Here is a 41,794-nt window from a genome sequence, read left to right on the forward strand (position 1 = left end):
AGCTTCTGTACATCGGCTCGCGAAACATCGCTCGTGATCCAGCGGCTCGCGCCGTTATGCAGCGCGACCCGTCCATCCAGACTTGCGCCGAGCTTCACCGTGACACGGGGCAATCCCGTGGCCATGCGTTTCTCGAAGCCGGCATTCAATTCGCGCGCTGCAGTTTCGAGCAGTCCGGTCTGCGCGATGACGCCGGCATCCCGCAGCTGACGTACGCCATGGCCGTGGACCCGTGGATTCGGGTCCAGCGCCGCCGACACCACTCGCTTCACACCTGCCTTGATCAGCGCCTGCGTGCACGGCGGCGTCCGACTCTGATGAGAGTGCGGCTCGAGCGTCACGTAGACGGTCGCTCCGCGCGCCGCATCGCCGGCTGCCTGCAGCGCAATCGGTTCGGCATGCGCTTCACCGGATTTCCGATGCCACCCTTCGCCGACGATCCGCTCTCCCTGCACGATGACGCAGCCTACCCGCGGATTCGGTTGCGTCGAATAGCGACCCAGCGCTGCCAGCTCCAACGCGCGCTGCATCATGCGACGATCGAAGTCGGTGAACTGAACCGACATCAGCGCTTCTTCCGCTTGTCGTTGTTCGCCCACAGCGCCAGTTGATTTTCGGTTTCCTGACGCGTGCGCCGATGACGCATGCGCTCGATCTCTTCGCGAAACGCATCGACGTCCTGGAAGCTGCGGTAGACGGATGCAAAGCGCACATACGCAACTTCATCGAGATCGTGCAGCTCCTCCATCACCAGCTCGCCTACTTGCCGCGACGCAACCTCGCGCTCGCCAAGCGCGCGCAGCTTGTTGCAGACGTGCACGACAGCAGCGTCGATGGCTTCGCTGGCAACCGGACGCTTTTCCAGCGCCTTGAGCATGCTGCCGCGCAGCTTCTGCTCGTCGAATGGCTCACGAGTCTCGTCGCTCTTGATGATGCGGGGCATGACGAGTTCGGCGCTTTCGAAGGTCGTAAAGCGCTCGCCGCACTTCAGGCACTCACGGCGCCGGCGAATCTGCTGCCCCTCGCTCGCCAGCCGCGAGTCGATGACCTTGGTTTCTTCGAAATTGCAGAAGGGGCAGTGCATCTATTTCATGTGACGTGGGTGTCAGAAGTGACGAAAGTGACAAGGGTCCGACCCCTCGTCACTCCCGTCACCCTCGTGACTTTCGTCACTTTGCCTTGCCGTACACCGGGAATTTCCTGCAGAGCGCCTCGACTTTGCCGCGTGCCTGCGTCACCGCTTCCTCGCTGCCATTGGCGTCGAGGATGTCGGCGATCCAGCCCGCGAGTTCGATGACCTCGGGTTCCTTGAAGCCGCGCGTCGTGGCGGCCGGCGTGCCGATGCGCAGACCGCTCGTGACGAACGGCGGACGTGGATCGTTCGGGACCGCGTTCTTGTTGACGGTGATGTGCGCACGGCCGAGCGCGGCATCTGCCTCCTTGCCGGTGATGTCGCGACCGATCAGGTCCACCAGGAACAGATGGTTGTCGGTACCGCCGGAAACGATCTTGTAGCCGCGCTTGATCAGCGTATCGGCCATGGCGCGCGCATTCGCGACCACCTGCTGCTGGTAAGCCTTGAACTCCGGCTGCAGCGCTTCGAGCAGCGCCACGGCCTTCGCCGCGATGACATGCATGAGCGGGCCGCCTTGCGTGCCAGGGAACACCAGCGAATTGAGCTTCTTTTCGATCTCCGGATTGGAGCGCGCCAGGATCAGGCCGCCACGCGGACCGCGCAGCGTCTTGTGAGTCGTGGTGGTGACGACGTCGGCATGGGGAATCGGGTTCGGATACACGCCAGCGGCCACCAGGCCGGCAACGTGCGCCATATCCACCACGAACAATGCACCCACTGCGTCGGCAATCTGGCGGAAGCGCGCCCAGTCCACGACGCGCGAGTACGCAGAGAATCCCGCGATGATCAGGCGCGGGCGATGTTCCTGCGCCAGCCGCTCGACCTGCACGTGGTCGATTTCGCCCGACACCGGGTCGATGCCGTACTGCACGGCCTTGAAAATCTTGCCCGAGAAATTCACCTTGGCGCCGTGCGTGAGATGGCCGCCATGATCGAGACTCATGCCCAGGATCGTGTCGCCCGGATTGATCAGCGCGAGATACGCCGCCGCATTGGCCTGCGAACCCGAATGGGGCTGCACGTTCGCATAGTCCGCGCCGAAGAGTTTCCTGGCACGGTCGATGGCGAGCTGTTCTGCGATGTCGACGAATTCGCAACCGCCGTAGTAGCGCTTGCCCGGATACCCTTCCGCGTACTTGTTGGTGAGCACGGAGCCTTGAGCTTCGAGCACGCGCGGGCTGGCGTAGTTTTCCGACGCGATCAGTTCGATGTGGTCTTCCTGGCGCTGGATCTCGCCATCGATGGCCGCTTTGAGTTCAGGATCGAAATCGGCGATTTTCTGATCGGCTGGGAACATGGAGGGGGAACTCGCACCACAAGGGAAAGGGGGGCCGGGATTGTAAGGGGTTAGCCCCCTGGCCGGTAGCCGCAGACCGGGAAGTCGGGTTTCACACGGAGTTCACGGGGATCACGGAGGGTAGATCCAGGGAACCTCTGATTAATCCGTCACTCCCGCGCAGGCGGAGTCCATCTGATTGATGCAGATAGATTCCCGCCTACGCGGGAATGACGAATCTGGAATTAATCAGACCTTTTCCTCGATATTTGGATCTCCGTGTCCTCCGTGAACTCCGTGTGAACCTCTTGTCCGGCTCAGGAGTCGATAAGCGCCTGGACCACACCGGACCAGGCCCTGGCGAGGTTGCGACGGTTGTATCCCCCGCCTCCCATGGCGACGACCCGGCCGTGCCCGAGGCGGTCGGCGACGGCGCATAGGCGAGCGGCTGCATGTCCATGCGTGTGTTCGCTGAAGGCCATGTGGGTCAATGGATCACCCTCGACGCTGTCGGCGCCGCACTGGAGCAGGATGAATTCCGGGCGACCGGCTTCGATGAACTCCTCGACCCGCGACCAGGCTGCATGGAACTCCGGATCGGCCGCTCCCGGCGGCAGAGGAATGTTGAGTTTGGTTCCCCGGGCTGGACCCGAACCGGCTTCCTCCACCGAGCCGGTTCCTGGATACAAGTGGCGACCGTCTTCGTGGAGGTCGGCGAACAGCAGATCCGGGTCCGATTCGAATGCGTAGAAGACCCCGTCGCCGTGATGCGCATCGATGTCGACGTAGGCGATCCGCCGCAGTCCGTGCTTGCGCCGCAGCTGCTCGATGGCGACGCCGCAATCATTGAATACACAGAATCCCGCGGCGCCGCCCCGCGACGCGTGGTGCAGGCCCGCAATGGGGATGAACGCACGCCGCGCATGACCTTCCATCACTGCATCGACCGCATTCAGCGTGGCGCCGACGACGGCGCTCGCTGCCTCGAAAACACCCCGCCAGGCAGGCGTATCGCCGGCATCCAGATAGCCGAGCCCGCTGAGAGACCGGCTCTGCACCAGGTCGATGTACTGCGGCGTGTGGAACGACTCGAGTTCCTCCCGGCTCGCCTCGCGCGGCGTGCCGCGGATCACCTGTTGATCCAGACCGCGGGACTGCAGTTCGCGCATGAAAGCCTCATGCCGATCGGGCCCGAAGGGATGCCCGTTGGGAAATCCGTAGCGGGCAATCTGTTCGCCCACGACCAGCAGGACGGTGGATGGCTTGCTCACGGCGCGAGCATGGGCGGAAGCCCGGGAGATTGAAAGAGCCGGGGAATCCATTCCGGCCGGCGCCTCCGCTATCATCCGCCCCCTTCCTTTCACTGCCCTGCCCGAGAAGTTCATGGCCCAGTTCATTTACACGATGAATCGCGTCTCCAAGGTCGTCCCGCCGAAGCGGGTGATCCTGCGGGACATTTCCCTGTCGTTCTTTCCGGGGGCCAAGATCGGCGTGCTGGGTCTGAACGGCTCCGGCAAATCCTCGCTGCTGCGAATCATGGCCGGCATCGACAAGGAGCACGATGGCGAGGCGCGACCGCAGCCGGGCACCAGGATCGGCCTGCTGTCCCAGGAACCGGAACTCGATCCGTCCAAGGACGTCCGCGGCAACGTCGTCGAAGGCGTCGCCGAGGTGCAGTCGCTGATCGACCGCTTCAATGCGGTCAGCGACCGATTCGCCGATCCCGACCTGGGCGAAGAGGAGATGAACAAGCTGCTGGAAGAACAGGCCAAGCTGCAGGACGCCATCGATGCCAAGAACGGCTGGGAACTGGAGCGCAAGCTCGAAGTTGCCGCCGATGCGCTGCGTCTGCCGCCGTGGGATGCGGATGTCACGAAGATTTCGGGCGGTGAACGTCGTCGCGTCGCGCTGTGCCGCCTGTTGCTGTCGCAGCCCGACATGCTGCTGCTCGACGAACCGACCAACCATCTCGATGCGGAATCCGTCGCATGGCTGGAACGCTTTCTCGAAGCCTATCCGGGCACCGTGATCGCCGTGACGCACGATCGCTACTTCCTCGACAACGTCGCCGGCTGGATTCTCGAACTCGACCGCGGCCATGGCATTCCCTGGCAGGGCAACTATTCGTCCTGGCTCGAACAGAAGGAAAAGCGCCTCGCGACCGAAGAGAAGCAGCAGGAAGCACTGCGCAAGGCACTGGCACGCGAACTCGAGTGGGTGCGGCAGAACCCCAAGGCGCGTCAGGCCAAGAGCAAGGCCCGTCTGCAGCGCTTCGAGGAACTGTCGTCGCAGGAATTCCAGAAGCGCAACGAAACCAATGAAATCTACATTCCGCCCGGTCCGCGCCTCGGCGACCTGGTGATCGAAGCCGAGGGACTCAAGAAAGGATTCGGCGACCGCCTGCTGTTCGACAACCTGAGCTTCAATCTGCCGGCGGGTGGCATCGTCGGCGTCATCGGCCCGAACGGCGCCGGCAAGACGACCCTGTTCCGCATGATGACGGGACAGGAAAAGCCAGATGCCGGCGAATTGCGCGTCGGGCCATCGGTGCAGCTGGCCTATGTCGATCAATCGCGCCAGTCGCTCGATGACTCCAAGACCGTGTGGCAGGAGATTTCCGGCGGCCTGGACATGATCACCGTGGGAACGTACGAAACCTCGTCGCGCGGCTACGTCGGCCGTTTCAACTTCCGCGGCGCGCAGCAGCAGCAGTTGATCGGCGAACTCTCGGGTGGTGAACGCAATCGCGTGCACCTCGCCAAGGTACTGAAGTCCGGCGGCAACGTACTGATGCTCGACGAACCCACCAACGACCTGGACATCGAAACCCTGCGTGCACTCGAAGAAGCACTGCTCAGCTTCCCCGGCTGCGCCATCGTGATCTCGCACGATCGCTGGTTCCTCGATCGCATCGCGACCCACATCCTCGCCTTCGAAGGCAACAGCGAAGTGGTCTGGTTCGAGGGCAACTACGCCGAATACGTAGAAGACCTGCGTCGTCGCAAGGGCGATGATGCGGATTCGCCGCATCGCATTCGTTACAAGAAACTGGACGCTTAAGAGCCGGATTTCACACGGAGCTCACGGAGGTCACGGAGATTCAGAAGACAGCGGATTCGGATTCGCACTTCACCACTCCGTGTACTCCGTCCCGCGGGATTTCCTTTGGCCATGACCGCTGTGTGAAATTCCTCGCTTGGGGCTGCAGCCGTGCACAACACCGATCCGCCTGTGCTGGAACTCGATGGCGCGTCGTTGACGCTGCCGCAGCTGCGCACGTTCGAGGCGCAGCGTGTGCGCGTCGTGCTCGCCGCGTCAGCGCGTACAAAGATGCAGCGAAGCATCGATGTCGTGCGCGAGGCGGTACGCACGGACCGGTTGAGTTACGGCATCACGACCGGCTTCGGCGCCTTTGCCAACAAGCGCATTTCGAGCGATCAGTTGCGGCAGTTGCAGCTCAACCTGCTGCGCAGCCACACCACTGGCATCGGTTCGCCACTGGCCGCGCCGCTCGTGCGCCGCATGTTGCTGCTGAAGGCGAACAGCCTCGCCGCAGGCTATTCCGGCATCCGCCACGAGGTCGTCGAGGGACTGTTGTCGCTGCTGAACAGCGACGTGCTCCCCATCATTCCGGAGCGCGGATCCGTCGGCGCATCGGGCGATCTGGCTCCCCTCGCCCACCTGTCCCTGTGCCTGATCGGCGAAGGCGAGGCAACGCTCGACGGCAGAACGCTCGAAGGCACGGCGGTGTGCGAGGCTGCAGGCTTCGCTCCGCTGACGCTGGAAGCGAAGGAAGGCCTCGCACTGATCAACGGCACGCAGTTGAGTCTGGCACTCGCACTCGACGGCCTGTTCCGCGCGGAATCGCTCCTGGATGCGGCCGTGGTCGTCGGCGCGCTCACCGTCGATGGACTGGCCGGCAGCTACACGCCCTTCGACAAACGCATTCACGAAGCGAGTCGCCTGCCGCATCAAGTGGAAATCGCGCGGCGCTTCGGCATCCTGCTGACGGAAAGCGCGATCCACAGCGGTCACGAGAATTGCGATCGTGTGCAGGACCCGTACGCCGTGCGCTGCATGCCGCAGGTTCTCGGCGCCGTCGAGGCGGCGCTCGATCACGGCCGCAGCGTATTGGCCGCTGCCATCAACGGCGTCTCGGACAATCCGCTGATCTTCGACAACGACATCCTGTCCGGCGGCAATTTCCACGCCGAGCCGCTGGCGATGCTCAGCGACTACCTGGCCATCGGCGTCTGCGAAATCGCCAGCATGTCCGAGCGGCGCACCGACCTGCTGGATCGTCGGGTCAACCCGGCACTGAACATGTTCCTGACGACCGAACCAGGGCTCGAATCGGGATTCATGATTGCGCACGTTGCCGCGGCAGCACTCACTTCTGAAAACCGCACCCTTGCGCATCCCGCCTCGGTCGATAACGTGACCACCTCAGCAGGCCAGGAGGATCACGTCAGTATGGCGCCGTGGGCCGGCTACAAGCTGCGGCGCATCTGTACGAATACTGCCCATGTGCTTGCGATCGAATTGCTGGCGGCGGCCCATGCGATCGATATGCTGAAGCCGCTGCAGACCACTCAACCATTGCAACAAGTGCATGGCTTCGTGCGTCGTTTCGTGGAGCATCGGCCGTACGACCACCGGCTGGACAGGGACATCGCGGCACTCGCGCAGCTGATCGAGAGCGCAGAGCTGGGAAGATTTCTGGAAGGCGATAGGCCCCTGGGCCCCAGGCTCTAGGCTCTAGCCAGATCAAGACGACTACGGAGCACTGCATGGTTTGCCCAGAGAACGTTCAATCGCATCCTCGGCATCGTTCCGGCCTAGCGCCCAAGGCCTAGCACCTGGAGCCTTCTTCATGAACTCCGACGCCATTGCCATCGTCATCGCCGTCTTCGGCGGACTGTTGCTGCTCCTGGCTTGCCAGCGCCTGTATCGCGCGCGCTTCCTCGCCGCGGGCGGCAGTGCGCTGATGGGCTTCCTGCTGCTGGCTTGTGCCGCACTCTTCTTCGTCGTCTCGTTGAACCTGCATACCTACGCGCGCCTGACCTACGAACAGCCGATCGCCGAGATCGTCTTCGAAGGCCGCGGACCGCAACGCTATCGCGCCACGCTGACGCGGATGCCGGGCGGCGAAATGCAGATATTCATGCTGGCCGGCGATGAATGGCAGCTCGATGCGCGCGTTCTCAAATGGAAGGGCTGGGCCAACCTGCTGGGACTGGACGCCCAGTACCGTCTCGAGCGCGTGGGCGGACGCTACCGCGACATCGAGCAGGAACGTCACGCCCAGCGCACGGTGTACGCGCTCAGCGAAAATCCCGGCATCGATCTGTGGGAAATGTCGACGAACTATCCGCGCTGGCTGCCGTTCGTGGACGCCATCTATGGCAGCGCCACGTACATGCCCATGGCGGAAGGCGCGCGTTACCAGGTCTCGCTCACGCAATCGGGACTGATTGCGCGGCCGTTGAATTCACAGGCAGAACTGGTGGCGACGAAGGTAGCGGTCGGAAATTAACAATTATCAGTTCACAATTAACAATTCAGAGTGGAATCGTTTTCCCAATGATTCATTGTCAATTGTGAATTGTTGATTTCTCATCCAACCCATACGCGTGCATTTCTGAAAATGCGCATCCACGGACTGTCGTCGCCCCACTCGTCGGGGTGCCACGAATTCTGCAACGTGCGGAACACCCGCTCCGGATGCGGCATGAACAATGTCACGCGACCGTCCGGCGTGGTGATGCCGGTCACACCCTGCGGCGAACCGTTCGGATTGGCCGGATAGCGCTCCGTCGCCTTGCCGGCGTTATCCACGAAGCGTAACGACAACAGCTGCTGCGCGGCGCAGGCGGCGAGATCCGCAGGACTGCGGAATTCTGCCAGGCCTTCGCCATGCGCAACGGCAATCGGCATGCGTGAACCCGCCATGCCCGACAGGAACACGGAGGGAGACGGCAGCACTTCGACCAGGCTCAGGCGGCCTTCGAACTGCTCGGAACGATTGCGCACGAATCGTGGCCAATGCTCGGTACCGGGAATCAGCTCCCGCAGCGCCGACATCATCTGGCAACCATTGCACACGCCCAGCGAGAACGTATCAGGACGTGCGAAGAACGCTGTGAACTCATCGCGCAGACGCGAATGGAACAGGATCGACTTCGCCCAACCCTCGCCGGCACCAAGCACGTCGCCATACGAGAATCCGCCACAGATCACGAGGCCCTGGTAGTCCGCGAGCTGCGTGCGCTGCGCGAACAGGTCCGTCATGTGGACATCGAAGGGCGTGAAGCCGGCGCGATCGAATGCTGCCGCCATTTCGACATGGCTGTTCACGCCCTGCTCGCGCAGGACCGCAACTCTCGGCCGCGCACCTCTGGCAATGAACGGGGCTGCGACGTCCTCCTGGATATCGAAACCGAGCCTGGTATGCAGGCCCGGGTCGCGCGGGTCGATCGCTGTCTCGAACTGCTCCGTGGCGCACTGTGGATTGTCACGCAGCTGCACCATGCGGTAGCTCGTCTCGGACCACGCACGACGCAGGTCCGTACGCGATTCTTCGAGCACAGGCTTTGCACCGGCATGAATGCGAATGCGATCTTCGCCGTTCACCGTACCGATCACTTGCGTGATCACACCGAGCAGATGCCGGTCGAGGATTTCCGCCACTGTGGCGACATCGTCGCTGCGGACCTGGATCACCGCGCCGAGTTCCTCGCTGAAGAGCCGTGCCGTCGCGTCACGCGGCGTGCCACCGAGATCGACTTCGATACCGCAACGACCGGCGAACGCCATTTCCACCAGCGTCACGAACAGCCCGCCGTCGGAACGATCGTGATAGGCCAGCAGCAAGCGCCTGGCGCGCAATTCGGCCATCGCGGCGAAGAATGCACCGAGCGTTTTCGGATCGTCGCAATCCGGCGCGACACGACCGAGCTGGCCATAGACCTGCGCCAGGCACGACCCACCCAGACGATTGCGTCCACCGCCAAGATCGATCAGCAACAACTGCGATGCGCCACAGTCGGTGCGCAACTGTGGCGTCACCGTCTTGCGTGCATCCTGCACAGGTGCGAATGCGGAAACGATCAGCGACAACGGCGCGACCATCTTGCGTGCCTCGCCCTGCTGACTCCAGCTGGTTTTCATGGAGAGCGAATCCTTGCCCACCGGAATCGCAATGCCGAGCGCAGGACAGAATTCCTCGCCTACCGTTTTCACGGTCGCGTAGAGATCCGCGTCTTCACCCGGTTCGCCGCAGGCCGCCATCCAGTTGGCCGACAGCCGCACATCGGAAATCCTGGCGATGTCCGCTGCCGCAATGTTCGTTATGGCCTCGGCCACTGCCATGCGTCCTGACGCAGGCGCATTCAGCAATGCCAGCGGCGTGCGCTCGCCCATGGCCATCGCCTCGCCCGCATTCGAGCTGTAGTCGCTCAGCGTCACCGCGACATCGCTGACCGGCACCTGCCACGGTCCGACGAAAGGATCGCGGCTGATCATGCCGCCGACGCTGCGATCGCCGATCGTGATCAGGAAGGTCTTGTCGGCGATCGCGGGATAACGCAGCAATCGATACGCGGCGTCGCGAATGTCGACGGATGCGGCGTCGAAGTCGTCGCTGATACCCGGCAGCGTCGTCACGTCGCGCGTCATCCGCGGCGGCTTGCCGAAAATGACGTTCATCGGCACATCGACCGGCGCGTCGTGCAGCTGTGGATCGTCGACCTTGAGCCAGCCGTCGTCGGTGATGTCGCCGACGACCGCGTACGGGCAGCGTTCGCGGTCGCACATCGCAGCAAAGCGTTCGATCTGGTCCGCGGCGACGATGAGCACGTAACGCTCCTGCGCTTCGTTGCACCAGATTTCGAGCGGCGACATGCCGGGCTCGTCGGAAAGAATCCTGCGCAGATCGATGCGCCCACCGCGCTTGCTGTGATCGATCGATTCCGGGATCGCATTCGACAGCCCACCCGCGCCGACGTCGTGCACGAGCAGGATCGGATTGTTCTCGCCCATGGCCCAGCACTGATCGATGACTTCCTGGGCGCGACGCTGAATCTCGGGATTGCCGCGTTGCACGGAGGCGAAGTCGAGGTCTTCTGCGCTCGTACCGCTGCCCACCGAGGATGCCGCACCACCGCCGAGGCCGATCAACATCGAAGGTCCGCCCAGCACGATGATCTTGCCGCCTACCGGCACTTCGGATTTTTCGACATGCATGCGGCGGACGTTGCCGACGCCGCCGGCGATCATGATGGGCTTGTGATAGCCGCGCAGCGACGCGCGTTCCTGCGTGCGCGCCTGCAGTTCGAACGTGCGGAAGTAGCCGAGGATATTGGGCCGGCCGAATTCATTATTGAACGCGGCGGCGCCGAGCGGACCCTCGATCATGATGTCGAGCGCGGAGGCAATGCGGCCAGGCCGCCCGAAGTCCTTCTCCCACGGCTGCTCGAAACCGGGAATGCGCAGATTCGACACTGAAAATCCTGCGAGGCCCGCTTTCGGCTTGCCACCACGACCGGTCGCACCTTCATCCCGGATTTCGCCGCCCGAACCGGTGGACGCACCAGGAAACGGTGAGATGGCCGTCGGATGATTGTGCGTCTCCACCTTCATCAGGATGTCGATGGATTCGACAGCCGACTGGTACTGATGCGTGTCGACATCCGGGAACCAGCGCTTGCCGATCGGCCCTTCGATCACTGCCGCGTTGTCGCGGTACGCCGAGAGGACGCCGTCCGGATTGCGCTCATGCGTGTTGCGAATCATCGCGAACAGCGACTTGGGCTGGCGCTCGCCGTCGATGATCCAGTCGGCGTTGAAAATCTTGTGACGGCAATGCTCGGAGTTCGCCTGCGCGAACATCATGAGCTCGACATCGGTGGGATCGCGACCCAGAGCGCCGAAGCTCGTCACGAGGTAGTCGATCTCATCGTCGGACAGTGCGAGTCCCAGCGACGTGTTGGCTGCTTCAAGTGCCTTACGCCCCTGCGCAAGCACGGGAACGGTATTGAGTGATCGGGGTTGGTCGTGCGCGAACAGCTGCTCCGCTTCGCCAAAAGACGCGACCGCGGCCTCGGTCATGCGATCGTGCAGCAGCGGCGCGATGTCCTGCAGTTGCTGCGAAGACAACGCAGCGTCCGACGTTACCCAGAACGCCACGCCGCGTTCGATGCGTTCGATCGCATCGAGTCCGCAGACATGCGCGATGTCGGTCGACTTGCTCGACCACGGCGAGATCGTGCCGGGGCGGGGAATAACGACGACCGTCGGCGCCGACGCAGGCGTGTCCGCTTCGACGCGGGGGCCGTAGGTCAGCAGAGCTTCGAGAATACGCCGCTCCTCGGCCGTCAGCTCACGACGCGTCTGCACGAAGTGCACGAAGCGCGACGTCAGCGATTCAATGGCGGGATTGCGCGCGCGGGCGGCGGCAAGGAGTTTGCTAATGCGGAAATCGGAGAGAGCGGGTGCGCCGGTCAGTGTCAGCATCTTGAAGCCAGTCGGCTCGCAGGAGGCGCGAACCGCGAGGAAAAATTACGGGAGCGGATGATACAGGAAGAGGGGCTGCTGGGCGCTGGGCTGTCGGCCAGCCGGAAAAGTCTCCTGGTCCTTCATCTGGCCAGCAGCCCAGCGCCCAGCCGCCTATTTTTTTTCCGGCGTATACATCGGCATCGGAAAGGCCGTCACATTGGAGCCACCCTCGAGGGCGCTGATCTTGCTGACCCCCTGCTTGCGGACTTCGTCGATTCGCAGAACCGAATGCATGGGCAGGTAGGTGCGTTTGACCCCCTCGAACTCGGACTTGATGCGCTCCTCGCTCGGATCCAGCACGATGGTCGTCCGCTCGCCGAAAACCAGCTCCTCGACCTCGATGAAGCCGAAGATCGAGCCGTGATTGACCTTGCGGGCATAGATCTCGTAGACCTTGCCCTGGTTGACAAAAACGACCTTGAAAATGTGACTCGCTGCCATATCTGCGCCGGGGACGGGTTGGTACGCTGCGAGCATATTACATAGCGCGGCTCCAGTGCCCTTTAGATGGACCCGGACGCCCGTTATGCGGCACTTAAGGAAATCCCTCTACCAATGGCACTGAAGCTCAGGGTCATCAGCGACCATTACAAAGCGCTCGGCAAACGCAGCTCGCAGCTCTTTGGCGTGACCGGCGGACGGATCGGCCGTGCCCAGGACAACGATTGGGTCCTGCCGGATCCTGATCGCTATGTTTCCAGCCACCACGTGAAAGTGTCCTTTCGCGCCGGCAAATGGGTACTCGAGGACACGAGCACCAATGGCACGTTCATCAACGGCTCCGACACCGCGGCATCGCTCGAGGGCCCCTATGCGCTGCAGGATGGCGACCGCCTGCGCCTGGGCGACTATGAATTGCTGGTCAGCATCGACGAACGCAATGACTTCTCGTCCGACGCCACCGGTCAGTTAGCGACACCGGCGCGAGTGCGTAACGGCGGCAAGGCGCCGGAACCTGCCGAAGACCTCGGCGAAGAACTCGATATCACCGACCTGCTGGGCGATTCCTTCCTGCCGAACAGTATTCCGCAACCCAGCAAGCTGACGCCGGAGCCATTCCTGCTGACGGACGAGATCGATCTCGATCCGCGCAAGACCCCGGCGCCCGTTCCGGCCGCGACCCAGGGCGGATTCACTTCGCTGCTCGACAGTCTCGGCGATCCGGGCGAGCGGACCGTGGCTCAAGCGAAGTCCGCCACCCAGTCCAGGTCCGACGATTGGCAGATGCAGACACGGCCCTACGATCGCAAGAGTCTCGCCGCCCTGCCCCCAGCTGCCCTTGCCACTAAAACACCACCCCCGGCAGCCGCGCCAACGGTCGTTCGGGCGCCGCGTCCCGCGCCGGCCGCAACCGCAGCAACTCATACTGCAGCGAGTGCACCGGCTGCGGCGCCCGCTCGCGAGCCTGAGCGCCTGCGTCGCGCGACTGATCACATCGACAGCGGCGTCGAAGCCTTCTGTCGTGGCGCCGGTATCGACCCGGCGGCTCTGCCGGCCGATGCGCATGCCTCGTTGCTGGCGCTGGCCGGCCAGATGCTGCGTGAATCCGTCATGGGCATCATGGAAACGCTGCACAGCCGTTCGGACATGAAGGGCAAGCTGCGGCTGTCGCAAACGTCCATTCAGCCAGCCGAAAACAATCCGTTGAAATTCTCGCCAAGCGTCGACGATGCCGTGTTGCGGCTGCTCAGTCCGCACGGCTCACGGTATCTGGGCCCGGTCGAGGCGATCCGCGACTCCTTCGCGGATCTGCAGCATCACCACACTGCGACGATGTCGGCAGTTCAGGCCGGCATGGACGAGTTGATGAACCGCATCGAGCCCGGTGAATTGCAGGACCGTTTCGATCGCGGTCTGAAGCGCGGCGCCCTGCTCGGCGCAGCGAACAAGATGAAGTACTGGGATCTCTACGCCGAGTTCTACCAGGCGCTGAATCAGCGCAACGATCAGGGACTGCCGACGGTGTTCGCCGAAGAACTGGCGAGGACCTATGCAGAGAAGTCGGTCAGAAAAAAATGATTGCGTGATCGAACGATCCGGCCAGCGGCATCACTGCACGGCCTGATCGTTCCTCGCCCGGTTGGCCGGCGGTGCTGAATCCGCCGCCACCCAATCCAGAATGTCGATGTAGCCGCGGATGTTCTCCACGAACCGCACCGGTTCCCAGCCGCGTGCATAGCCGCGTTTGACCTGCGTGTACCATTTCGATTGCGTCAGCAATGGCAGGTGCTCGCGCACATCACTCCACAGGTCCGGATTCTTGCCATGCATCTGCGTAAGGATGCGCGCGTCTTCGAGATGCCCGATACCGACGTTGTAGGCCGCCAGGGTCATCCAGGTGCGATCGGGCTCCAGAATCCGCGCGGGAATCTGACTGCGCACCAGCAGAAAATAAGAGGCGCCGCCGAAGATGCTCTGGCGAGGGTCGAGGCGATCGGTGAGCCCCAGACCGCGTGCCGTTTCCTCGGTCAGCATCATGAGCCCACGCACTCCCGTCGGCGAGGTGGCGGTCGGTACCCAATGCGATTCCTGGTAGCCAATAGCCGCCAGCAAGCGCCAGTCGACGCCGATCTGCGCCGCCGCCTCCTTGAACCAGTGTCGGTATTGCGGCAGGCGTGCCTCGATGTCCTGCATGAACACGCGCGCCTGGATGTAGTCGAAGCGATCGACGTCACCGTAGTAAGTATCGAGAATCGAAGCGAGCCGCCCCTCCGCTGTCACGGCGGCGTAATAGGCGGTTACGCGCTGCAGCAGACTCGGATCCCGCGCATCGACAGCCCACGCAAGTGCCTTGCTGCCCGACAGATCGAAGGCGACACGGATCTCCGGATGGAACGAGCGGCCGATGGCGAACTCGTTCGAATCCGCCACCGTGTAGTCGATCTCGCGCCGCGATAGCCGATACAGAAGTTCCTCGGTTTCGGTCGCAGAGTTTTCCACCCAGGACAAGTTGGGCACCGTCAGACGCGCAGCCTCGAGCGACGCCACGTGCGAACTGCCCGCTACGACTTCTATATGGGTGTTCACGGCCTGGCGCAGCGTGCGGGCGCGCCCATTTCCCTGCCGATAGATCAGGTGTTCCCTGACCTGTTGATAGGGAGGACCGAAGGCCAGCTGCGACGGCAATCGCATGCCCCGGGTCAACCCCGCCGCGCCGATGTGCGCCCGATGCAGCGCCAGCTCGCGTATGACATCGCCCGCGTTGGGAACCGAATAAATGTACAGGCGCACGCCCAATTCGGCAGCAAGCTGGCTGGCCAGTTCGAACTCAGGGCCCTGGGGGCCGGACGCACCGAGGTAATAGGTACTGGGCAAGTTGCGCGTAACGACACGCAATTCGCCGCTGTCGAGGATCTGCTGCAGAACTGTCGGCGGTTGCGAACAGGTCCCCAGAAGCAGCATCGCAATGATCGCCAGCGCGATCTTCAACGCCGGCCTCCGCGTCGCGGAAGTAGTAACGACAAGGCTCGCAACCCTTCGTAGTGAAAGAACGGCGTACAGCCTACAGTCTTGCACCTGTCCTGGTATAGAATGCGCGCCGCGCGCGGAGAGGTGGCAGAGTGGTCGAATGTACCTGACTCGAAATCAGGCGATGTCGCAAGACATCCGTGGGTTCGAATCCCACCCTCTCCGCCACTTAAAATTTCACAAGAAGGCCCTCCCCTGGAGGGCCTTTGTATTTGTGGCATCGGGCGGGATGCCCGGGTCGAGGATTCGGCAAACTCGCTTCCTTGATGAGACCGGATGGCGATAACTCGCGCCGGACGCAGGCACGCGCCATCCCTCCGCCTGGCATCAGCACATTTCGTCCACCGCATCGACGGGCGACAGCACCAGGTTTTTCCAATTGTTGGTCCGTGGATGAGGAACCCGCTCCAGACCCAATGGCCGCGCGCCTCTCGCAAGATTCGGGCATCGCGGAGGGCCCGTCCCGCACTGATCCGCCAAGAGCTACCCCTCCGAAGGCAAGTGTCCGGTCCGAACCGATTCCATTCAGCTCAGTCCAATCCCACGCGCTTTACATTCCTGGCGACACGGCACCACACTGCCGGCTCACGAGACATCCATCAATGCGAAAGATCGCCATTTTTCTGGCAGCGGCCCTGACGACCATCGGGGCGGGCGCGCAGCAGACCAATACCGGGGACGATCTGCCTGATATCGGCAGTCCCGCGCAGGCGATGCTGACGCTCGAGGACGAGCGCCAGATTGGCCGCATGGTGGTGCGTGGGTTGCGCGACCAGGACCAGATCCTCGATGACCCCGAGGTCGCCGAATACGTGCAGTCGCTCGGTTCGCGGCTGGCCATCGAAGCCCACGATGGCGCACAGCGCTTCACCTTCTTTACGGTAAAAGACCGCGGCATCAACGCCTTTGCGTTGCCGGGCGGCTTCATCGGCGTCAATGCGGGGCTGGTACTCGAGACCAGGAACGAGAGCGAACTGGCCGGCGTGGTGGCGCACGAAATCGCGCACGTCACGCAGCGCCATATCGCGCGCAGCATCGCCGCGCAGAGTCGCTCGAGCCTGGTGTCCACCGCCGCGATGCTCGCTGCCATCCTGCTGGGCGCCGCTGCCGGCGGGGGCGATGGCGCCATGGCCGGTGTCGCAGCCGCGCAGTCGCTGGCGATCCAGCAACAGATCAGCTTCACACGCGAGAACGAGACCGAAGCCGATCGCGTGGGCCTGGGAATTCTGGCGCGTTCGGGATTTGATCCCGAAGGCATGCCGAAATTCTTCGAAACCATGAGCCGTCTGGCCGGCAGCAGCGAATTCAACATTCCCGAAATGCTGCGCACGCATCCGGTCACCAGCACGCGTATCGCCGAGACCAGGGAACGCGCCGATCAGCTCAGTGTCACTCCCCTGCCTGACAGCATGAGCTATGCGCTCACCCGCGAACGCCTGCGCGTGCTCTCGACCCCTGCTGGCAAAGATCCGCAGGAGTACTACGCAGCCGTGATCAAGAACGAGCCCGATGCCAGTTCAGCCCAGGTCTACGGACAGGGACTCGCGATGGTGATGTCGGGTCATGCCGACAAGGCCATCCCGGTGTTCCGCAAATTGCGCGATACGGACCCCTCGGTCATGCAGTACCACACCGCATTGGGGCAGGCGCAATTGCGCGCCGGCCAGGGTAAGGCATCGCTCGAAACGCTGGCGAAAGCGCGCGAACTGTTCCCGCGCAATGTCGCCGTCACCGTGCGCTACGCCGAGAGCCTGATGCAGAGTGGCGATGCGAAGGCCGCGCACGAGATCTTGCTCGACCTGTTCAATGCGGTGCCGCCAACGCCCGAACAAGCCCGCCTCACCGCACTGGCGGCAAACGCCGCCGGCGACGTGGCGGACTCCTATTACTACATGTCGGAGTACCACATCATGAGTGGCGACCTGCCGCTGGCGATCAACCAGCTGCAACTGGCGCTGGCCGTGCCGAAAATAACGTCGGTGCAGCGCGCACGCTTCCAGGCGCGACTCGAAGAAGTGCAGCAGGCCATGCCAAAACGCGGTTCACGCCGGGCGTCCAGCGGACAGCCGCGCCTGCAAGGGATGAATTGATACAATGCCGGCGCCCGGGTTGCCTGAGCGCGACCCGGCATCCGTCACAGCCAAGGGATCTGTTTACCGCATGTCTTTACTGATCGGCCGCGTACCGACACCCGTGCGCGCAATCGCAATGATTGCAGTTCTCCTCATCAGCGCCGGGTGCGCCACCACTCCTGGAGCGACGCGCGCCGACGATCCGTGGGAGGGCATGAACCGCGGCATCTACAAGTTCAATGACACGGCGGATCGGATTGCGCTCAAGCCTGTCGCCAAGGGCTATCGCAAGATCACGCCACGTTGGTTCCGCGCCGGCGTCGGCAATTTCTTCTCCAACCTGACCTATCCCGCGACGATCGTGAACCAGTTCCTGCAGGGCAAGCCGGGGCTGGGGATGCGGGATTTCGGCCGCTTCGTGATGAATACGACGGTCGGCGTCGGCGGCCTGCTGGACGTCGCCACACCGGCCGGCCTGGCGGCAAACGATGAGGATTTCGGACAGACACTGGCCAAGTGGGGAGTCGGGTCGGGTCCGTATCTCACCCTGCCGTTCTTCGGACCTTCGTCGGTGCGCGATGCGCCGTCGCGTCTCTTCGATTACTTCCTGGGGCCACTCGTCTACATCGACATTCCATGGGAAGCCGAATGGGGTCTGCGCGGCCTGGATATCGTGCATTCACGCGCGGAACTGTTGCCGCTCGATGCGACATTGCAGAGCGCCTTCGATCCGTATGCCTTCATGCGCGATGCCTGGGTGCAGCAGCGCGAATTCCAGATCTATGACGGCAACCCGCCACCCGAAGTACTGGAAGAAGACTACTCCGACGAAGAGGCCGCGGAGCTGGGGCCAGCGCCGGCTCCGACACCGTAAGACTCAGGCAGTCGCGGTTGCTGCCTGATTCGCGTCTTGCGCCGGATCGGCCGTGCCATTCTCGAGCAGCAGGTCATCGATCTCGCTGATGCGCGCCAGGGCCATGATCTGCTGCGGCACGTTGTCGAAGTGAATCTTGCTGCCGGCAACGCGGGTCAGACGCAACCATTCGATCAATAGCGCAAGTCCGGCACTGTCGCTCGACGTCACGAGCGACAGATCGACGATCACGCTCGGTACACCGGCAAACTTGCGCGAACTCTGCGCCAGAATCTCCGTCACCGTGTCCGCATCGAGGACGCCGGCGACACGAAAGTGTCCGTTGCCCAACGAATCGAGCCGGGCGGTGCTGGTGCGAGCCTTACTCATGCATCGCTCAGGAGTTGGCGCCGGACGGCTTCGGCACCGTGCCCGTGGCCACCTGTTTTTCGAGACGCTGGATCACGGCTTCGAGCCCCTTCTGCTGGATCTCGGCACCGAAATCGGTGCGGAACGACTTCACGTAGGAAATTCCTTCGATCTGCACGTCGTACGCCTTCCAGCCATTGGCCGTCTTGCGCAATGAATAGTTCACCGGCACGCGCGAGCCGTTGTCGCGGCGAACTTCACTGCGCACCGTCGCCACCGTGTCCTCGGGCTTGCCCTGGTACGGCAGGATCTTCAGCCGCTCGGGCGTGAATTCCAGCAGGGCCGAACCGTAGTTCTGCAGCAGCGACTGGTAGAACGCATCGACAAAACGTTTGCGCTGCTCCGGGGTCGCCGTGCGCCAGTTCTTGGCCAGCACGAGCTGCGCCGAATACGCCGTGTCGAAGTACGGCAGCATGTTCTTGTCCACCAGCTCACGCACGCGCTCCGGATTCTTCTGATACTCGGAGCGATGGGCGTCGAGATCCTTGAGAGTGTCCTGCGACACCTTCGTGATCAGTTCGTAAGGACCGAGCTGAGTGTCCTGCGCGAGCACGCCCTGACTGCCGAACGTACCGAGGACGACTGCGAAACCGAACGCGACCAGGGTTCTGCGATTCATCATTGTTTGCTCTCCTCTGCTGCCGGCTGCTGCCCGGCGGGCTTGCCCGCGAAGCTCGCGAACAGCTGGTTGATGAGATTCTCGAGCACGAAAGCATCCTGTACGAGTTCGATGCGGTCGCCGTTTTTGAGGAACTCCTCAGCACCGCCAGCCGTGATGCCGATGTACTGCCCGCCGAGCAGGCCTGACGTCATGATGGCGGCATCGCTATCCGTTGGAATGCGGTTGTAGGCCGAATTGATGCGCAGCTTCACCACGGCCTTGTAGATCTGCTGATCGTACGTAATGGAATCCACCCGGCCGACGGTCACCCCCGACATCGACACCGCGGCGCCGGGCTTCAGGCTGCCGACGTTCTCGAATTGCGCCTGTACTTCATAACTGCCGCCCGCGATGGTCAGTTCCCGGTCGGTGATCTGGGTCACCAGGAAGAACAGGGCCGCGAAGCCGAGCAGGACGAACAGGCCGGTCGAAACTTCCACAGCGCGTGAAGAACGCATAGAAAAACCCCAGTATCGCGTCAGGTCACAGCATCAGCGCTGTGAGCATGTAATCGAGGATCAAGGTCAGCACCGCGGATGTCACCACGGTTCGGGTCGTCGCCCGTCCCACCCCTTCCGCCGTCGGAATGGCCGTATAACCTTCGTAGACCGCCACCAGGCTGCAGGCGAAGCCGAACACGCATCCCTTGACGATGCCTTCGGTCACATCGTCGACGCCGACGCTCGCACGCATTTGCGACCAGAACGACGCCGAATCAACGCCGAACATCTGCACGCCGACCACCTGCACACCGAAGATACCGACGGCGATGAATATGACGGTCAGCAATGGCATGGCGATCACACCGCCGAGGAATCGCGGCGCGACGACACGACGGATCGGATCGACGGCCATCATCTCCATCGCCGTCAATTGATCCGTGGCGCGCATGAGCCCGATTTCCGATGCGAGTGCCGTGCCGGCGCGACCGGCGAACAGCAACGCAGTCACTACGGGGCCCAGCTCCTTCACCAGCGCCAGAGCGGCTGCCGTGCCAAGTGCATCCTCCGAGCCGAAACGCTGCAGCAGGTCGTAGCCTTGCAGCCCGAGCACCGCACCCACGAACAGGCCGCACGTCATGATGATCACCAGCGACAACGCGCCGGCATTGTGAATCTGATCGATGATCAGGCCGGGACGCAGCAATGCCTGCGGGACCTGCCCGAGCACGCGCCCCAGAAACAGCGTCGTTGCACCGATCGTGGCAACGAACTGTCGCAGATTCTCCAGCAGCTCACGCAGCAGGTTCATTCCTTGTCCGTGAGCAACTGCTCGTAGTAATCAGGGGCCGGGTAATGAAACGCCACCGGGCCGTCAGCCAGACCATGCATGAACTGATTGACGATTTCCGAGTTGTGATCCTTGAGCTCGACGAATGTCCCTGCCGCTGCCACCTTGCCCCCCGCAATGATGTAGCTGGTATCCGCGAGGATGGAGAGCTCTTCGACGTCGTGCGAGACGACGATGCTGGTGATGCCCAGCGCGTAGTTCATCTGACGCACCAGCCGCACGATCATGCCCATCGAAATGGGGTCGAGGCCCGTAAACGGCTCATCGTAGATCAGTATTTCCGGATCGGTCGCCATCGCGCGGGCCAGCGCGACGCGACGCGCCATGCCACCCGACAACTCGGATGGCATCAATTCCGCGGCTCCGCGCAGGCCTACGGCCTGCAGCTTCGTCAGCACGATATTGCGAATCAGATTGTCGGGAAGATCGGTGTGTTCGCGCAGCGGGAAGGCCACGTTCTCGAACACATCCGTATCGGTCAGCAGTGCGCCGTTCTGGAACAGCATCCCCATGCGCAAGCGCAGTTCGTACAGTTCCTTGCGCGACAGGGTCGCCACATCCAGGCCATCGAACAGGATCTGACCGCGGTCCGGCCGGATCTGTCCCGTCATGAGACGCAGCAACGTGGTTTTGCCGGTGCCGCTCGGTCCCATCACGGCCGTGATACGGCCGCGCGGGATCGAGAGGGTGAGACCGGAAAAAATCGGCCGGTTGCCGACCGAATAGTGAACGTCGCGGATTTCGACGAGATTATCGGTGGCAGGAGTGCCGGGAATTTCTGGTTGCGTCGGAGCCAATTTCAGCCCTTTTCAGCCGGCAAGAGACGGCTTACGCCGCCTCCTGTTCCAGCTTCGAGGTGTAGGTGCCCGTTTGCGCGAGGCTGGTGAGGCGTGCACGACGTGCGAACGCCTTCTGACCAGCCGCGTAGTTCTCGGCCTTGCCGGCCCAGGCCTTCAGCGCCTCGTCCTGCAATGCACGGCCATAAGAGAACGTCAGCGGCCAGGGCAGCGGACCCATCTGGTTCATGAGGCTCAGGTGTTCGGTAGCGTCCGCCGCACTCTGGCCGCCCGACAGGAAGGCGATGCCAGGCACTGCGCCTGGAACGTAACGCTTCAACGTACGCACCGTCGCTTCAGCGACCTGCTGAGCATTGGCGCGGGACGCATTCTTCTTGCCTGAGATGACCATGTTGGGCTTCAGGATCATGCCTTCGAGGTGAATACGGTGTGAATGCAGCGCCGCAAACACCTGCGACAGTGTTTCCGATGTAACGGCTTCACAACGCTCGATGCTGTGATCGCCATCCATCAGCACTTCAGGCTCGACGATCGGCACGATGTTCGCTTCCTGACAGAGCGCCGCATAGCGGGCGAGTGCATGCGCGTTCGCTTCGATGGCGAAGGCCGACGGAATGTCCTTGCCGATGTCGATCACGCCACGCCACTTCGCAAAACGCGCGCCGAGCTTGTAGTACTCCGCGAGGCGTTCACGCAGGCCGTCCAGACCCTCGGTGATGGTTTCGCCGGGATAGTTGGTCAGAGGCTTGGCGCCGGTATCGACCTTGATGCCGGGAACGATCCCGAGCTTTGCGAGGTATTCAGGAAACGGCACGCCGTCCTTCGTCTTCTGACGCAGGGTCTCGTCGTAGCAGATCACGCCACTGATGTAGTCGGCCGCCTTCGGCGCGGTGAACAGCAGTTCGCGGTAGGTGCGACGGGCCTCTTCGGTCGATTCCAGCTTGATGCCATCGAAGCGCTTCTTGATCGTGCCACTCGATTCGTCAGCCGCCAGGATGCCCTTACCTTTCGCGACCATCGCCTTCGCGGTGGTCTCGAGTTCGCTGCGATTCATACGTCCTGCACCTCTTGTGATATCGCGCCGGCTACAACAAACGACTGGTTGCTACCAGGTCGGCCGGCAATCGGGGGGGCGTAGGATAGCAAAATCACCTCGCATCTCCGCCTTTAGCGAGGGCCTTTCGCGCGCTGTCGGACCTGTTGCCCCAGTCAGACATCGCCAAACTGAAGAGTTGCCATCGCAATTTAGGGTGGCCCTCGAACGGCATTGGGACTAAAATAGTCCCATATTCTGTTGCCGCCGCCAGATCATGCTTCGCATCAGCAAACTCACCGACTACGGGACGGTCATCCTCGCCCTGCTTGCCTCGCAGCCGGACTGTCAGCTCGCTGCGGCCGAGGTTGCGGAGCGGACGCGGATCGCCCTGCCGACCGTGAGCAAGGTGTTGAAATCGTTGCAGCGCAGCGGCCTGGTCATGTCGACCCGCGGCAGCCACGGTGGTTACCAGCTGGCCAAGCCGGCATCGGAAATCACGGCAGTCCACATCCTCGATGCACTCGAAGGCCCCTTCGCGATCACCGAATGCAGCGGCGAACACAGCAGCTGCGGTATCGAGTCCAACTGTCGCGTTGGGCAAGCCTGGCAGCGAGTCAACAGCGCAATCCGTCGCGCCCTCGCCGATGTGACATTGGCACAACTCGCGGGCGTCGAGCGCAGCATTACTACCGTTCCACTCAGCCGTATTACGCGCGTCACTCACGAGTGAGGCGAGCCCAACCATGTCCAGCAATCCCCAGAACGATCCGGCACTCGAGGCACTGATTGGCCAGAAGTACCGTCACGGATTCATCACCGACATCGAATCCGACACGGTGCCTCCCGGCCTGGATGAAGACGTCGTCCGCCTGATCTCACGCAAGAAGCGTGAGCCCGGGTTCATGCTCGAGTGGCGCCTGAAGGCGTTCCGCCACTGGCTCACTATGCGCGAGCCGCATTGGGCGCAGCTGCGCGTTGCACCGATCGACTACCAGTCCATCTCTTATTACTCCGCACCGAAGTCGAACGCCAATGCGCCCAAGAGCCTCGAGGAAGTCGACCCGAAGCTGCTGGAGACTTACGACAAACTGGGCATTCCGCTGCACGAACGAGCGCGATTAGCCGGCGTCGCCGTGGATGCGGTCTTCGACAGCGTCTCGGTCGCGACCACCTTCAAGGAGCGCCTGGGCAAGGCCGGTGTGATTTTCTGCTCCTTCTCCGATGCGGTGCTCAATCACCCGGAACTCATCGAGCGGTATCTCGGCAGCGTCGTGCCCTACACGGACAACTACTTCGCCACCCTGAATTCAGCCGTGTTCTCGGACGGTTCGTTCGTGTACGTCCCGAAGGGCGTGCGTTGTCCGATGGAGCTGTCGACCTACTTCCGTATCAACGCGGCCAACACCGGCCAGTTCGAGCGCACGCTCATCGTCGCGGACGAAGGCTCCCACGTGAGCTATCTCGAAGGCTGCACGGCGCCGATGCGCGACGAAAACCAGCTGCACGCCGCCGTCGTCGAACTGGTTGCGCTCGACAATGCACAGATCAAGTACTCGACGGTGCAGAACTGGTATCCCGGCGACGAAAACGGCCGCGGCGGCATCTACAACTTCGTCACCAAGCGTGGCGAATGCCGCGGCGCCAACTCGAAGATCAGCTGGACCCAGGTGGAAACCGGTTCCGCCATCACCTGGAAATATCCGAGCTGCGTGCTGACGGGCGAAAACTCCGTCGGCGAGTTCTATTCGGTCGCGGTGACCAACAACTACCAGCAGGCCGACACCGGCACGAAGATGATCCATATCGGCCGCAATACGCGCAGCACGATCGTGTCGAAGGGCATTTCGGCCGGCCACGCCCAGAACAGCTATCGCGGACTGGTGAAGATCCTTCCCAGCGCCATCAATGCACGCAATTTCACGCAATGCGACTCGCTGCTGATGGGCGACAAGTGCGGCGCGCACACCTTCCCTTACATGGAAGTGCGCACACCGTCGGCGAGCGTGGAACACGAAGCGACCACGTCCAAGATCGGCGATGACCAGCTCTTCTACTGCCTGAGCCGCGGCATCTCCGAGGAAGACGCGGTCAACATGATCGTCAACGGTTTCTGTAAAGCCGTCTTCAAGGAACTGCCGATGGAGTTCGCCGTGGAAGCGCAGAACCTCCTCGCGGTCAGCCTCGAAGGCGCGGTGGGATAGGAGTTACGGAGTTCACTCCGTGTGAAACGTCTTAAGTCTTGAGATCGAAGCAATGTTGAAGATTGAAAACCTGCAGGTGAAAGCCGGCGAGAAGCTGATTCTCAAGGGCCTGAACCTCGAAGTGAAAGCCGGCGAAGTGCACGCCATCATGGGCCCCAATGGGTCGGGCAAGAGCACGCTCGTGCAGGTGCTCGCCGGCCGTGAAGGCTATGAAGTGATCGGCGGCAGTGCCACGTACAACGGCAAGGACCTGCTCGCCCTGGCGCCGGAAGAACGCGCACGCGAAGGCGTATTCCTCGCGTTCCAGTACCCCGTCGAAATTCCCGGGGTCAACAACGTCTACCTGCTCAAGGCCGGTCTGAACGCCATCCGCAAGCATCGCGGTGAGCAGGAAGTCGACGCCTTTGAATTCCTCGGCCTGGTGCGCGAGAAGATGAAGCTCATGCAGATGGATGAGAGCTTCCTCAATCGCGGCGTCAACGAAGGCTTTTCGGGTGGCGAGAAGAAGCGCAACGAGATCCTGCAGATGGCCGTACTCGAACCCGCCCTCGCCCTGCTCGACGAGACCGATTCGGGTCTCGACATCGACGCATTGCGAATCGTCGCGAGTGGCGTGAACAGCCTGCGCCGCGCGGACCGGGCGATTCTGATGGTTACGCACTATCAGCGCCTGCTGGATTACATCGAGCCCGACCGCGTGCATGTGCTCTCGGGCGGCGAGATCCTGAAAAGCGGCGACAAATCGCTCGCGCTCGAACTCGAGAAGCGCGGCTACGACTGGATCAAGCAAGGGGCCGCGGCAGCATGAGCGCGGTAGCCGCCAGAAACACCGCCAGCGCCACGGAGCGCTATCGCGCCGTCTTCGACGCGCGCGTACGCAAGGATGACGCGTTGACGGCATGGCGTCGCGATGCCCTGCAACGCTTCGTTGCGCAGGGATTCCCCACGCTGCGCGATGAAGACTGGAAGTACACGAACCTGCGCCGGCTGGAATCGCGCAGCTTCGCACCAGCTGACCCGGCACCTGGAGCCATCGACGAGAGCCTGTGGATCGCGAACGTCGGGATGCGGATCGTGCTCGTCAACGGCCGCGCGCACCCGGGCCTGTCCACGACATCTCCCCAACCGCCAGGCGTCACGCTGCTGACGTTGGGACAGTGGATGGAGAATTCGCCAAACGATGTGGCCGCGTTCCTGGCGAGCAATTCGCCCGCGGTTTCGGCGTTCCATTCGATGAACGACGCCTTCTCCGACGATGGCATCGTCATCGACATCGGCGAGTCCGTCCAACTCGATCAGCCCATCTATGTGGTTCACCAGTGGACGGGCGGCATCACGTCCGCCATGAGTCATCCGCGTATTTTCCTGCGGGCAGCACCGAACAGTCGGTGCGTACTCATCGAACACTACGTGGGCGCCGCCGATTCCGAGACGCTGACCAACAGCGTCGTCACGCTGAACATCGGTGCCGGCGCGAGCGTCACGCACTATCGAGTACAGCAGGAATCGACGCGCAGCTTCCACATTGGCCACGTGACGGCACGCCTCGAACGTGACAGCCGGTATGTCTGCCAGGACGTTGCCCTGGGCGCGAGCCTGGCGCGAACCGGCATCGTCGCAACGCTGGACGGTCCGAACGCTGACGCCAATCTGCGTGGATTGTTCCTGCCCAATGGCAGTCAGCACCTCGATACTTACACGCTGGTCGACCACGCGGCTCCGCACACGCAGAGCAACGAGGAATACCGCGGCGTCGCCGACGGACGCGGACGCGGCGTGTATCGCGGCAAAGTGATCGTGCGCAAGGATGCGCAGAAAATCGATTCGCGCCAGTCGAGCCGCAATCTGCTGCTGTCGCCGACTGCCGAGATCGATACGCGGCCGGAACTCGAGATCTACGCCCACGACGTCAAGTGCAGTCATGGCGCGACCACGGGACAGCTCGATGCAACCGCCCTCTTCTATCTGCGATCACGGGGACTGTCCGAGTCGCAGGCGCGGTCCCTGCTGATTCGTGCGTTCGCGGAGTCCATTCTGTCGACAATCGAACTGCCCTCGCTGCGCAGCCACCTGGAACGTCAGCTGCACGATCGTTTTGCCGTCCAAGAGATCTCCCCATGAGCGCCCAACCTGCCCTGCGCACCAGCGCCGTCGACGTGACTGCGATTCGCGCGGACTTTCCGATCCTGGAGCAGCGGATCAACGGCAAGCCGCTGGTCTATCTCGACAATGCCGCCTCGAGCCAGCGCCCGCGTCAGGTCATCGACGCCATCAGCGGCTACTACGAACGCGATCACGCGAACGTCCATCGCGGTGTTCATACGCTCAGCCAGCGCGCGACGGACGCCTATGAAGGCGCCCGCGACGTCGTTCGGGAGTTCATCAACGCCGCCGACACCAAAGAGATCGTGTTCGTGCGCGGCACGACGGAAGCCGTCAACCTCGTGGCGCAGAGCTTCGTCCGACCCAAAGTCGGTCCCGGTGATGAAATTCTGATCTCCGGTCTCGAGCACCACGCGAACATCGTGCCGTGGCAACTCGTCTGCGAACAGACGGGCGCCACACTCAAGGTCATTCCGATCACGCAGGCGGGCGAAGTCGACTTCGCCGCCTTCGAGCAGCTGATCGGCCCGCGCACCAGGATCCTGGCGATGGCGCACGTATCGAACGCGCTGGGCACGATCGTGCCGGTCGAGAAGTTCATTGCCGTGGCACGCAAGCATGGCGTGCCCGTGCTGCTCGACGGCGCCCAGGCCGTGCCGCACGGCAAGGTGGATGTCCGCGCGCTGGATTGTGATTTCTACTGCTTCTCCGGACACAAGATGCTCGGGCCGACGGGTATCGGCGTTCTTTATGGACGCAAGAAGCTCCTGGAGGCCATGCCGCCGTGGCAGGGCGGCGGCGACATGATCCTGTCGGTGTCGTTCGAGAAGACGACCTACAACCAGTTGCCCTGGAAGTTCGAAGCCGGCACGCCGAACATCAGCGGCACCATCGGCCTGGCGGCGGCGATCCGTTACCTGCAGTCCGTCGGCATCGAGCGCATTGCCGCGTACGAGCACCAGCTGCTCACTTACGCCACGCAGCGCCTGCAGGAAATTCCGGGACTGCGGATCGTCGGCACGTCAGCGCACAAGGCCGCGGTGGTTTCCTTCGTGATGGATGGCATCCATCCTCACGACATCGGCACCATCCTCGATACCGAAGGGGTGGCGATCCGCACCGGCCATCACTGCGCGATGCCGGTCATGGATTATTTCAAGGTTCCGGCTACCGCACGCGCATCGATGTCGTTCTACAACACGTATGACGAGATCGATGCCCTGGTTGCGGCGCTCGAACACACGCGCAAGGTTCTCGGCTGATGGATCTCAAAGACCTCTATCGCGACGTCATCGTCGATCACAACCGCAACCCGCGGAATTTCGGCAAGCTCGAACCCGCGGATGCGCATGCCGACGGTCACAACCCGCTCTGCGGCGATCGGCTGTCGCTCTACGTGAACCTCGATGGCGATCGTATTCGCGAAGTGAAGTTCGACGGCAGCGGCTGCGCGATTTCCGTCGCCTCCGCGTCCCTGCTGACGGAGGCCGTCAAAGGCAAGTCGCGCAGCGACGTGAAAGCGCTTTTCGACGACATGCATGCCTTGCTGACCCAGCACGATGCGACCGTCGATCCAGGCAAGCTCGGCAAGCTCGCCGCACTGTCCGGCGTGCGAGAATTTCCGGCACGCGTGAAATGCGCCAGCCTCTGCTGGCACACGCTCAACGCGGCACTCGACAGTCAATCCGCTCCTGTGAGCACGGAATGAAACCATGAAGAACAGGACCTCCACGGGGGACACGGGGAACACAGGGGTAGGAGGAAGAGCATTCCTTGATGCCTCCGTCCCCCGTGCTCCCCGTGCCCCCCGTGGAGATTCCTCTCCTCTCTTCTCTTAATCATGCAAAGACACGAACAGATACCGTTTACCCTGGAGCGCGACGTCGAAGCCATCATGGTTCCGGCCGGCGTGCCCGTGACACTGCGCGCGGACAAGAGCGGGTTCATTACCCAGGCGCTCGGCGGCAGTTTTACCGTCTACGTCGAAGGCAACCTGTTCCGTGTTGCCGGCAAGGATGCGGACGCGCTCGGCCAGGAAATTGCCGTGGGTCCGGAGCTGCCGCCTGACGCCACAGACGAAGACGTGAAGAATCTCGTCTGGGAGCAGATGCGCAGCTGCTATGACCCCGAGATTCCTGTGAACATCGTCGATCTCGGCCTCATCTATGAATGCGAGATCACGCACGACGACGCTGGCGAGCGTACTGCCACGATCAAGATGACCCTCACGGCTCCTGGCTGTGGCATGGGTGAAGTGCTGGTGGCGGACGTGAAGGACAAGGTCGAGGCGATTCCGACCATCAAGCAGGCGGACGTCGAACTGGTGTTCGATCCGCCGTGGAATCAGACCATGATGTCCGAAGCGGCGCGGTTACAGACGGGAATGATGTGAGCTGGCTTGCAGTCGGTCCTGCGGACTCCATCGCCTCCGGTGACTACGCCCAGATCGAGATCGACGGCGCGCTCGTGGCCGTGTTCAACGTCCATGGCACGTTCTACGCCATCGACGATGTGTGCACGCACGACGGCGGCGAACTGGCGGGCGGCGCCATCGACGACGACGTGGTCATCTGTCCGCGGCACGGCGCCCGCTTCTGTCTGCGGACCGGCGCGGCACTGACGCCCCCGGCCTACGAACCCGTGCGCACCTATCCCACGCGGGTGGTCGACGGTGTCGTGGAAGTACAATCGGCCTGACCCGCTTTATCGACCCACCTGCATGCTGCGTCTCACCTTAGTTCGCCACGCCAAGACCGAACCGGGCACATCGGGACAGGAAGACTGGGATCGCCTGCTGGAAGCTCGCGGACAACGCGACGCGCCAGAAATGGCACGACGGCTGAAAGACAGACACGGCAAGCCCGACAAGATCATCGCAAGCCCGGCTGTAAGGGCAATCACGACCGCCAACATCATGTCGCGTGTCCTGGGCGTACCGGCGTCGAAGATCACCCAGGATGAACGCCTGTATCTCGCCTCGCCGAAGGCGATGCTGGACGTGATCCGCGAACTCGGCAACAGCTCACAGCACCTGATGGTCGTCGGACACAATCCCGGCATCACCGAATTCGCCGACCAACTCTCCGGCGAACGCTCCATCGACAACATGCCAACCTGCGCCGTGTACTCCCTCGAGTTCGACATCGCTCACTGGAACGAACTGGTCTGGGCGACCGGCATCAACGCCGACTTCGACTATCCGAAGAAGACCTGAGGACCTCAGGAGTAACCGCATAGAACGCATAGAGCGCAAAGAAGGACGGAATCCAGACTCCGACCTTTGCGTTCTATGCGTTCTTTGCGGTTACTCCTGCCTCTATCTACTCCGCCGCAATCGTCAACAAGCTGGCGTTGCCACCAATGGCAGCCGTGTTGATCGTGATGGTCTGCTCCGTCGCGAAGCGATGCAGATAGTACGGACCGCCCGCCTTCGGACCGGTGCCTGAAAGGCCGCGGCCACCGAATGGCTGAACGCCGACGACGGCGCCGATCATGTTGCGATTCACATAGACGTTGCCCGAACGCACTCGCGACGTGATGTAGCGTGCAGAGGCATCGACACGCGTATGAATGCCCAGCGTCAGGCCGTAGCCGGTGTCGTTGATGGCATCGATGACCTTGTCCAGATCCTCGGCGCGGTAACGGATGACATGGACGATCGGTCCGAACACTTCGCGGGTGAGCTGCGCCAGCGATGCGATCTCGACAGCCTGCGGCGCGAAGAACGTGCCGCGATTCAGCTCGGGCGGCAATTCCAGCGTGTGCTGCCAGGTCGCCTCTTTCGTGATGTGGCGCGAGTGCGCGACCAGCACGTCGCATGCCGATCGATCGATCACGGGACCGATGTCGGTGGCGATGTCGGCGGGATCGCCGATCTTCAGTTCGTCCATATAGCCGGCGAGAAGTTGCAGCACGCGCGGTGCAATCTCCTCCTGCACGAACAGCGCACGCAATGCGGAGCAACGCTGGCCCGCGCTGTTGAATCCCGATTGCACGACATCCAGCACGATCTGCTCGGGCAACGCCGAGCTGTCGGCGATCAGTGCGTTCTGACCACCCGTTTCGGCAATCAGTACGGGAATCGGACCCTTGCGTGCCGCCAGCGAACGGTTGATCGCCTGGGCCGTTTCCGTCGAGCCCGTGAATGCCACACCCGCGATACGAGGATCGGCAACGGCGCGTGCGCCGACGTTCGCACCGTCACCGGTCAGGAGATGCAGAACGCCCGGCGGCACGCCGGCTTCGAGCATCAACTCGACGGCGCGCGCGGCGATCAATGGCGTCTGCTCGGCCGGCTTGGCGATGACGGCATTGCCCGCCGCCAGCGCAGCGGCAATCTGTCCGGTGAAAATCGCCAGCGGGAAATTCCACGGACTGATACAGACGAAGACGCCGCGGCCCTGCAGGCGCAGCTCGTTGCTTTCGCCGGTGGGACCGGGCAACTGCAGGCCCGTGCCGAATTCTTCGCGCGCACGCGCGGCGTAGTAACGCAGGAAGTCGACCGCTTCGCGCACTTCGGCAATGCTGTCGGGAATACAGCGCCCGCCCTCGCCGACGCAGTACGCCACCAGTTCCGGCAGATGGCGCTCGTAGAGATCGGCGGCCTGCAACAGAAGGGCAGCGCGTTCTTCGGCGGCGGTGGAATTCCAGTCCGGCTGTGCGGCGACGGCCGCCGATACGGCGGAATCGATCACCGCCTCGCTGGCCACGCTGACCGTGCCGATTACCTCGCTACGATTGGCGGGATTCGTCACCGCTTGCGCCTGCGCGGTCACTGCATTCCCCGAGACGATCGGGCTGGCGCGCCACGGCTGCGAACTCGCCTGCCGGATGCCCTGCAGCAGGACATCCAACTCCGCGGGGTCGGCGAGGTTCACGCCGCGGGAGTTCAGTCGTTCTTCGCCATACAAGTGACGGGGTAGCGGAATGCGGGGATGGGCCTTCTGCCTGAGCCCGGCGACGACGTTCACCGGATCGCGAATGATGTCGTCGACCGCGGTGTCGGCATCGACGATGCGATTCACGAAGGACGTGTTCGCACCGTTCTCCAGCAGCCGACGCACCAGGTAGGGCAGCAATTCCTCGTGCGAGCCCACGGGCGCGTAGATGCGGCAGGGCTTGTCGAGCTTGCCGGGCCCCACGATCCGGGCATACAGATCTTCGCCCATGCCATGCAATCGCTGGAATTCGAAGTCGCGACCGGCGGCCAGTTCGAGGATCGTCGCGACGGATTGCGCATTATGGGTCGCGAACTGCGGATAGAGCGCGTCGCCGGCCGCGAACATTTCGCGCGCACAGGCGACGTATGAAACATCGGTACTCACCTTGCGCGTGAATACGGGATAGCCGCTCAGTCCGCGCTCCTGCGCCCGTTTGATTTCGCTGTCCCAGTAGGCACCCTTGACCAGACGCACGTTGAGCCGTCGGCCACTCGAACGCGCCAGCTGCGTCAGAAAGCCGATCACATCGAGCGCCCGCTTCTGATAGGCCTGCACGGCCAGTCCGAATCCCTGCCAGCCTGCAAGTTGCGGAGCGTGGGCGACGTGTTCGATGAGTTCGAGCGAGAGTTCGAGTCGCTCCGCCTCCTCCGCATCGACGGTGAGCGCAATGCCGCCATCCCGCGCGGCAATGGCAAGTTCCAGCAGTCGCGGCGCCAGTTCCTGATGCACCCGCTTGCGTTGCGTGAATTCGTAGCGCGGGAACAGCGCCGACAGTTTCACCGAGATGCTCGGCGCCTGTTCGATCGGCGTACCGCTGGCGACGCTGGCAGCGACCTCGCGAATCGCAGCACGATAGGCAGCCAGATAGCGAACGGCATCCGGCGTGGTGAGTGCCGACTCGCCGAGCATGTCGAAGGAATGGCGGTAGAGGCGATGATCCTTCGATTGCGAACGCTCCAGCGCCTCGCCAATGGTGCGGCCCATCACGAACTGATGCCCCATGATGCGCATGGCCTGGCGGAAAGCGCCGCGCAGCATCGGCTCGCCGAGCCGACCCGCGATACGCGCAACGAAGCCGCGTGGATCGTGCAGGTCCTCATCGGGCGCCCGCACGATGCGACCCGTCAACATCAGACCCCAGGTCGACGCATTGACGAACAACGATTCCGCCTGGCCGAAATGCGAGCCCCAGTCGCCGCGCGTGATCTTGTCGGCAATGAGCTTGTCCGCGGTGGCGTCGTCCGGAATCCGCAGCAGCGCCTCCGCGAGACACATCAGAATGACGCCCTCCTGGGACGACAGATCGTACTGCCGCAGGAAGGCATCCAGTCCGCTGCGTTCCTGCTGCGATTCGCGCATTCCGTCGACCAGGCCGCGCGCCTGCCGCGCGATGCGTTGCTGCTGATCCGGCGTCAGTCGCGCGCGATCCGCCAGGGCAGTGACGATCTTTTCTTCGTCACCGAGATACAGACGATTGATCTTGGCCGCCACCGATCGCTCAGCACTCATGGACCCACCGTAATGTCGTTGCGGTTTGTCAGTAGATTCTGACTGCAGGTGATGCTTGTACCGTACTGGTTGTGCGTCGCCAATGGACGCAAACCACGGCAGCCGTCGATTGCTGCGAACTCTCGGGGGGCATCGACGTCGAAACAGGGCGCCGACTCCGACCTGACGTCCGCAATCGACGACATCGCAGTCGAAGCGGACGGCAGCACTGAAATGATCGTTTCGACATCCATGGTGACTTCTGCAACCGCCACCTGCGAGGACCCTCAGTGACGACTATCGACACAGCTACTGCTCATGTGACCACGAATTCGTTCATGACCGATGTCGTCGAGGCGTCGGCCACCGTCCCCGTTCTGGTCGATTTCTGGGCGCCCTGGTGCGGCCCGTGCAAGCAGTTGATGCCGGTGCTGGAACGCCTGGTCACAGAGTACGCCGGACGCTTCAAGCTCGCGAAGGTCAACACCGACGAACAACAGGAGCTGGCCGGGCAGCTCGGCGTGCGCAGCCTGCCGACGGTCGTGCTGTTCAAGGATCGCACGTCGGTCGATCACTTCGTCGGCGTGATACCGGAAGGACAGATTCGCGAGATGCTGGACAAGCACCTGCCCAAATCCTCAGATGCGCCGAGAACGCAGGTGCAGATACTGAAAGCCTCGGGCAAGTATGCGGAAGCCCAGAGCGCGGTTCAGCAGTTGCTGGCGCGCGATCCGGACAACATCGCCTTGCTCGCCGAATCGGCGGAACTGCGGGCCCTCGAAGGCGATATCGATGCCGCACGCGACGCTCTCAATGATCTGCAGACCCGTGAGCCGACGCTGCCTGTCGTCAAGCGCCTGGCCGCACTCATCACCTTCAGCGACGTGGTGGCCCGGTATTCGGACATCCGCAGCTTGCGTGAGAACGCGCGGCGCGAGCCGGCCAACCTGGAATTGCGCCATGCGCTGGCCGTCCACCAGCTGCTGGGCGGCGATGTCGAACCGGCCCTGCAGACGTGGCTGGCCATGATGCAGACAGATCGCAAGTTCGGGGACGACCTGGCGCGACGCAGCCTGGTGCTCGCGTTCGAACTGATCGGCGATGCCGATCCGATCGTGCCGCAGACACGGCGTGCGATGGCTCGTCTGCTGTCCTGACGGCTACGACCTTCGGGTCAGCTGCGCGCCGTTGCCTGTCGGATCACCAGCAATCTGTCCTGCGGCCGCAGCCGCGCATCCGGATCGGTCGTCACCAGTTCGCGGCCGTCGCGCACCACCGCGACCGCCAGGACATCGAGATCCGCGGGCATCTGCCCGATCTCCTGGGTCTGCACTTCTCTATCGATCAGCACGATGCGGCCGGTCGCGCTGATCAGTTCCATGACGTGGTTTGCGAGCACCGTCGTCTCCAGCGAACCAGCCATCAGGATGCCGCCGATGCGCGACGGCAGGATGGTCGCGTCTGCCCCGCTCTGACGCAGCAGCTTCTCGTTCTCGGCTTCCTCCACCCGCGCGATGATGCGCACCGTCGATGCCAGGCTACGCGCGGTGAGGACCACCAGCACGTTGGTATCGTCGCGGTGGGTGCAGACGAACAGTGCCCGGGCCGAGGGCAGCATCGCCTCCTGGAGCGTCTCTTCCTGCGTCGCGTTGCCCAGGATGCCGATGAAGCCCTGCTCCGCCGCGATCTGCAGCACATCGCGATCGACATCGACGATGAGGATCTGCCGCTTCTCCATGCCACGCACCACGAGCTCGTGCGCGACGCAGGCGCCCGAATGGCCGAAGCCACAGACGATCACATGGTTTTCGAGCTTGCTCTGCATTCTGCGCATCCGGAAATCCTCGATCAGCCGCTGCAGCACGAGTTGATAGGCGGTCCCGATGAAAATGAGCCACGCCAGCAATCGAATCGGGGTGACCAGGACACTGTCGATGATCCGCGCCCGCGGCGTCACCGGCACGATGTCGCCATAGCCGACGGTCGTCATGGTCACCGCAGAGAAGTAGACGACGTCGACGAAGGAAATCTCGTTGTCGAATTTGTCCTCCAGACCGCCGCGATCGAGCCAGAAGGCGATGATCACCACGGCGTACATGATCAACACCAGGAGCGCCCGCACGACCAGCGTACGACGCACGCTGCGCTGCCCGCCGATGAACAGACGCCGGTCCTCGGGTTGCATGGGTCGGTCGAGAGGCTGACGGAGCGGCAGCATCAGATGACCCACTCCTCGCTCCGCAACGGGGCATCAGGCCGCATTGTGACTAATACGTCTTTCACACGGCGAGTCTGCACGGCAAGGTCGCGCAAAAAAAGCACGTGGGAACAATATGCATCGATCCTGCTTATTGAAGAATGGCGCTGTCTGGCCAGAACGCAGCGACATATGGGGAGGTTTCTTTGTGAGCACTGTCCGCGCGATCGTCGTTGTGATCACGACCCTGGCCGCTTGCCTGGGCACGTCGCTGGTTCATGCCGATGACGACGAGAAGTATCCGTTCTACGGCCTGTTCCGCTCCCGCGATCTCACGACGTTCGGCTTCCTGCGGCTCGACATGCGTCCGGCCTATGCGGTGACGATCGAACCAGGTACCTGGGCCATCGAAACGGAACTCGGCTATCAGAACACCTGGGCACTGAGCCCGGAAGTCGAAAAATACCTGATTTCGCTTGAGCCCACCGGCCGGCGTAAAGTCGGCCCCGACGAGGTCGCCGCTATCCAGGCGCTGCCTGGTGAGAACTACCTACTCGATCTCGAGTCCGCCAATTTCGATCTGACTTTCCATTACAAGTTCGCCCAGAACTGGACCGGGTACGCCATCCTCAGCGCCATCAGCTACAACGGCGGCTTCCTCGACAGCAGTATCGAGAGCTTCCATGACGCGCTGGGATTCAGCACGTTCGGCCGACCGGCGCTGACGAAGGACAGCGTCCGCCTCATTTACGACCTCAAAGGTGCGCAGGTCGTCAGTCTGGGTACGCCCACTGACGGAGGAATCGCCGATCCCACGTTCGGAATTCGCTACACCGGCTTTGCCATGCCGGAGAAATGGGCGTTCTCCGTGGAGGCCGCGGTCAAGGTTCCGGTCGACGGCGAACGCACACTGCTGTCGACGGGCAAGACCGACTTCGGCCTGCAGGCATCCCTGCAGCGCTTCTGGAAGCGCAACGCGCTCTATCTCAATGTGGCCGGCGTGTACTACGCCGGCTCCGGGTATCCGATCGCGCAGAGCTCACGGGTGATTCCGACGCTGGTGCTCGGTTACGAGTATGCGTTCACCCAGAACACCAACGTCAATCTGCAGGGCTATGTCAGCCGCAGCGTCTATACGCACGAGCAGACCGACCTGGAGGAACTGTTGGGAGAGAAGTACCAGTACACGATCGGCATCCGGCATCGCTGGAACCAGTTTCTAGTCTCTTTCGGCTTCACCGAGAACGTGCAGAACATCAACAACACACCCGACATCGGTCTGCAGTTGGGTCTCGCGTGGCTGCCTGCACGCAAGCCGCGTCAGTAACGATCCTCAGACGGCGGCGCCGACGAGGGTACCGAGCAACGCCGATACGCCCATGGCGAACGCGCCCCAGAACACGACGCGCAAAGCGCCTCGCGACGCCGGGGCGCCACCCGCCCTGGCGGCCAGAGCGCCGAAAATGGCGAGTGACAGCAGCGATACCGAGCTGATCACGATTACGGCGGACCGGGCCGGTGCGACCAGGCTTACCAGTAATGGCAGCAACGCTCCTGCAGTGAATGCTGACGCAGACGCCATCGCTGCCTGCAGGGGTCGCGGTCGCGCATTGGGCGTGAACCCCAGCTCATCGCGGGCATGCGCTTGCAGCGCATCGTGACGCGTGAGCTGCTTTGCCACCTCACGGGCGAGCGCCGGTTCGAGCCCACGCTTTACGTAGATCCCGGCGAGTTCATCGCGTTCGTGGTCGGCATTCTCCACCAGTTCGCGCTCCTCGACCTCGAGGTCGGCCTTCTCGGCATCCGCTTGTGAACTGACGGAGACGTATTCACCGGCCGCCATGGACAACGCACCGGCCGCGACTGCCGCAACGCCTGCAATCCACAACTGCTCTGGGGTGGCCGCGGCAGAGGCAACACCGACCAGCAGGCCAGCGGTCGACAGAATGCCGTCGTTGGCGCCGAGCACGGCGGCCCGCAGCCAGCCGCTGCGACCCGACAGATGGTGTTCGCGGTGATGTCGCATGAAGATTCCCTCGGTCGACGTCTCGGATCAGCCGCAACGAAACGACGACGACTTGCACGGTAATGGGAACGTCTGAGTCAAGTCGTGCCCAGCACGGCCAGCGCCTTCTCCGCCGCGCTGATACCGCTGTCACGAGCACCGTGCAGCGTACCGCTTGCGTGGACTGAACATGCTTCGCCTGCGAGGAAGATGCGTCCGTGCAGCGGCTCGTTGAGTTGTTGCCGCCGGTGAGCCTCTCCCGGAAGTGCATGGGAGTACGAGCCCATGGACCATGGATCGTGCATCCAGCTCGTCGTCACGCTTCCCTGGATGGCGCCGGTGAACTGCGTTCCGAACATCTGCGTCAGCTCATCGCGAGCGTAGTGCTCGGTCTCGCCGCGCCGTTCGAGTTCTCGCGCCAGATCGCCGCCGAAGAACGCCTGCACGGCCTCCACTCCGCCGGGCCATGCCTGGTAACTCCCCACACGCGCACTGTCCTGTGCGGCCATGAAAGTAGTCGGTTCCGTGAAGGGCAGCGAGCCGGGAGCCATGCGGAAGAACACTTTGCTGTTGGCCCCCAGCGGAATCCCCGCAAAAGCTTCCAGAAAGCTTGGCGGTGGCAGCGGCAGAAAACGCAGCGTTTGTGCGGCCAGCACGCTCGTCGGCACCGTGACGATGACAGTGCGCGCATCGACGATGCCGGCATCCGTCAGGACACGGGCTCGCGGACCGCGTGCATCGATCTGGCGCACGGGCGTACTCAACCGCACGTCGAGCGCATCGGCCGCGTGCGCGACCAAAGCGCCGAGTCCACCCTGCACGGCCCAGTCGGTACCGCTGTCGGCATAGTTGGCGAAGTCGAGGCTCGACATGCGCGTGCTCTCGGCGCCGCAGAGGAAGGTGACAATGCTGTCGAAGCGCGCGCGATACGGGCCTTGCGGCAGCAGATCCGCGACGGCGACATCGATGCCCTGTCCCGCAGCATCGATCAGGATGGAGTCGTACTGCTGGATGGCCGCGCCCAGTTCCTCACGTTCGTTCTCCGACAGTCGCCTGCGTCCGACGTGCGCGCCCCACTGCGGTAGCCGCTCATCGACGATGAAGCCATTCGCACGCGCGTACTGCGTCCATGGATTGCGATCGGCCGAATGCAACCACGCGCATCCCATGTCCACTGGCATGCCCAGCGTGGCGGTCTCTGTCCATGCACGGCCACCGACACGATCGCGGGCTTCCAGCACTACTGTGCTGCGGCCAGCCTGCGCCAGGTGACGCGCCGCGGAGATTCCGGCGGACCCTGCTCCGACGATGACTGCATCGAATTCGCTCACACCGCGCGCGCCTGTTGCTGCATCTCGTGCGCCACCGACTCACCCATGTACACGTGAATCGCGCGGCGCGTGAGATAGATGAGTGGAATCAGCGCGAAGGCCATCAGCACCTTGTAAGCATAGTTCACGGTAGCGACCGCCATGAACAGTGGGATCGACCACTTCTGCGGCCCGAGCACGAACGCGATGTACAACACGATGAAGCTATCGACCAGCTGCGACACCAGAGTCGAGCCGGTCGCACGCAGCCAGATCCATCGTTCCCCGGTCAGGACGCGGATGCGATGAAAGATGCTGACGTCGATGAGCTGCCCGACCAGGAAGGCCGTGACCGATCCTGCGATCGTCCACATCCCCTGACCGAAGATGCTGCTGAAGGCGGCCTGCATGTCCGGTACGCCGTGTTCGGTGTTCACGCCGACCCAGAACCGGGCGGGGACGAGGGAGATCGTCAGATACGCAGCGATGAATCCGTAGACGATCAGGCCAACCGTGAGCCAGGAAATGAACTGCACGCCGCGACGACCGAAGTATTCGTTGATGATATCGGTCATCAGGAACACGAACGGCCACAGCAGCACACCGCTCGTGAACGACAACGAGCCGCTTTGCCCGAACAGGTTCCAGTTGAAGGGATCGAGTCCCAGCGTCGGCTCCAGGGCGAAAATCTTCACGCCGACGAATTCGGCGCAGAGTGCATTGACCGCCAGAAATGCGGACAGCACGACGAAAAGCCGGGTGGCGCGGGAGGCCAGAGGATGGGTACCCATTCGCGATGAGTATGCATGAGCCGGCGGCGTGCGCCCAAGTGGTCGCATTCCATGTCGTCGCAGGAATCACCGCATGAACCTGCCTCGCGCGTGGCCAGCAGCTACACTGCGATGCATGGCAACGATCACTGCCCTGAACATCTACCCGGTCAAATCCTGCAAAGGCATCCCGCTGCAGACAGGCCGCGTCACCACCGCCGGACTCGAACATGATCGACAATGGCTCATCGTGCGACCGGACGGCAGGTTCATTACACAGCGCGAAGCACCGCGCCTGGCACTGATCGAAACGGGAATAGCGAACGGCTCGCTGAGCCTGACATCTGCTCAGGCCGGCAGATTGGAAGTGGCGGTGGCCGCCGATGGTCCATCGGTCGACGTCACCTGCTGGCAGGACCGTTGCGCCGCCTTCGACATGGGCGAGCCTGCGGCCCAGTGGCTCGAAGCGCATCTCGGCGCGCCGCACCGCCTCGTGCGCTTCGATCCGTCGCGCAAGCGGCCGAGCAATACACAGTGGACCGGCGACGTCGAAGCGCTGAACCAGTTCTCCGACGGTTTCCCGTTCCTGGTGATTTCGCAGGCGTCGCTGAATGATCTGAACTCGCGATTGCCGCAACCCCTGCCGATGAACCGGTTCCGTCCCAACATCGTGATCGATGGCGTCTCTGCGTACGACGAGGATCTCATCGACGAATTCAGGATGGACGGCGTCGTTCTGCGCGGCGTCAAGCCCTGCACACGCTGCGTCATCACGACCACGGACCAGGTCACTGCCGAACGCGACGGAGTGGAACCGCTGCGGACGCTACGGACCTATCGAATGAGCAGGGAACTGAAGGGAGTGTTGTTCGGCCAGAACGCGATTCTGCTGACCGGCGCCAGCCGCGAGCTGCGGGTTGGCCAATCGTTCGAGGTCACGTGGCAGAGCTACATCGAGGGGACCTCAGTCACCCCCTAGCTCCTGAATTGTGGGTTGGACTTCTGTCGAACTGTCAGAGAGTGTCCGGCTCAAGCCGGAGCCACAGAAAGCACCACGATCTCCGTGGAGATTTCTCAGTCTTTGGATCTGATCAGATTCCGACCTTCCGCACTTCGTGAGCCAGCCGTCGCAGGCATTCGGCTTCCCAGCCAAAGCGGTTCTCGCCGTTCGCATCTCCGGCAACCTGACTCTGCACGGCCACGACATGCGGCGCCACGCGACGGATGACGGTGCTTTCCCAGTCCTCGCGCACCAGCGTGCTCTCGGGATCGAAGCTTTCGCCGTCGCCATCGACGTCAGGAGCGTCAGGGGATGCCGGAACGGACGGGCGAGGCATCTTCACCGTCGCATCAGAATCGGGTCCTTCGCGATGCAGAGAGACATCGAAGGAGGACTCGCGTTCGATTGTCATAATTCGTTCGCCTCGCTCAGTTCGATCTACCGTACTCAAATTGCCCTACAACCGGAAGTCGACCGCATCACAAGGCTTGCGATGCGGCGGGATTCGAAGGTGGGCGAGCTTGTGACCACGCGTGAATCACGCGCAATCGGAGTGAACAACGAGTGGCCAAAACGAATGTTCCGCGGCCCGCGTAGGACTTGGCGGACAGATGTCCGCCGCTGCCGATCAATAACCCGAGAGTTGCGCGAACCGGTCCGTGTGGAAATAAGCATCACCGAATGTTTCACCGGCCGCTCGAGCGCGCTTCATGAAAAAGCCGATGTCGAACTCGTCGGTCATGCCGATGCCCCCGTGCATCTGCACCGCCTCGTTGGTCGCGAGGCGCGCGATGTCGCTGGCTTTCGCTTTTGCGAGACCGATCAGAAGTGGCGCATTCGTCTCGCTGGCGTCCAGCGACTGCAATGCGCGCAGCACCGCAGAGCGGAGCAATTCGATCTCGCAGAACAGATGCGCGGCGCGATGCTGCAACCCCTGGAACGTGCCGATCTTGACGCCGAACTGATCACGCTCCCGCAGATAGCCGAGCGTCCGCTCGAAAGCCTCTTCGGAGAGCCCGAGCAGTTCCGCCGCAAGCACGGCCCGGCCGGCATCCAACGCAGCATCGAGAATCTGTGGGCCCCGGTCGACCGCCCCGATCACATCCTCCACCGACACACCCACGTCGCGCAGTTCAACCGTGGCTGAGTTGCGGCTATCGACGATGCTGTGACGCTCGATGGTCACGCCGGCTGCCTTGGGATCGACC

At 62.8% G+C, this 41,794-nt stretch carries 38 protein-coding genes and 1 tRNA gene (1 of these 39 running past the window's edge); 19 read left to right on the forward strand and 20 right to left on the reverse strand.

Annotated elements, in window-relative coordinates; translation table 11 throughout:
• The 4 genes from ribD to VIZ63_RS15910 all read right to left on the reverse strand — a co-directional run.
• Nucleotides 1-566 carry the 5' portion of a bifunctional diaminohydroxyphosphoribosylaminopyrimidine deaminase/5-amino-6-(5-phosphoribosylamino)uracil reductase RibD gene (gene ribD / locus VIZ63_RS15895; protein ID WP_331610652.1) on the reverse strand. The gene continues 556 nt to the left of window position 1, outside the view, so 566 of the gene's 1,122 nt are visible here — the first part of the coding sequence; its start codon is at nt 564-566; its stop codon lies off the left edge, out of view.
• Nucleotides 566-1,084 carry a transcriptional regulator NrdR gene (nrdR, locus tag VIZ63_RS15900; RefSeq protein WP_331610653.1) on the reverse strand — a complete coding sequence of 173 codons (519 nt, stop codon included), beginning with the start codon at nt 1,082-1,084 and terminating at the stop codon, nt 566-568. The genes ribD and nrdR overlap by 1 nt, the downstream gene beginning before the upstream one ends.
• An 85-nt stretch (nt 1,085-1,169) precedes the next feature.
• On the reverse strand, nt 1,170-2,432 hold the full coding sequence (glyA, locus tag VIZ63_RS15905) for a serine hydroxymethyltransferase (RefSeq protein WP_331610654.1): 1,263 nt from the start codon (nt 2,430-2,432) through the stop codon (nt 1,170-1,172).
• A gap of 296 nt (nt 2,433-2,728) precedes the next feature.
• On the reverse strand, nt 2,729-3,682 hold the full coding sequence (locus VIZ63_RS15910; RefSeq protein ID WP_331610655.1) for an acetoin utilization protein AcuC: 954 nt from the start codon (nt 3,680-3,682) through the stop codon (nt 2,729-2,731).
• A 112-nt stretch (nt 3,683-3,794) separates the two neighbouring features.
• On the opposite strand from VIZ63_RS15910, the gene ettA reads away from it, so the two are divergent.
• The 3 genes from ettA to VIZ63_RS15925 all read left to right on the forward strand — a co-directional run bounded on the left by ettA (nt 3,795) and on the right by VIZ63_RS15925 (nt 7,947).
• Nucleotides 3,795-5,471 carry an energy-dependent translational throttle protein EttA gene (gene ettA, locus VIZ63_RS15915; RefSeq protein WP_331610656.1) on the forward strand — a complete coding sequence of 559 codons (1,677 nt, stop codon included), beginning with the start codon at nt 3,795-3,797 and terminating at the stop codon, nt 5,469-5,471.
• Nucleotides 5,472-5,621: 150 nt separating this feature from the next.
• The gene (gene hutH / locus VIZ63_RS15920) at nt 5,622-7,166 is read left to right on the forward strand and encodes a histidine ammonia-lyase (RefSeq protein WP_331610657.1); all 1,545 of its coding nucleotides are present in this window, start codon (nt 5,622-5,624) and stop codon (nt 7,164-7,166) included.
• 118 nt (nt 7,167-7,284) lie between these two features.
• Nucleotides 7,285-7,947, forward strand: a complete 663-nt coding sequence (locus VIZ63_RS15925; protein WP_331610658.1) for a hypothetical protein — start codon at nt 7,285-7,287, stop codon at nt 7,945-7,947.
• 80 nt (nt 7,948-8,027) lie between these two features.
• Here the strand turns inward: VIZ63_RS15925 and purL are convergent, their stop codons facing one another.
• Together purL and VIZ63_RS15935 are read right to left on the reverse strand one after the other, a co-directional pair.
• Nucleotides 8,028-11,924 (reverse strand): phosphoribosylformylglycinamidine synthase, encoded by a 3,897-nt coding sequence (gene purL, locus VIZ63_RS15930; RefSeq protein ID WP_331610659.1) that lies wholly within the window; start codon nt 11,922-11,924, stop codon nt 8,028-8,030.
• A gap of 153 nt (nt 11,925-12,077) precedes the next feature.
• A complete protein-coding gene (locus tag VIZ63_RS15935) occupies nt 12,078-12,407 on the reverse strand; it encodes a DUF1820 family protein (RefSeq protein WP_331610660.1) in 330 nt (109 codons plus the stop codon).
• 114 nt (nt 12,408-12,521) lie between these two features.
• On the opposite strand from VIZ63_RS15935, the gene tagH reads away from it, so the two are divergent.
• Nucleotides 12,522-13,985, forward strand: a complete 1,464-nt coding sequence (gene tagH / locus VIZ63_RS15940) for a type VI secretion system-associated FHA domain protein TagH (protein ID WP_331610661.1) — start codon at nt 12,522-12,524, stop codon at nt 13,983-13,985.
• 30 nt (nt 13,986-14,015) lie between these two features.
• Here tagH and mltF read toward each other — a convergent pair whose 3' ends face one another.
• Nucleotides 14,016-15,395, reverse strand: a complete 1,380-nt coding sequence (mltF, locus tag VIZ63_RS15945; protein WP_331610662.1) for a membrane-bound lytic murein transglycosylase MltF — start codon at nt 15,393-15,395, stop codon at nt 14,016-14,018.
• Nucleotides 15,396-15,512: 117 nt separating this feature from the next.
• Here mltF and VIZ63_RS15950 point away from each other — a divergent pair.
• From VIZ63_RS15950 to VIZ63_RS15960, 3 genes are all read left to right on the forward strand, one after another.
• Nucleotides 15,513-15,602, forward strand: a tRNA-Ser gene (locus VIZ63_RS15950).
• Between the two features lie 434 nt (nt 15,603-16,036).
• Nucleotides 16,037-17,524, forward strand: a complete 1,488-nt coding sequence (locus tag VIZ63_RS15955) for a M48 family metalloprotease (RefSeq protein ID WP_331610663.1) — start codon at nt 16,037-16,039, stop codon at nt 17,522-17,524.
• A gap of 70 nt (nt 17,525-17,594) precedes the next feature.
• Nucleotides 17,595-18,380 carry a VacJ family lipoprotein gene (locus VIZ63_RS15960; RefSeq protein ID WP_331610664.1) on the forward strand — a complete coding sequence of 262 codons (786 nt, stop codon included), beginning with the start codon at nt 17,595-17,597 and terminating at the stop codon, nt 18,378-18,380.
• 3 nt (nt 18,381-18,383) lie between these two features.
• Here the strand turns inward: VIZ63_RS15960 and VIZ63_RS15965 are convergent, their stop codons facing one another.
• From VIZ63_RS15965 to VIZ63_RS15990, 6 genes are read right to left on the reverse strand one after another with little or no spacing between them, the layout of a single operon-like run.
• Nucleotides 18,384-18,749, reverse strand: coding sequence for an STAS domain-containing protein (locus VIZ63_RS15965; protein WP_331610665.1), 366 nt, complete (start codon nt 18,747-18,749; stop codon nt 18,384-18,386).
• Between the two features lie 7 nt (nt 18,750-18,756).
• A complete protein-coding gene (locus VIZ63_RS15970; protein WP_331610666.1) occupies nt 18,757-19,410 on the reverse strand; it encodes an ABC transporter substrate-binding protein in 654 nt (217 codons plus the stop codon).
• On the reverse strand, nt 19,407-19,889 hold the full coding sequence (gene mlaD, locus VIZ63_RS15975) for an outer membrane lipid asymmetry maintenance protein MlaD (RefSeq protein WP_331610667.1): 483 nt from the start codon (nt 19,887-19,889) through the stop codon (nt 19,407-19,409). Before mlaD ends, VIZ63_RS15970 begins: the two co-directional genes overlap by 4 nt.
• Before the next feature lie 43 nt (nt 19,890-19,932).
• The gene (gene mlaE / locus VIZ63_RS15980) at nt 19,933-20,700 is read right to left on the reverse strand and encodes a lipid asymmetry maintenance ABC transporter permease subunit MlaE (protein WP_331610668.1); all 768 of its coding nucleotides are present in this window, start codon (nt 20,698-20,700) and stop codon (nt 19,933-19,935) included.
• The gene (locus tag VIZ63_RS15985) at nt 20,697-21,536 is read right to left on the reverse strand and encodes an ABC transporter ATP-binding protein (protein WP_331610669.1); all 840 of its coding nucleotides are present in this window, start codon (nt 21,534-21,536) and stop codon (nt 20,697-20,699) included. The genes mlaE and VIZ63_RS15985 overlap by 4 nt, the downstream gene beginning before the upstream one ends.
• A gap of 31 nt (nt 21,537-21,567) precedes the next feature.
• A complete protein-coding gene (locus VIZ63_RS15990; protein ID WP_331610670.1) occupies nt 21,568-22,590 on the reverse strand; it encodes a class I fructose-bisphosphate aldolase in 1,023 nt (340 codons plus the stop codon).
• A 256-nt stretch (nt 22,591-22,846) separates the two neighbouring features.
• Here VIZ63_RS15990 and VIZ63_RS15995 point away from each other — a divergent pair, with 256 nt between their 5' ends.
• From VIZ63_RS15995 to VIZ63_RS16035, 9 genes are all read left to right on the forward strand, one after another.
• Nucleotides 22,847-23,302: an SUF system Fe-S cluster assembly regulator gene (locus tag VIZ63_RS15995; protein WP_331610671.1), complete on the forward strand. Its 456-nt coding sequence runs from the start codon at nt 22,847-22,849 to the stop codon at nt 23,300-23,302.
• 13 nt (nt 23,303-23,315) lie between these two features.
• Nucleotides 23,316-24,773 (forward strand): Fe-S cluster assembly protein SufB, encoded by a 1,458-nt coding sequence (gene sufB, locus VIZ63_RS16000; protein ID WP_331610672.1) that lies wholly within the window; start codon nt 23,316-23,318, stop codon nt 24,771-24,773.
• Between the two features lie 52 nt (nt 24,774-24,825).
• Nucleotides 24,826-25,581 (forward strand): Fe-S cluster assembly ATPase SufC, encoded by a 756-nt coding sequence (gene sufC / locus VIZ63_RS16005; RefSeq protein WP_331610673.1) that lies wholly within the window; start codon nt 24,826-24,828, stop codon nt 25,579-25,581.
• Nucleotides 25,578-26,894, forward strand: coding sequence for a Fe-S cluster assembly protein SufD (sufD, locus tag VIZ63_RS16010; protein ID WP_331610674.1), 1,317 nt, complete (start codon nt 25,578-25,580; stop codon nt 26,892-26,894). Before sufC ends, sufD begins: the two co-directional genes overlap by 4 nt.
• On the forward strand, nt 26,891-28,138 hold the full coding sequence (locus VIZ63_RS16015) for a cysteine desulfurase (RefSeq protein WP_349261204.1): 1,248 nt from the start codon (nt 26,891-26,893) through the stop codon (nt 28,136-28,138). Before sufD ends, VIZ63_RS16015 begins: the two co-directional genes overlap by 4 nt.
• The gene (sufU, locus tag VIZ63_RS16020; protein WP_331610675.1) at nt 28,138-28,584 is read left to right on the forward strand and encodes a Fe-S cluster assembly sulfur transfer protein SufU; all 447 of its coding nucleotides are present in this window, start codon (nt 28,138-28,140) and stop codon (nt 28,582-28,584) included. The genes VIZ63_RS16015 and sufU overlap by 1 nt, the downstream gene beginning before the upstream one ends.
• Nucleotides 28,585-28,716: 132 nt before the next feature.
• The gene (gene sufT, locus VIZ63_RS16025) at nt 28,717-29,268 is read left to right on the forward strand and encodes a putative Fe-S cluster assembly protein SufT (protein ID WP_331610676.1); all 552 of its coding nucleotides are present in this window, start codon (nt 28,717-28,719) and stop codon (nt 29,266-29,268) included.
• Entirely contained in the window at nt 29,265-29,573 is a 309-nt protein-coding gene (locus VIZ63_RS16030) for a non-heme iron oxygenase ferredoxin subunit (RefSeq protein WP_331610677.1), read from the forward strand. The genes sufT and VIZ63_RS16030 overlap by 4 nt, the downstream gene beginning before the upstream one ends.
• A 22-nt stretch (nt 29,574-29,595) precedes the next feature.
• A complete protein-coding gene (locus VIZ63_RS16035; RefSeq protein ID WP_331610678.1) occupies nt 29,596-30,090 on the forward strand; it encodes a histidine phosphatase family protein in 495 nt (164 codons plus the stop codon).
• 106 nt (nt 30,091-30,196) lie between these two features.
• Here the strand turns inward: VIZ63_RS16035 and putA are convergent, their stop codons facing one another.
• Nucleotides 30,197-33,325: a bifunctional proline dehydrogenase/L-glutamate gamma-semialdehyde dehydrogenase PutA gene (putA, locus tag VIZ63_RS16040; protein ID WP_331610679.1), complete on the reverse strand. Its 3,129-nt coding sequence runs from the start codon at nt 33,323-33,325 to the stop codon at nt 30,197-30,199.
• 269 nt (nt 33,326-33,594) lie between these two features.
• On the opposite strand from putA, the gene trxA reads away from it, so the two are divergent.
• On the forward strand, nt 33,595-34,461 hold the full coding sequence (trxA, locus tag VIZ63_RS16045; protein ID WP_331610680.1) for a thioredoxin: 867 nt from the start codon (nt 33,595-33,597) through the stop codon (nt 34,459-34,461).
• 17 nt (nt 34,462-34,478) lie between these two features.
• On the opposite strand, the gene VIZ63_RS16050 is transcribed toward trxA, so the two are convergent.
• Nucleotides 34,479-35,489 (reverse strand): potassium channel protein, encoded by a 1,011-nt coding sequence (locus tag VIZ63_RS16050; protein WP_331610681.1) that lies wholly within the window; start codon nt 35,487-35,489, stop codon nt 34,479-34,481.
• A gap of 220 nt (nt 35,490-35,709) precedes the next feature.
• Here VIZ63_RS16050 and VIZ63_RS16055 point away from each other — a divergent pair, with 220 nt between their 5' ends.
• A complete protein-coding gene (locus VIZ63_RS16055) occupies nt 35,710-36,828 on the forward strand; it encodes a DUF3187 family protein (RefSeq protein WP_331610682.1) in 1,119 nt (372 codons plus the stop codon).
• 6 nt (nt 36,829-36,834) lie between these two features.
• On the opposite strand, the gene VIZ63_RS16060 is transcribed toward VIZ63_RS16055, so the two are convergent.
• From VIZ63_RS16060 to VIZ63_RS16070, 3 genes are all read right to left on the reverse strand, one after another.
• The gene (locus VIZ63_RS16060; protein WP_331610683.1) at nt 36,835-37,527 is read right to left on the reverse strand and encodes a VIT family protein; all 693 of its coding nucleotides are present in this window, start codon (nt 37,525-37,527) and stop codon (nt 36,835-36,837) included.
• A 77-nt stretch (nt 37,528-37,604) separates the two neighbouring features.
• Entirely contained in the window at nt 37,605-38,837 is a 1,233-nt protein-coding gene (locus VIZ63_RS16065) for an NAD(P)/FAD-dependent oxidoreductase (RefSeq protein ID WP_331610684.1), read from the reverse strand.
• Nucleotides 38,834-39,607, reverse strand: coding sequence for a queuosine precursor transporter (locus VIZ63_RS16070; protein ID WP_331610685.1), 774 nt, complete (start codon nt 39,605-39,607; stop codon nt 38,834-38,836). Before VIZ63_RS16070 ends, VIZ63_RS16065 begins: the two co-directional genes overlap by 4 nt.
• Before the next feature lie 115 nt (nt 39,608-39,722).
• Here VIZ63_RS16070 and VIZ63_RS16075 point away from each other — a divergent pair, with 115 nt between their 5' ends.
• Nucleotides 39,723-40,565 (forward strand): MOSC domain-containing protein, encoded by an 843-nt coding sequence (locus VIZ63_RS16075; protein ID WP_331610686.1) that lies wholly within the window; start codon nt 39,723-39,725, stop codon nt 40,563-40,565.
• A 112-nt stretch (nt 40,566-40,677) separates the two neighbouring features.
• Here the strand turns inward: VIZ63_RS16075 and VIZ63_RS16080 are convergent, their stop codons facing one another.
• Nucleotides 40,678-40,998: a hypothetical protein gene (locus VIZ63_RS16080; protein WP_331610687.1), complete on the reverse strand. Its 321-nt coding sequence runs from the start codon at nt 40,996-40,998 to the stop codon at nt 40,678-40,680.
• A gap of 216 nt (nt 40,999-41,214) precedes the next feature.
• Nucleotides 41,215-41,794, reverse strand: a 580-nt coding sequence (locus VIZ63_RS16085; RefSeq protein WP_331610688.1) for an acyl-CoA dehydrogenase, incomplete at its 5' end; no start/stop codon positions are given.

The organism is Povalibacter sp. (assembly GCF_036520495.1).
In the GTDB taxonomy this organism is placed as follows: domain Bacteria; phylum Pseudomonadota; class Gammaproteobacteria; order Steroidobacterales; family Steroidobacteraceae; genus Steroidobacter.

What these genes read in the sequence shown, in the direction of transcription:
- glyA (WP_331610654.1), bottom strand. Translation starts at nt 2,432, where the DNA reads ATGTTCCCAGCCGATCAGAAAATCGCCGATTTCGATCCTGAACTCAAA.
- VIZ63_RS15990 (WP_331610670.1), bottom strand. Translation starts at nt 22,590, where the DNA reads ATGAATCGCAGCGAACTCGAGACCACCGCGAAGGCGATGGTCGCGAAA.
- VIZ63_RS16080 (WP_331610687.1), bottom strand. Translation starts at nt 40,998, where the DNA reads ATGACAATCGAACGCGAGTCCTCCTTCGATGTCTCTCTGCATCGCGAA.
- sufC (WP_331610673.1), top strand. Translation starts at nt 24,826, where the DNA reads ATGTTGAAGATTGAAAACCTGCAGGTGAAAGCCGGCGAGAAGCTGATT.
- VIZ63_RS16015 (WP_349261204.1), top strand. Translation starts at nt 26,891, where the DNA reads ATGAGCGCCCAACCTGCCCTGCGCACCAGCGCCGTCGACGTGACTGCG.
- VIZ63_RS16060 (WP_331610683.1), bottom strand. Translation starts at nt 37,527, where the DNA reads ATGCGACATCACCGCGAACACCATCTGTCGGGTCGCAGCGGCTGGCTG.
- VIZ63_RS15935 (WP_331610660.1), bottom strand. Translation starts at nt 12,407, where the DNA reads ATGGCAGCGAGTCACATTTTCAAGGTCGTTTTTGTCAACCAGGGCAAG.
- VIZ63_RS15995 (WP_331610671.1), top strand. Translation starts at nt 22,847, where the DNA reads ATGCTTCGCATCAGCAAACTCACCGACTACGGGACGGTCATCCTCGCC.
- VIZ63_RS16035 (WP_331610678.1), top strand. Translation starts at nt 29,596, where the DNA reads ATGCTGCGTCTCACCTTAGTTCGCCACGCCAAGACCGAACCGGGCACA.
- putA (WP_331610679.1), bottom strand. Translation starts at nt 33,325, where the DNA reads ATGAGTGCTGAGCGATCGGTGGCGGCCAAGATCAATCGTCTGTATCTC.
- sufT (WP_331610676.1), top strand. Translation starts at nt 28,717, where the DNA reads ATGCAAAGACACGAACAGATACCGTTTACCCTGGAGCGCGACGTCGAA.
- VIZ63_RS16050 (WP_331610681.1), bottom strand. Translation starts at nt 35,489, where the DNA reads ATGCAACCCGAGGACCGGCGTCTGTTCATCGGCGGGCAGCGCAGCGTG.
- sufU (WP_331610675.1), top strand. Translation starts at nt 28,138, where the DNA reads ATGGATCTCAAAGACCTCTATCGCGACGTCATCGTCGATCACAACCGC.
- VIZ63_RS15955 (WP_331610663.1), top strand. Translation starts at nt 16,037, where the DNA reads ATGCGAAAGATCGCCATTTTTCTGGCAGCGGCCCTGACGACCATCGGG.
- VIZ63_RS15970 (WP_331610666.1), bottom strand. Translation starts at nt 19,410, where the DNA reads ATGATGAATCGCAGAACCCTGGTCGCGTTCGGTTTCGCAGTCGTCCTC.
- VIZ63_RS15965 (WP_331610665.1), bottom strand. Translation starts at nt 18,749, where the DNA reads ATGAGTAAGGCTCGCACCAGCACCGCCCGGCTCGATTCGTTGGGCAAC.
- sufD (WP_331610674.1), top strand. Translation starts at nt 25,578, where the DNA reads ATGAGCGCGGTAGCCGCCAGAAACACCGCCAGCGCCACGGAGCGCTAT.
- tagH (WP_331610661.1), top strand. Translation starts at nt 12,522, where the DNA reads ATGGCACTGAAGCTCAGGGTCATCAGCGACCATTACAAAGCGCTCGGC.
- nrdR (WP_331610653.1), bottom strand. Translation starts at nt 1,084, where the DNA reads ATGCACTGCCCCTTCTGCAATTTCGAAGAAACCAAGGTCATCGACTCG.
- ettA (WP_331610656.1), top strand. Translation starts at nt 3,795, where the DNA reads ATGGCCCAGTTCATTTACACGATGAATCGCGTCTCCAAGGTCGTCCCG.
- VIZ63_RS16075 (WP_331610686.1), top strand. Translation starts at nt 39,723, where the DNA reads ATGGCAACGATCACTGCCCTGAACATCTACCCGGTCAAATCCTGCAAA.
- VIZ63_RS16070 (WP_331610685.1), bottom strand. Translation starts at nt 39,607, where the DNA reads ATGGGTACCCATCCTCTGGCCTCCCGCGCCACCCGGCTTTTCGTCGTG.
- VIZ63_RS15960 (WP_331610664.1), top strand. Translation starts at nt 17,595, where the DNA reads ATGTCTTTACTGATCGGCCGCGTACCGACACCCGTGCGCGCAATCGCA.
- VIZ63_RS15925 (WP_331610658.1), top strand. Translation starts at nt 7,285, where the DNA reads ATGAACTCCGACGCCATTGCCATCGTCATCGCCGTCTTCGGCGGACTG.
- purL (WP_331610659.1), bottom strand. Translation starts at nt 11,924, where the DNA reads ATGCTGACACTGACCGGCGCACCCGCTCTCTCCGATTTCCGCATTAGC.
- mlaE (WP_331610668.1), bottom strand. Translation starts at nt 20,700, where the DNA reads ATGAACCTGCTGCGTGAGCTGCTGGAGAATCTGCGACAGTTCGTTGCC.
- sufB (WP_331610672.1), top strand. Translation starts at nt 23,316, where the DNA reads ATGTCCAGCAATCCCCAGAACGATCCGGCACTCGAGGCACTGATTGGC.